Source organism: Amycolatopsis sp. NPDC004772 (assembly GCF_053601215.1).
Genome location: NZ_JBSGBK010000045.1, coordinates 1 through 56,581 on the forward strand (window position 1 = coordinate 1; position 56,581 = coordinate 56,581).

At 72.4% G+C, this 56,581-nt stretch carries 48 protein-coding genes, 1 tRNA gene and 1 pseudogene (1 of these 50 cut by a window edge); 27 read left to right on the top strand and 23 right to left on the bottom strand.

From position 1 onward, the window contains the following. The 4 genes from ACWEF6_RS25110 to ACWEF6_RS25125 form a co-directional block, all read left to right on the top strand. Positions 1 to 4,530 (top strand): acyltransferase domain-containing protein (locus ACWEF6_RS25110; protein ID WP_449685184.1); only part of this gene is annotated, 4,530 nt, incomplete at its 5' end. Further along, complete coding sequence (locus ACWEF6_RS25115) at positions 4,530 to 6,107, top strand: acyl-CoA carboxylase subunit beta (RefSeq protein WP_449685185.1); 1,578 nt, start codon at positions 4,530 to 4,532, stop codon at positions 6,105 to 6,107. The genes ACWEF6_RS25110 and ACWEF6_RS25115, both read left to right, overlap by 1 nt. Before the next feature lie 9 nt (positions 6,108 to 6,116). Then, the gene (locus ACWEF6_RS25120) at positions 6,117 to 7,088 is read left to right on the top strand and encodes an alpha/beta hydrolase (protein WP_449685186.1); all 972 of its coding nucleotides are present in this window, start codon (positions 6,117 to 6,119) and stop codon (positions 7,086 to 7,088) included. Positions 7,089 to 7,107: 19 nt separating this feature from the next. Further along, a complete protein-coding gene (locus ACWEF6_RS25125; protein WP_449685187.1) occupies positions 7,108 to 8,328 on the top strand; it encodes a lipase family protein in 1,221 nt (406 codons plus the stop codon). A gap of 52 nt (positions 8,329 to 8,380) precedes the next feature. Here ACWEF6_RS25125 and ACWEF6_RS25130 read toward each other — a convergent pair whose 3' ends face one another. Both ACWEF6_RS25130 and ACWEF6_RS25135 read right to left on the bottom strand, forming a co-directional pair. Next, complete coding sequence (locus ACWEF6_RS25130; protein ID WP_449685188.1) at positions 8,381 to 9,040, bottom strand: cutinase family protein; 660 nt, start codon at positions 9,038 to 9,040, stop codon at positions 8,381 to 8,383. Positions 9,041 to 9,218: 178 nt separating this feature from the next. After that, entirely contained in the window at positions 9,219 to 9,896 is a 678-nt protein-coding gene (locus ACWEF6_RS25135; RefSeq protein ID WP_310975455.1) for a TetR/AcrR family transcriptional regulator, read from the bottom strand. Between the two features lie 79 nt (positions 9,897 to 9,975). Between ACWEF6_RS25135 and ACWEF6_RS25140 the strand changes: the two genes are divergently transcribed. The 8 genes from ACWEF6_RS25140 to fgd all read left to right on the top strand — a co-directional run bounded on the left by ACWEF6_RS25140 (position 9,976) and on the right by fgd (position 17,280). Continuing rightward, the gene (locus ACWEF6_RS25140) at positions 9,976 to 11,190 is read left to right on the top strand and encodes a PucR family transcriptional regulator (protein WP_449685189.1); all 1,215 of its coding nucleotides are present in this window, start codon (positions 9,976 to 9,978) and stop codon (positions 11,188 to 11,190) included. A 78-nt stretch (positions 11,191 to 11,268) separates the two neighbouring features. After that, complete coding sequence (locus ACWEF6_RS25145) at positions 11,269 to 12,036, top strand: SDR family oxidoreductase (protein ID WP_449685190.1); 768 nt, start codon at positions 11,269 to 11,271, stop codon at positions 12,034 to 12,036. Next, positions 12,033 to 12,902 carry an SDR family oxidoreductase gene (locus ACWEF6_RS25150; protein ID WP_449685191.1) on the top strand — a complete coding sequence of 290 codons (870 nt, stop codon included), beginning with the start codon at positions 12,033 to 12,035 and terminating at the stop codon, positions 12,900 to 12,902. The genes ACWEF6_RS25145 and ACWEF6_RS25150 overlap by 4 nt, the downstream gene beginning before the upstream one ends. After that, positions 12,902 to 13,642: an enoyl-CoA hydratase family protein gene (locus ACWEF6_RS25155; protein WP_449685192.1), complete on the top strand. Its 741-nt coding sequence runs from the start codon at positions 12,902 to 12,904 to the stop codon at positions 13,640 to 13,642. The genes ACWEF6_RS25150 and ACWEF6_RS25155 overlap by 1 nt, the downstream gene beginning before the upstream one ends. Then, complete coding sequence (locus ACWEF6_RS25160) at positions 13,632 to 14,495, top strand: CoA transferase subunit A (protein WP_449685193.1); 864 nt, start codon at positions 13,632 to 13,634, stop codon at positions 14,493 to 14,495. Before ACWEF6_RS25155 ends, ACWEF6_RS25160 begins: the two co-directional genes overlap by 11 nt. Then, positions 14,492 to 15,220: a CoA-transferase subunit beta gene (locus ACWEF6_RS25165; protein WP_449685194.1), complete on the top strand. Its 729-nt coding sequence runs from the start codon at positions 14,492 to 14,494 to the stop codon at positions 15,218 to 15,220. Before ACWEF6_RS25160 ends, ACWEF6_RS25165 begins: the two co-directional genes overlap by 4 nt. Further along, a complete protein-coding gene (locus tag ACWEF6_RS25170; protein ID WP_449685195.1) occupies positions 15,217 to 16,272 on the top strand; it encodes an NAD(P)H-dependent flavin oxidoreductase in 1,056 nt (351 codons plus the stop codon). Before ACWEF6_RS25165 ends, ACWEF6_RS25170 begins: the two co-directional genes overlap by 4 nt. Before the next feature lie 3 nt (positions 16,273 to 16,275). Next, on the top strand, positions 16,276 to 17,280 hold the full coding sequence (gene fgd / locus ACWEF6_RS25175; protein WP_310975468.1) for a glucose-6-phosphate dehydrogenase (coenzyme-F420): 1,005 nt from the start codon (positions 16,276 to 16,278) through the stop codon (positions 17,278 to 17,280). Here the strand turns inward: fgd and ACWEF6_RS25180 are convergent, their stop codons facing one another. The 3 genes from ACWEF6_RS25180 to ACWEF6_RS25190 are packed head-to-tail and all read right to left on the bottom strand — an operon-like array spanning position 17,281 to position 20,344. After that, positions 17,281 to 18,432: an acetyl-CoA C-acetyltransferase gene (locus ACWEF6_RS25180; protein WP_449685196.1), complete on the bottom strand. Its 1,152-nt coding sequence runs from the start codon at positions 18,430 to 18,432 to the stop codon at positions 17,281 to 17,283. Between the two features lie 8 nt (positions 18,433 to 18,440). Next, positions 18,441 to 19,202, bottom strand: a complete 762-nt coding sequence (locus ACWEF6_RS25185) for an SDR family oxidoreductase (RefSeq protein WP_449685197.1) — start codon at positions 19,200 to 19,202, stop codon at positions 18,441 to 18,443. Further along, positions 19,199 to 20,344, bottom strand: coding sequence for an acyl-CoA dehydrogenase family protein (locus ACWEF6_RS25190; protein ID WP_449685198.1), 1,146 nt, complete (start codon positions 20,342 to 20,344; stop codon positions 19,199 to 19,201). The genes ACWEF6_RS25185 and ACWEF6_RS25190 overlap by 4 nt, the downstream gene beginning before the upstream one ends. 82 nt (positions 20,345 to 20,426) lie before the next feature. Here ACWEF6_RS25190 and ACWEF6_RS25195 point away from each other — a divergent pair, with 82 nt between their 5' ends. Genes ACWEF6_RS25195 through ACWEF6_RS25215 form a run of 5 tightly spaced genes read left to right on the top strand, consistent with a single transcriptional unit; the run spans position 20,427 to position 25,882 of the window. Beyond that, on the top strand, positions 20,427 to 21,959 hold the full coding sequence (locus ACWEF6_RS25195) for a FadD3 family acyl-CoA ligase (protein WP_449685199.1): 1,533 nt from the start codon (positions 20,427 to 20,429) through the stop codon (positions 21,957 to 21,959). Next, on the top strand, positions 21,956 to 22,801 hold the full coding sequence (locus ACWEF6_RS25200) for an enoyl-CoA hydratase (RefSeq protein ID WP_449685200.1): 846 nt from the start codon (positions 21,956 to 21,958) through the stop codon (positions 22,799 to 22,801). The genes ACWEF6_RS25195 and ACWEF6_RS25200 overlap by 4 nt, the downstream gene beginning before the upstream one ends. After that, entirely contained in the window at positions 22,801 to 23,931 is a 1,131-nt protein-coding gene (locus ACWEF6_RS25205) for an acyl-CoA dehydrogenase family protein (RefSeq protein WP_449685201.1), read from the top strand. Before ACWEF6_RS25200 ends, ACWEF6_RS25205 begins: the two co-directional genes overlap by 1 nt. Continuing rightward, positions 23,928 to 24,842, top strand: a complete 915-nt coding sequence (locus ACWEF6_RS25210; RefSeq protein ID WP_449685202.1) for an acyl-CoA dehydrogenase family protein — start codon at positions 23,928 to 23,930, stop codon at positions 24,840 to 24,842. Before ACWEF6_RS25205 ends, ACWEF6_RS25210 begins: the two co-directional genes overlap by 4 nt. Then, the gene (locus tag ACWEF6_RS25215; protein WP_449685203.1) at positions 24,839 to 25,882 is read left to right on the top strand and encodes an acyl-CoA dehydrogenase family protein; all 1,044 of its coding nucleotides are present in this window, start codon (positions 24,839 to 24,841) and stop codon (positions 25,880 to 25,882) included. The genes ACWEF6_RS25210 and ACWEF6_RS25215 overlap by 4 nt, the downstream gene beginning before the upstream one ends. Positions 25,883 to 25,915: 33 nt before the next feature. Here the strand turns inward: ACWEF6_RS25215 and ACWEF6_RS25220 are convergent, their stop codons facing one another. Both ACWEF6_RS25220 and ACWEF6_RS25225 read right to left on the bottom strand, forming a co-directional pair. Then, a complete protein-coding gene (locus tag ACWEF6_RS25220) occupies positions 25,916 to 26,656 on the bottom strand; it encodes a sigma-70 family RNA polymerase sigma factor (protein WP_449685204.1) in 741 nt (246 codons plus the stop codon). 92 nt (positions 26,657 to 26,748) lie between these two features. Then, entirely contained in the window at positions 26,749 to 27,171 is a 423-nt protein-coding gene (locus tag ACWEF6_RS25225; RefSeq protein ID WP_449685205.1) for a VOC family protein, read from the bottom strand. Positions 27,172 to 27,218: 47 nt separating this feature from the next. Here ACWEF6_RS25225 and ACWEF6_RS25230 point away from each other — a divergent pair, with 47 nt between their 5' ends. Beyond that, on the top strand, positions 27,219 to 27,875 hold the full coding sequence (locus tag ACWEF6_RS25230; protein WP_449685206.1) for a GntR family transcriptional regulator: 657 nt from the start codon (positions 27,219 to 27,221) through the stop codon (positions 27,873 to 27,875). Positions 27,876 to 27,887: 12 nt separating this feature from the next. Here the strand turns inward: ACWEF6_RS25230 and ACWEF6_RS25235 are convergent, their stop codons facing one another. The 3 genes from ACWEF6_RS25235 to ACWEF6_RS25245 form a co-directional block, all read right to left on the bottom strand. Next, positions 27,888 to 29,819 (bottom strand): DNA/RNA non-specific endonuclease, encoded by a 1,932-nt coding sequence (locus tag ACWEF6_RS25235; protein ID WP_449685207.1) that lies wholly within the window; start codon positions 29,817 to 29,819, stop codon positions 27,888 to 27,890. 93 nt (positions 29,820 to 29,912) lie between these two features. Then, positions 29,913 to 31,529 carry a CocE/NonD family hydrolase gene (locus tag ACWEF6_RS25240; RefSeq protein WP_449685208.1) on the bottom strand — a complete coding sequence of 539 codons (1,617 nt, stop codon included), beginning with the start codon at positions 31,527 to 31,529 and terminating at the stop codon, positions 29,913 to 29,915. Then, positions 31,526 to 32,134: a TetR/AcrR family transcriptional regulator gene (locus ACWEF6_RS25245; protein ID WP_449685209.1), complete on the bottom strand. Its 609-nt coding sequence runs from the start codon at positions 32,132 to 32,134 to the stop codon at positions 31,526 to 31,528. The genes ACWEF6_RS25240 and ACWEF6_RS25245 overlap by 4 nt, the downstream gene beginning before the upstream one ends. Before the next feature lie 71 nt (positions 32,135 to 32,205). Here ACWEF6_RS25245 and ACWEF6_RS25250 point away from each other — a divergent pair, with 71 nt between their 5' ends. Continuing rightward, positions 32,206 to 33,219, top strand: a complete 1,014-nt coding sequence (locus tag ACWEF6_RS25250) for a zinc-dependent alcohol dehydrogenase (RefSeq protein ID WP_449685210.1) — start codon at positions 32,206 to 32,208, stop codon at positions 33,217 to 33,219. 4 nt (positions 33,220 to 33,223) lie between these two features. On the opposite strand, the gene ACWEF6_RS25255 is transcribed toward ACWEF6_RS25250, so the two are convergent. Further along, positions 33,224 to 34,771 (bottom strand): adenylate/guanylate cyclase domain-containing protein, encoded by a 1,548-nt coding sequence (locus ACWEF6_RS25255; RefSeq protein WP_449685211.1) that lies wholly within the window; start codon positions 34,769 to 34,771, stop codon positions 33,224 to 33,226. Between the two features lie 107 nt (positions 34,772 to 34,878). Here ACWEF6_RS25255 and ACWEF6_RS25260 point away from each other — a divergent pair, with 107 nt between their 5' ends. Beyond that, positions 34,879 to 35,781, top strand: a complete 903-nt coding sequence (locus tag ACWEF6_RS25260; protein ID WP_449685212.1) for an AurF N-oxygenase family protein — start codon at positions 34,879 to 34,881, stop codon at positions 35,779 to 35,781. Between the two features lies 1 nt (position 35,782). Beyond that, a complete protein-coding gene (locus tag ACWEF6_RS25265; RefSeq protein WP_449685213.1) occupies positions 35,783 to 37,240 on the top strand; it encodes an FAD-dependent oxidoreductase in 1,458 nt (485 codons plus the stop codon). 42 nt (positions 37,241 to 37,282) lie between these two features. On the opposite strand, the gene ACWEF6_RS25270 is transcribed toward ACWEF6_RS25265, so the two are convergent. Then, entirely contained in the window at positions 37,283 to 39,508 is a 2,226-nt protein-coding gene (locus tag ACWEF6_RS25270; protein WP_449685214.1) for a hypothetical protein, read from the bottom strand. Between the two features lie 24 nt (positions 39,509 to 39,532). Continuing rightward, positions 39,533 to 39,605 (bottom strand) — tRNA-Ser (locus ACWEF6_RS25275). Positions 39,606 to 39,762: 157 nt separating this feature from the next. Between ACWEF6_RS25275 and ACWEF6_RS25280 the strand changes: the two genes are divergently transcribed. Continuing rightward, positions 39,763 to 40,392: a TetR/AcrR family transcriptional regulator gene (locus ACWEF6_RS25280; RefSeq protein ID WP_449685215.1), complete on the top strand. Its 630-nt coding sequence runs from the start codon at positions 39,763 to 39,765 to the stop codon at positions 40,390 to 40,392. Here ACWEF6_RS25280 and ACWEF6_RS25285 read toward each other — a convergent pair. The 7 genes from ACWEF6_RS25285 to ACWEF6_RS25315 all read right to left on the bottom strand — a co-directional run bounded on the left by ACWEF6_RS25285 (position 40,346) and on the right by ACWEF6_RS25315 (position 45,873). After that, entirely contained in the window at positions 40,346 to 41,221 is an 876-nt protein-coding gene (locus tag ACWEF6_RS25285) for a class I SAM-dependent methyltransferase (protein ID WP_449685216.1), read from the bottom strand. The genes ACWEF6_RS25280 and ACWEF6_RS25285 overlap by 47 nt on opposite strands. 1 nt (position 41,222) lies before the next feature. Beyond that, positions 41,223 to 41,567 (bottom strand): VOC family protein, encoded by a 345-nt coding sequence (locus ACWEF6_RS25290; protein ID WP_449685217.1) that lies wholly within the window; start codon positions 41,565 to 41,567, stop codon positions 41,223 to 41,225. A gap of 1 nt (position 41,568) precedes the next feature. Then, positions 41,569 to 41,727 (bottom strand): ribbon-helix-helix protein, CopG family, encoded by a 159-nt coding sequence (locus ACWEF6_RS25295; RefSeq protein WP_449685218.1) that lies wholly within the window; start codon positions 41,725 to 41,727, stop codon positions 41,569 to 41,571. 88 nt (positions 41,728 to 41,815) lie between these two features. Beyond that, positions 41,816 to 42,928: an alpha/beta hydrolase family protein gene (locus ACWEF6_RS25300; RefSeq protein ID WP_449685219.1), complete on the bottom strand. Its 1,113-nt coding sequence runs from the start codon at positions 42,926 to 42,928 to the stop codon at positions 41,816 to 41,818. A 109-nt stretch (positions 42,929 to 43,037) separates the two neighbouring features. Continuing rightward, on the bottom strand, positions 43,038 to 43,589 hold the full coding sequence (locus tag ACWEF6_RS25305; RefSeq protein WP_310975506.1) for a snapalysin family zinc-dependent metalloprotease: 552 nt from the start codon (positions 43,587 to 43,589) through the stop codon (positions 43,038 to 43,040). Positions 43,590 to 43,828: 239 nt separating this feature from the next. Continuing rightward, positions 43,829 to 44,383, bottom strand: a complete 555-nt coding sequence (locus ACWEF6_RS25310) for a TetR/AcrR family transcriptional regulator (RefSeq protein WP_449685220.1) — start codon at positions 44,381 to 44,383, stop codon at positions 43,829 to 43,831. Between the two features lie 2 nt (positions 44,384 to 44,385). Beyond that, positions 44,386 to 45,873 carry an MFS transporter gene (locus tag ACWEF6_RS25315; RefSeq protein WP_449685221.1) on the bottom strand — a complete coding sequence of 496 codons (1,488 nt, stop codon included), beginning with the start codon at positions 45,871 to 45,873 and terminating at the stop codon, positions 44,386 to 44,388. A gap of 84 nt (positions 45,874 to 45,957) precedes the next feature. Here ACWEF6_RS25315 and ACWEF6_RS25320 point away from each other — a divergent pair, with 84 nt between their 5' ends. Next, positions 45,958 to 46,188, top strand: a complete 231-nt coding sequence (locus tag ACWEF6_RS25320) for a hypothetical protein (protein ID WP_310975513.1) — start codon at positions 45,958 to 45,960, stop codon at positions 46,186 to 46,188. Between the two features lie 22 nt (positions 46,189 to 46,210). On the opposite strand, the gene ACWEF6_RS25325 is transcribed toward ACWEF6_RS25320, so the two are convergent. Further along, complete coding sequence (locus ACWEF6_RS25325; protein ID WP_449685234.1) at positions 46,211 to 47,383, bottom strand: ROK family protein; 1,173 nt, start codon at positions 47,381 to 47,383, stop codon at positions 46,211 to 46,213. 136 nt (positions 47,384 to 47,519) lie between these two features. Between ACWEF6_RS25325 and ACWEF6_RS25330 the strand changes: the two genes are divergently transcribed. Genes ACWEF6_RS25330 through ACWEF6_RS25340 form a run of 3 tightly spaced genes read left to right on the top strand, consistent with a single transcriptional unit; the run spans position 47,520 to position 52,641 of the window. Continuing rightward, positions 47,520 to 48,944, top strand: coding sequence for an APC family permease (locus ACWEF6_RS25330; RefSeq protein WP_449685222.1), 1,425 nt, complete (start codon positions 47,520 to 47,522; stop codon positions 48,942 to 48,944). After that, positions 48,941 to 51,754, top strand: coding sequence for a glycosyl hydrolase 2 galactose-binding domain-containing protein (locus ACWEF6_RS25335; RefSeq protein ID WP_449685223.1), 2,814 nt, complete (start codon positions 48,941 to 48,943; stop codon positions 51,752 to 51,754). The genes ACWEF6_RS25330 and ACWEF6_RS25335 overlap by 4 nt, the downstream gene beginning before the upstream one ends. Then, positions 51,751 to 52,641 carry an ROK family protein gene (locus ACWEF6_RS25340; protein ID WP_310975516.1) on the top strand — a complete coding sequence of 297 codons (891 nt, stop codon included), beginning with the start codon at positions 51,751 to 51,753 and terminating at the stop codon, positions 52,639 to 52,641. The genes ACWEF6_RS25335 and ACWEF6_RS25340 overlap by 4 nt, the downstream gene beginning before the upstream one ends. Positions 52,642 to 52,702: 61 nt before the next feature. Here ACWEF6_RS25340 and ACWEF6_RS25345 read toward each other — a convergent pair. Together ACWEF6_RS25345 and ACWEF6_RS25350 are read right to left on the bottom strand one after the other, a co-directional pair. Beyond that, positions 52,703 to 53,893, bottom strand: a pseudogene (locus ACWEF6_RS25345) (MFS transporter); the annotation flags it as partial. A 330-nt stretch (positions 53,894 to 54,223) separates the two neighbouring features. Continuing rightward, on the bottom strand, positions 54,224 to 55,219 hold the full coding sequence (locus ACWEF6_RS25350; protein WP_449685224.1) for a LacI family DNA-binding transcriptional regulator: 996 nt from the start codon (positions 55,217 to 55,219) through the stop codon (positions 54,224 to 54,226). A 129-nt stretch (positions 55,220 to 55,348) separates the two neighbouring features. On the opposite strand from ACWEF6_RS25350, the gene ACWEF6_RS25355 reads away from it, so the two are divergent. Further along, a protein-coding gene (locus ACWEF6_RS25355) for a peptide-N4-asparagine amidase (RefSeq protein WP_449685225.1) crosses the window boundary here: on the top strand, positions 55,349 to 56,581 show its 5' portion. Its footprint extends 426 nt past the window's final position; the window shows 1,233 of its 1,659 coding nt (coding positions 1-1,233); its start codon is at positions 55,349 to 55,351; its stop codon lies off the right edge, out of view.

Genomic DNA, 56,581 nt, shown 5'->3' on the forward strand with positions numbered 1-56,581 from the left:
CGCCCCAATGTGGCGTTCGGTGCGTCAGATGCACCCAATGTGGCGTTCGGTGCGTCTGACGCACCCAACGCCACATTGGGGCGTTTCGAGGCGGGTGCGAGCTCGGGTGACATTGGCGTGGTCTTCGTCTTCTCCGGCTATGGCTCGCAGTGGTCCGGGATGGGACGTCAGCTTCTTCGCGCCGAACCGGCGTTCCGGGGCGAGATCGAGGCACTCGACCCGGTTTTCCGCGCCGAAGCCGGGTTCTCGCTGTGCGAAGCGCTCGAGCACGACCTGCCCGACCTCGCCGCGACCCAGCTCGCCCTGTTCGGCGTGCAACTCGCCCTGGCCGCTCTCTGGCGGGCGCACCAGGTCGTGCCCGCCGCCGTGCTCGGGCACTCGATGGGTGAGGTGGCCGCGGCCGTCGTGGCCGGGGCGCTCGACGTTGCCGACGGCCTGAAGGTCATGGCCGCCCGGGCGCGGCTGCTCGCCGAACTCGACGAGCGCGGTGGCGGGGCGATGGCCGTCGTCGAACTCACGGCCGCCGAGCTCGCCGAATTCCCCGACATCACCATCGCCGTCTACGCCTCGCCCACCCAGTGCACGATCAGCGGGGCCGCCGACGACGTCGAAGCCGTGGTCGCGCACGCCGAAGGCCTCGGCCGGCTCGCCCGGCGGCTCCCGGTCGGGGGCGCCGGGCACTCCGCGGCCGTCGAGCCGGTGCTCGGCCCGTTCCGCGAAGCGGTGGCGGGGCTGACCCCCGCAACACCGAAAGTCCGGTGCTACAGCAGTGTTCACGACGAGCCGCCCGCCTTCGACGTCGAATACTGGGCGGCGAACCTGCGCCGCCCGGTGCGGTTCAGCCAGGCCGTCGCCGCGGCGGCCGCCGACGGGCACACCGTCTTCGTCGAAATCTCGCCGCACCCCGTGGCCCTGGCCGCGCTCGAGCAGTCCGGCGTCTTCGGCCTGCCCTCGGGGAGCCGACGGATCGACGAGCGGACGGCGTTCCTGACCAGCCTGGCCCGGCTGCACGTCCTCGGCCACCCCGGCGTGCTGGCCGCCCGGCCGCAGACGCCGCCGGTCGAGCTGCCCGGTCCGGTCTGGCGGCACGAGCGCTTCTGGCCGCGCCGGACCGTCCGCGCCGCCGGCGCCCACCCGCTGCTCGGCGTGCACATCGAGGACCCCGGCGGCGGGCACCTGTGGCGCGGCGACGTCGGCACGGCCGCGTTGCCGTGGCTGGCCGACCACACCGTCCGGGACGTCCCGGTGTTCCCGGCCACCGGTTTCCTCGAACTCGCGCTCGCCGCGGCCGGTCCGGGCGGCCGCGTCCAGGACCTCGAACTGCAGGAAGTCCTCCCGCTCGGCGACCACACCGAGGTGACCACGACGCTCCGCGGCAGCGAGCTGAGTGTCCACACGAGAACCGGACAGTGGACCCGGCACGCGACCGCGCAGATCGGCACCGGCGGCACGCCGTCGGCACCGTTCGGGGAAACCGCCGGGGAGCCGGTCGACGTCTACCGGGCGCTGGCCGAGCTGGGGCAGTCCTACGGCCCGGCGTTCCGCGGCCTGCGCAGGGTGACCGCCGCGCCCGGGCGCGCGTCGGCGTCGATCGCGCAGCCGGACACCGGTCATCCCGCGTACGTGCTGCACCCCGCGCTCGCCGACGCCTGCCTGCACGCGCTGGCCGCGGCCGTCGGCGAGGCGGACGCGCTCTACCTGCCGCTCAGCGTGGGGGAGGTGGTGGTCGCCGGCGACCCCGGCCGCGGCATGCGGGTGGACGCGGTGCTGAAAGAGTCGGGCGACGGCGTGCTCGGCAGCGTCCAGCTGGTCGACGCCGGCGACGTCGTCCTGGTCGAATTCCGCGACGTCTACTGCCGCCCCTACCGCGACGCGGCCATGGCCCGGCTGCTGTTCGAGGCGGCGTGGCAACCGACGCCGCTGCCCGCCGCCCCGGAATTGTCGGTGCCGGCCGGTAGAGTGGAAAACGGGGGGCGCCCCCGCGGGCAGCGCTGGATCGTGCTTTCGGACGACGATCGCGAGTTCGCGGGCGAAGACGTCCGGACCGCCCGCCTCGGCGATCGGGCCGAGCTCGCGAAACTGTTGCGTGACGGCGAGCCGGCCGCGGTGCTCGCCCTGCTCGGCGCCGCGGCGGAGCCCGATCCGGCGCGCGGGGCGCGGCTGGTCGAGACCTTGGCCGGGGTCGTCGCCGAGCTGGCCGAACTGCCCGTCACGCCCAGGTTGTGGCTGGTGAGTTCCGGAGCGCACGCCATCGAGCCCGGCGAGCGGGGCGATCCGGCGTTGGCCGCGCTGCGCGGGCTCGTGCGCGTGCTCGCCTTCGAGCACCCCGAACTGCGGGTGAGCCACGTCGACGGGCTGGACCGGCTGCGGGACGAGGTCCGCGCGGACGGGCCGGACGACGAAGTCGCCTGGCGCCACGGCGTCCGGTACACGCGGCGGCTGAGCCGTCCTGCCCTCGGCGACCCGGTGCGCGAGCCGGTCCGCGACGGCGCCTACATCATCACCGGCGGCCTCGGCGGCCTGGGCCTGGCCGCGGCGCGATGGCTGGCCGCGCGCGGCGCGACACGGCTGGTGCTGAACAGCAGGCACGCCGCCGATCCCGGGCTGGGCCTCGACGTCCGCGTGGTGCCCGGCGACATCGCCGCCCCGGGCACGGCCGAAAGCCTGGTCGCGGCGGCCGTCGAAGGAGGCGTGCCGCTTCGCGGGGTGCTGCACGCTGCCGGTGTCCTGGCCGACGGCGCCGCGATCAGCCTCGACGGCGACGCGCTCGACGCGGTCTGGCGGCCGAAGGCGCTGGGCGCGTGGCGGCTGCACGAGGCGACGGCGGGGCACGACCTCGACTGGTGGCTGGTGTACTCCTCGGCGGCGGCATTGTTCGGATCACCGGGCCAGGCCGCGTACGCGACGGCGAACGCGTGGGCCGATGCGCTCGTCGGCTGGCGCCGCGCCCAGGGGCTCCCGGCGGCGACGATCGGCTGGGGCGCGTGGGGCGAGGTCGGTGCGGCGGCCGGGTCGGCCAACCCGGTGCTGGAGCCGCTCGGCACCGAGGAAGCGCTGTCGGCCCTGGAATTCGTGCTGGCGCGGGACCGGGCGGCGACCGGGGTGGCCCGGGTGGACTCGGGAACGGTGCTGGAGCTGTTCCCGCGGCTGGGGGAGCGGCCGTTCTTCGCGCTCTTCTCGCCGGGGGCCTCAACGTCCACTTGGGACGGTCTGGACGCACTGCGCTCGGCCACCCCGGAGGCGGCCCGCGAGGCGATCGCCGCGCACTTGGCGGGGTTGATCGCGGACCTGCTGGGGTTGGCGGAGGTCGACCGGACGGTACCGCTCACGCGGCTGGGGCTGGATTCGCTCTCGGCGATGCGGGCTCGCGGCGCGGTGGAGCGGGACTTCGGGGTGCCGTTGCCGATTCCGCTGTTGCTGCGGGGAGCCAGCTTGGCGGAGCTTGCCGCGCATCTGGCCGAGGAAGCGGGCTTCGGGGCGGCTGCGCCGGCTGCCGCGCCGGTCGTCACCGGGCCGCGGGATCCCGCCGAGCGGTGGGTGGCCCGGCACTGGCGAGCCGTCCTCGGCGGTCCCGAACCGGGCGTCCACGACCGCTTCGGCGGCGACCCCGCCCAGGCCCGGCAGCTCAGGGCCGCCTTCGCCGAACACCTCACCGACGTCCCCGGCGAAGACCGGCTCTTCGCCACGCCCACCATCGCCGCGATGGCCGATCTCCTGCGCGCCGAGCTCGAAGGCCACGGCGGCGGCCCGGTGCGGCTCCTCCGGGACGGCGTCGGCGACGAGCCCGTCTTCCTCTTCCACCCCGCCGGCGGCACCGCGAGCGTCTACCGCGAACTCGCCCGGCTACTCCCCGAAGGCCGGCCCGTCTACGCTTTCGAACGCCTCGACGACGAGCAGACCGTCGAAGGCAAAGCCGCCCGGTACGCCGAACTGATCCGGGACATCCAGCCCCACGGCCCCTACCGGCTGGGCGGCTGGTCGTTCGGCGGCTGCCTCGCCTACGAGACCGCGCGTCGGCTGAACGGCGCCGAACTCGTCTTCCTCATCGACACCGTCCTGCCGCTGCCCGCCACCGGCGCCCCGGCCGACCAGCTCCTGGACCGCTTCGACCGGTTCGCCGACCACATTTCCCGGACCTACGGCGTCCCGTTCGAGGTGCCCCGCGAGGAACTGGCGGAGCTCGACGAAGACGCCCAGATCCACCGGGTCATGGCCAAGCTCACCGAGCAGGTGCCGGAAATGGGCGCCGGCGTCCTCAAGCACCAATACGAGTCCTATGTGGACGCCCGGGTGGCCGAGCGGTACACGCCGCAAAGCTACGACGGGCGTGTGGTCCTGCTGCGCGCGCAGGAACCGCACCCGCTCACCACCGCACTGGACCCGCGGTACCTGCGCGCCGACGACGCCCTCGGGTGGGACGAGCACTGCCGTGACCTCGAAGTCGTCCGGGTTCCCGGTGATCACGTGTCCATGATCGATCCACCGCACGTGGCGGTGCTGGCCGAACGGCTCGGGGCGGTGGTGCGGTGATGGACGAGCTCACCCCGACCACCGCGTTCCGGATCGCCGATCTCGCCGCCCGGCAGGACGAAGCCGTCCGGATCGCCGAAAAGAAGGCCGTCGACCGGCAGCACGCCAAGGGGAAGCTGACCGCGCGCGAGCGGATCGCGCTGCTGCTGGACCCCGGGTCCTTCGTGGAGGCCGACCAGTTCGCGCGGCACCGGTGCGGCGAGTTCGGGATGGACACGAACCGGCCGTGGGGCGACGGCGTCGTCACCGGGCACGGCACCGTCGACGGGCGGCAGATCTGCGTGTTCTCCCAGGACTTCAGCGTCTTCGGCGGCAGCCTCGGCGAGGTCTCCGGCGAGAAGGTGCTCAAGCTGATGGACCTGGCCATGACGATCGGCTGCCCGGTCGTCGGGATCAACGACTCCGGCGGCGCGCGGATCCAGGAAGGCGTCGTCTCGCTGGCCTACTACGCCGAACTCGGGCGCCGCACCGCGCACGCCTCCGGGGTCATCCCGCAGATCTCGATGATCATGGGCCCGTGCGCCGGCGGTGCCGTCTACGCGCCGGCGATGACCGACTTCACCGTGATGGTCGACGACACCTCGCACATGTTCGTCACCGGCCCGGACGTCGTGCAGGCCGTCACCGGGGAGCACGTCACCGCGCAGGAACTCGGCGGGGCGGCCGTGCAGAGCGAGGTCGCCGGCAACGCCCACCACCGGGCGGTCGACGAACAGGACGCCGTCGACTGGGTGCAGACGCTGCTCGGGTACCTGCCCGCGAACAACCTCGACCCCGCGCCCGCGTACGCCGACGACACCAGCGCCGGCCTCACCGCCGCCGACCTCGCGCTCGACCGGCTGGTGCCCGACTCGCCGCACCAGACCTACGACATGACCGAGCTGATCGCCGCGCTGGTCGACGACGGCGAGTTCACCGAGGTGCACAGCGGCTTCGCGGCCAACATGCTCTGCGGGTTCGGGCGGGTGCAGGGCCACACCGTCGGGGTCGTCGCCAACCAGCCGCGGCACCAGGCCGGCGTGCTCGACATCGACGCGTCGGAGAAGGCCGCCCGGTTCGTGCGCTTCTGCGACGCGTTTTCGATCCCGCTGCTCACCCTGGCCGACGTCCCCGGCTACCTGCCGGGCACCGGCCAGGAACGCGGCGGGATCATCCGCCGCGGTGCCAAGCTGATCTACGCCTACTCCGAAGCGACCGTGCCGAAGGTGACCGTCGTGGTCCGCAAGGCCTACGGCGGCGGCTACGCGGTGATGGGCTCCAAGCACCTCGGCGCCGACGTCGTGCTGGCCTGGCCCACCGCGGAGATCGCGGTGATGGGCGCCGAAGGCGCGGTGCGGGTGCTCTACCGGCGCGAGCTGGCCGGGCTGCCGCCGGAGGAGCGGGAGCCGGCCCGCCGCCGGCTCACCGACGAGTACCGCAAGCGCCACGGCGGCCCGTACCTGGCGGCCGAACGCGGGTACGTCGACCAGGTCGTCACGCCGTCGCAGACCCGCCTCCAGGTGGCGCGGGCCCTGCGGATGCTGCGCACCAAACGCCAGAGCCTGCCGGCCCGGAAACACGGAAACATCCCCCTTTGAGGAGCCTCTATGAAGCGGATCGCCTTGCTGGCGCTGTCCGTCGTCCTCCTGCTCGCCGGTGCCGTGGCACCCGCACAGGCGAGCCCGGCCGTGGCCGACGACGGCGCGAAGGTCGTCCAGGAGACCTGGGTGGACGCCCGGACGGTCGACCTGCAGATCAGCTCGCCCGCCCTGGGCACCACCGGGATGGTGCGGCTGATCGTGCCGTCCGGGTGGGCGGCGCAGCCGACGCGGACCTGGCCCGTGCTGTTCCTGCTGCACGGCTGCTGCGAGCCGGTCGACTACCGCTCGTGGGACCAGTTCACCGACGTCAAGGCGTTCACCGCGACCAAGGACGCGCTGGTCGTGATGCCGACCGACGGGGCGGCCGGGATGTACACGAAGTGGTGGAACTTCGGTCTCCGGAACACCCCTGACTGGGACACCTTCCACACCGCCGAAGTGCGCCAGATCGTCGAGCGCGGCTACCGCGGCGGCACGCGCCGGGCGGTGGCCGGGCTGTCGATCGGCGGGTACGGCGCGATGGCGTACGCCTTCAAGCACCCGGGGATGTTCGGCGCGGCCGCGTCCTACAGCGGGGTGCCGAACACGCTGTACCCGGGGCTGCCGGTCTGGATCATCGGCATCCTGGCGCGCGGCGGGTTCTTCAACTACCTCGACCTCTGGGGCGACGCGTTCGGCCTGAAGACGATCTGGACGGCCAACAACCCGTACGACCACATCGACCAGCTGCGCGGCACCGCGCTCTACGTCTCCTGCGGCAACGGGCAGACCGGGCCGCTCGACCCGCCGAACCAGGCGGACTTCCTGGAGTCGACGGCGGAGATGTCGTCCCGCAGCTTCACCGACCGCCTGCGGACCGCCGGCATCCCGGTGACCGTCGACTACTACGGGGCCGGCACCCACAGCTGGCCGTACTGGCAGCGGGCCCTGCACCAGTCCTGGCCGGTGCTGGCCGGCGCGCTGGGTCTCCCGGCCTGAGCGCAGTCCCCTTTCCCCGATGGAGGTTGTGGTGAAGCCTGCCCGATGTCGCGCTGTGCTTTCGGCGCTCCTGACCTGCTGCCTGGTGGCGCTGGGTGTCGCGGTGGCGAGTGCGCCCGCCGGGGCGGCGCCGCTGCTGCCCGGGCCGTTCGACGACTCCTTCTACACCCCGCCGTCCCCGCTGCCGGCCGGGAAACCCGGTGACGTCATCCGCTGGCGGCCCACCGTGCCGCTGCTGAACGCGCTGAACGCGGACGCCTGGCAGGTGATGTACCTGTCGACCAACGCGCTCGGGAACCGGAACGCGGTGACCGGGACCATCCTCGTGCCGAAGGGCGTGGACCCGGCGAAGGCGCCGATCGTCGGTTACGCGGTCGGCACGCAGGGCCCGGCGTTCAAGTGCACGGCGTCCAAGGCGATGGAACGCGGCACGCTGTACGACCAGCCCGCCATCAACGACTCGCTGTCCAGCGGCTACGCGGTCGCGGTGACCGACTACGAGGGCTACTCGCCGACGACCGTGCCGACCTACATCACCGGGCAGTCCATGGGCCCCGCCGTGATCGACTCGGTGCGGGCGGCGCAGGACCTCCCGTCCGCCCGGCTTTCGAAGAGCGCCAAGGTGATCTTCCAGGGCTATTCGCAGGGCGGCGGTGGATCGATGTGGGCCGGGGAGAAGCAGCCCGCGTACGCGCCGGAGCTGAACGTCGTCGGCGTCGTCGCGGGCGGGGTGCCGGCGGACCTGACCGAAGTCGCGAAGGGCCTCGACGGGTACCTCGGCTTCGGGTTCCTGGCCTTCGCCGCGGTCGGGCTCGACGCCGCGTACCCGGATCTGCGGCTCGATTCCTTCCTCAACGACACCGGCCGGCAGCAATTGGGTGACGCCAAGAAGAACGCGTGCGTCGCGGAACTGCTGCTGAACTATCCGTTCAAGAAGATCAGCGACTACACGACGTCGAACCCGCTGGACACCCCGGTGTGGCAGGCGCGGCTGGCGCAGAACAAGCTGGGCGCCCACCCGCCGCGGGTGCCGGTGTTCCAGTACCACGCGAGCATCGACGAAATCGTCAACACCCCGCAGGCGGAAACGCTGCACCGGGCGTACTGCGCGGCCGGGGTGCGCGAGCAGTGGACCACCTACCTGGCCGACCACGCCAGCGGCATCCTCGCCGGCAACGCCGACGCGCACCAGTGGATCGTGAAGCGGTTCAACGGGGATCCGGCTCCGGCGAACTGCTGAGGGAATCCGGGTGGCCACCTCGGGGGGATCCGAGGCGGCCACCCGCGTTCCGTCAGACCTTGCCCGCGGCGAAGGCGGCCGCGTCGTTGGCGTCGCCGCCGTAGCTCAGGTGGGCCAGGATGTTGAAGCCGCCCGCCTGGCAGATCGGGTCGCCCAGGGCGCAGTAGTCCTTGGTGCGGCTCTGGTAGGTGCCGGTGACCGAGCGGCCGATCGCGCGGATCGGGTTGCCGAACAACAGGATCGCCGCGATCCGGGGCGCCAGGTCCGCCGGGATGGTCGCGGCGATCGGGCCGCCGACGACCGCGCCGGCGCTGCTGATGCCGATCGAGTTGTCGACGACGTTGGCGCCCTGGGAGTAGCCGACGAGGACGAACCGCTGCGACGGGCAGGCCGCGGCCTGCGTCCGCACGTGGTCGACCAGGTCGGTGTTGCCCTTCTGCACCGAGGCCGGCTGGCCGAGGTCGGCCGGGTAGTCGACGCGGTAGCTGCTCACCGACCGCGGGCGCAACCGGTTCTGCACGGCCGAGAACACCGGGTCGCCGACGATGAGGCCCAGCGTGCCGGGTTCGCCGGTGCCGCGGGCCACCGGGACGTCGATGTCGGTGCACGGCGCCGCCGAAGCGGCGGGCGCGGCGGCCACGGTGAGCCCGGCGACGGCGAATCCGACGGCGGCCGCGGCGGAAAACAGGCGTTTCTTGGGGACGCGAATCATGGCTGATCACACCTCGTTGTGGGAAAAGGGGTCGGCAAGCGCTTTCCGTGGGGGACGGAAATGCGTGCGTCGCTTGCGGTGATTCGCAGCGTCGCAGTGGTTGCCGGACCCGGCAAGAGGTGGTTCCCCGGAACGCCGGGAATTGTTCAGCCGGTGACAAACGGTCCGATGTGGACGCTCAGGTGGCGCACTGCCCGGCCGGGCGCGGGGTGTCGAGGCGGTCCAGCAGCGCCGGATCCAGCCCGCGCAGCGCGGCCATGACGAACCCGGTGGCCAGTTCCCCGGCGGCGATCGGGTCGAGGCCGGGGGAGTGGGACACGTGCATCGCGGCCCGCCCGACCAGGCCGACCATCATCTCGCCGAGCAGGTCCGCGCCGGGGCCGGCCGGGCGCCCGTGCGTGCGCAGGTGGTCGCGCACCTGCCCGATCACGTGGGTGGCGATGGAGTCGGCCAGCGCGCGGCGCTCGTTCGACATCTCGTCGACGGCCGAGTCGAACAGCAGCCGGAAGCTTTCCGGGTGGGCGCCGGCGTAGCCGAACATGGCCATCACCGAGAGCCGGACGCGCTCTTCGAGGGGGCGCGCGTTCGCCGTTTCGTACGCGCTGATCACCCAGGCGCGCAACGCGGCGACCTCCCGGCGGACCGTGGTGCGGAAAAGGGCGGCCTTGTCGCCGAAATGCGCGTAGAGGGTGGGCTTGGTGGAATCGGCGCGGTCGGCGATCAGGCCCATCGTGGCCTGGGCGTAGCCCCGCTCGGCGAACACGGCGCGGGCGGCGTCGAGCAGCTCGTCGTCGGTGGGCCGGGCGGCCGGGCTGCGGCGAGCGCTGGATCGATCAGGAGGACTCTGCCGGCTCATGGAGGTGTACTGTACGGACTCCTTGCTTTACTGTCCGGTAAAGCAAGGTCCGTCGCCGCCTTCCGGTGGAGGAACCCTGGTGCCCCGCGACAGTGCTCGGCAACCCGTCCCGGCTCCCCGCGATGCCGTCGAAGAAGTTGTCCGGCGGAAAGAGCTGGCCGCCCTGATGCGTCCGGCGCTCCCGGCACTCGTGGACGGGATCGTCCGGGAGATCCTGCGGGCGGTCCCCGTCTACGCCCGGACGGGGGACGGCTCCTACGGGCGCAGGACCCGGCACGGCGTCGAGTGCGCCGTCGAGCTCTTCGTGGACCTGGTCGAGGATCCGCTGGCCTCCCGCGACCGGTTGTTCGAGACGTGCCGCCGGCTCGGCGCGGGGGAGGCGCGCGAGGGACGCACCCTCGACGACCTGCAGGCGGCCTACCGCGTCGGCACCCGGGTCGGCTGGCGCTGGATCATGCGGCTGGGCCGGCGGCACCGGCTGTCCTCCGCGGTGATGGCGCAGCTGGCCGAGATGCTCTTCGGCTACGCCGACGAGCTCGCCCGGATGTCGAGCCGGGGGCACCGCGAGGCGTGGGCGGAGATCGAGGGCACGCGGTCGGGCCTGCGCCGGCGGCTGCTGCGCCTGCTGACCGGGCCGGGCACCATCCCGGACGCCGTCCTCGCCGAACTCGCGGACGCGGCGGGCTGGCCGGTGCCCCGCGAGGTGGCGGCGGTCGCCGCCGAAACGACCGTGAGCACCACGTGGGGCTCCGACGTCCTCGCCGACCTCGATCCCCCGCAGCCCTACCTGCTGCTCCCCGCCCCGGTGGACGCGCGGGCCCTGACCCGGCTCGGCACGCGCGTCGCGGTCGGGCCGCCGACCGACCTCGGCGCGGCGGCGCATTCGCTGCGCTGGGCGCGGACGGCGTTGCGGCTGGTGGCGGACGGATCGCTTCCGGACACGCCGGTGACGTGGTGCACCGACCACCTGACGGACCTGTGGCTGCTGTCGGACTCGCCGCTGGCCGAGCAGGTCGCCCGGCAGGAGCTGGCCCCGCTCGGGCAGTTCCCGGAGCGGACGCGCCGCCGGCTGGGCGAGACCCTGCTGTCCTGGCTGCAGAACGGCGGCAACTCCGAGAAGATCGCGGTCGACCTCTCGGTGCACCCGCAGACGGTCCGCTACCGCGTGCGCCAGCTGAAGCAGGCCTTCGGTGCTCGCCTCGACGATCCCGACGCCCGGTTCGCCATGCAGGCCGCGCTGCGTGCCTCCGGGCTGCGGATCGCCCGGAACGAGTTCTCCCCGCCCGAGGAGTAGGAGGCTTCCCGGCTCGCCTCCCGACCTTGTCCCCAGCGAGAACATGTTCTAGTTTTGGGGACGGAAGGTGGTGTGCCGGTGAAGACGGAGCTGGGCCTGGCCGGGACGGTGGTCCTGGTCACCGGAGGCGTCCGCGGCGTCGGCCGGGGCATCGCCGACGTGTTCCTCGCGCACGGTGCCCGGGTCGTGGTGTGCGCGCGGCGGGAGGCGCCGACCCCGGCGGAGTTCGTCGCGTGCGATGTCCGCGACGAGGCGCAGGTCGCCTCGCTGGTCGAGGGGATCATCGAGCGGCACGGACGCCTGGACGTGGTGGTCAACAACGCGGGTGGGGCGCCGTATGTGTCGGCCGCGGAGGCGTCGCCGCGCCTGCACGAGAAGGTCGTCCAGCTGAACCTGCTGGCTCCGCTGCTGGTCGCACAGCACGCCAACGCCGTGATGCAGCGGCAGGAAACCGGCGGTTCGATCGTGATGATCTCCAGCGTCAGCGGCAGCCGTCCCTCGCCGGGAACCGCGGCTTACGGCGCCGCGAAGGCCGGGCTGGACAACCTGACGGCGAGCCTGGCGGTGGAGTGGGCGCCGAAAGTCCGGGTCAATGCGCTCGACGTCGGGATGGTGCGGACCGAGCAGGCGCACCTGCACTACGGGAGTGAGGCGGCGGTCGAGGCGGTGGGGAAGACGGTGCCGCTGGGCCGGCTGGCCGAGCCCGAAGAGGTGGGGCACTGCGCCGCGTTCCTGGCTTCCGGGCTGGCTTCCTACGTTTCCGGCGCGACGCTGCGCGTGCACGGCGGAGGTGAGGTCCCGGCGTTCCTCGCCGCGGCCGACGTCAACCATCGGGAGGATTCGTGAGCGGGTTGTGCCAGGGCCGGGTGGTCGTGGTGACCGGTGCCGGGCGGGGCATCGGGCGGGCGCACGCCTTGGCGTTCGCGGCCGAAGGGGCGTCGGTGGTGGTGAACGACGTGGACGCCGACGCGGCCGCGGAAGTCGTCGAGGCCATCGGTGAGCGGGCGGTGGCGAACACTTCCGACGTGGCCGATTGGGCCGGGGCGCGCGAACTGATCGGCACGGCCGTCGAGCACTTCGGGCGCCTGGACGTACTGGTGAACAACGCGGGCTTCCTCCGGGACCGGATGCTGGTCAACCTCGCCGAGGACGAGTGGGACGCGGTGATCCGAGTGCACCTCAAGGGCCATTTCGCGCCGTTGCGGCACGCGGCGGAGCATTGGCGCGCCGAAGCCAAAGCGGGCCGGACGCCGAGTGCCCGGGTGATCAACACGAGTTCCGGTGCCGGGCTGCTCGGCAGCGTCGGGCAGGGGAACTACTCGGCCGCGAAGGCCGGGATCGCCGGGCTGACCGTGGTGGCCGCCGCGGAGCTGGCGCGGTACGGCATCGCCGTGAACGCGATCGCGCCGGCCGCCCGCACCCGGATGACCGAAGGCGTCTTCGCGTCGATGGCCCGGCCGGACGAAGGTTTCGACGCGATGGCGCCGGAGAACGTCTCGCCCCTGGTCGTGTGGCTGGGCAGCGAGGAGTCCGGGCACGTCACCGGGCGGGTGTTCGAGGTCGAGGGCGGCAAGGTTTCGCTGGCCCAGGCGTGGCGGCACGGCCCGGTCGTGGACAAGGGGAAGCGGTGGGACCCGGCCGAGCTGGGCCCGGTGGTGAAGGACCTGCTCGAGCAGGCGCCCGAGCCCGAACCCGTCTACGGAGCGAGCTGATGGGCATCCTCACGAAACGCGACGGGCACATCGAGGTCGTCACCGTCGATTTCCCGCCGGTGAACGCGCTGCCGGTCCAAGGCTGGTTCGACCTCGCCGACGCGATCACCCAGGCCGGCCGCGACCCGGACGTGCACGTCGTGATCCTGCGCGCGGAAGGCCGCGGGTTCAACGCGGGCGTGGACATCAAGGAGATCCAGCGCAGCGAAGGCTATGACGCCCTGGTCGGCGCGAACCGCGGCTGCTATGCGGCTTTCGGTGCCGTCTACGACTGCGAAGTTCCGGTGGTCGCCGCGGTGCACGGGTTCTGTCTCGGCGGCGGGATCGGCTTGGTCGGCAACGCCGACGTGATCGTGGCTTCGGAAGAGGCGACGTTCGGGGTGCCGGAGGTCGAACGGGGTGCACTCGGGGCGGCCACGCACCTCGCCCGGCTGGTGCCGCAGCATTTGATGCGCACGCTGTACTTCACGGCCCGCAAGATCACCGCCGCCGAACTGCACGCGCACGGGTCGGTCTACCAGGTGGTGCCGCGGGCGGATCTCGACGAGACGGCCCTGGAAGTCGCGCGGGACATCGCGAAGAAGGATCCGCGGGTGATCCGGGCGGCGAAAGAGGCGTTGAACGGGATCGACACCCAGCAGGTGCACCGCAGCTACCGCTTCGAGCAGGGGTTCACCTTCGAACTCAACCTGCTCGGCGCGTCCGATGAGGCTCGCGAGGAGTTCTTGAATGGCCGATAAGCGCATGACCGTCGACGAGGTGGCGGGCGAGCTGAAGGACGGCATGACCATCGGGATCGGCGGCTGGGGTTCCCGGCGCAAGCCGATGGCCCTGGTCCGCGCCATCCTCCGCACGCCGGTGAAGGACCTGACCGTCGTCTCCTACGGCGGCCCGGACGTCGGCCTGCTGTGTGCGGCGGGCAAGGTCAAGCGAGTCGTGTTCGGGTTCGTCACGCTGGATTCGATCCCGTACGACCCGTGGTTCGGCCGCGCTCGCGAGACCGGGGCGATCGAGGTGACCGAGTACGACGAGGGCATGTTCGGCACGGCCCTGTCGGCGGCGATGCAGCGGCTGCCGTTCCTGCCCACCCGGGCGGGACTCGGGTCCGAAGTCATGCGTGCCAACCCGCGGCTGCGCACCGTGCGTTCGCCCTACGACGACGGCGAAGAGCTGGTCGCGGTCCCCGCGCAGCACCTCGACGTGGCGCTGGTCCACCTCAACCGGGCCGACGCCCGCGGCAACGCCCAGTACCTCGGCCCCGACCCGTACTTCGACCAGTTGTTCGCCTTGGCGGCCGAACGGTGCTTCGTGTCGGTGGAAAAGGTGGTGGAGACGGCCGAGCTGACCTCCGGCGGGCCGGTGCAGTCACTGCTGCTCAACCGCGGTGCGGTGGCCGGGGTGGTGGAGTCCCCGCGCGGGGCGCACTTCACCACGGCGGTGCCGGACTACGGGCGCGACGAGCGGTTCCAGCGGCACTACGCGGCCTGCGCCAAGGATCTCGACACGTGGCCGGGGTTCGTGGACCGGTTCCTCTCCGGGGACGAGACGCGGTACCTGTCCGAAGTGGACAAGTTCGAGGCGGAGGCGGCATGAGCGCGACCCGGGCCGAGATCGTCGTGGTGGCCATGGCCGAGGTCTTCCGCGGCGACGGCGAAATCCTGGCCAGCCCGATGGGCCTGGTCCCGCAGCTGGGCGCCAAACTCGCCCGGCTGACCTTCGAGCCGGACCTGCTGCTGTCCGACGGCGAAGCCCACCTGGTCACCGCCGACGGCGTCGTCGAGGGCTGGCAGCCGTTCCGCACGATGCTGGACACGATCGTCCCGCACGGCCGCCGGCACGTCGTGATGGGCGCCAACCAGATCGACCGGTACGGCAACCAGAACATCTCCGCCATCGGCGACCACGCCCGCCCGAAGAAGCAGCTCCTGGGCGTGCGGGGCGCGCCGGGCAACACGATCAACCACCGCACCAGCTACTGGGTACCCCGGCACAGCACCCGGGTGTTCGTCGAGAGCGTGGACGTCGTGTCGGGGGTCGGGTACGACAACGCGGCCAAAGCCGGTGCGTCGGCGCAGAAGTACCACGACGTGCACCGGGTGGTGAGCAACCTCGGGGTGTTCGGCTTCGGCGGCCCGGACCACGCGCTGAGGGCGGTGTCGCTGCACCGCGGCGTCACCCGGGAAGAAGTGTCGGCGGCGACCGCGTTCGCGATCGACTTCTCCGGCGCCGGAACCAGCCGCGAGCCGACCGATGAGGAACTGCGGCTGATCCGCGAAATCGACCCGAAGAACCTGCGGGACAAGGAAGTTCCGGCGTGAAGACCGCGCTCACCCGGCTGGTCGGGGTCGAGCACCCCGTCGTGCAGACCGGGATGGGCTGGGTCGCCGGCCCCCGGCTGGTGTCGGCGACGGCCGAAGCGGGCGCGCTGGGCATCCTCGCCTCCGCCACGATGACCTTCGCCGAGCTGGAAGCGGCGATCGCCGAGGTCAAGAAGCGCACGGAGAAGCCGTTCGGCGTGAACCTCCGCGCCGACGCGGCCGACGCCGGAGCCCGCGTCGACCTGCTGATCCGCGAGGGCGTGAAGGTCGCTTCGTTCGCGCTCGCGCCGCGGAAGGAGATGATCGCGAAACTGCGGGACCACGGGATCGTCGTGATCCCGTCGGTCGGGGCCGCCCGGCACGCCGAAAAGGTCGCCGCCTGGGGCGCGGACGCCGTCATCGTCCAAGGCGGCGAAGGCGGCGGGCACACCGGGGGCGTCGCCACCACGCTGCTCCTCCCGAGCGTGCTGGACACCGTCGGCATCCCGGTCGTCGCGGCCGGCGGGTTCTTCGACGGCCGCGGGCTCGCCGCCGCACTGGCCTACGGCGCGGCCGGGGTCGCGATGGGCACCCGGTTCCTGCTGAGCAAGGAAAGCACCGTCCCCGACGAGGTCAAGCGCCTTTACCTCGAGCAGGGTCTCACCGGGACGGTCGTCACCAAGCGGGTCGACGGCCTCCCGCACCGCGTCCTGCGCACCGAGCTGGTCGACAAGCTCGAACGCACCGGCCGGATCCGCGGCCTCGCCCAAGCCGCCCGCAACGCCCTGCGCTTCCGGAATATCACCGGACTGTCCCCGGTTGCGATGCTGCGAGAGGGCTTCGCGATGAAGCACGGCAACGATCTGACCTGGAGTCAGCTGGTCATGGCGGCCAACACCCCGATGCTGCTGCGGGCGGGACTGGTCGACGGCCGGACGGACGCCGGAGTGCTAGCGTCGGGACAGGTGGTGGGCATGATCCACGACCTGCCCACGGTGGCGCAGATCGTCGAGGGCGCAGTGGCCGAGGCGGGTGAAATCCTGCGGCGGCTCGGCCGGGAAACGGGAGGATGAGCGGTGGCTTTGAAGGTCGGGTACAAGGCGTCTGCGGAGCAGTTCGGGCCGCGGGACCTGGTCGAGTACGCGGTGCGCGCCGAAGAGGTGGGCCTGGACTCGGTGTGGGTGTCCGATCACTTCCTGCCGTGGCGGCACGAGGGCGGCCACGCGCCGTTCGCGCTGGCCTGGATGCCGGCGGTCGCCGAGCGGACGAAGCGGGTGCAGATCGGCACGAGCGTGCTGACCCCGACGTTCCGGTACAACCCGGCGGTGATCGCGCAGGCGTTCGCGACGATGTCGCTGCTGTCCAACGGCCGCATGATCCTCGGTGTCGGCACCGGCGAGGCGCTGAACGAGATCGCCGTCTCCGGGCGGGAGTGGCCGGAGTTCAAGGAGCGCTTCGCCCGGCTGCGGGAGTCGATCAAGCTGATCCGCGAGCTGTGGACCAGCGACAACGTGAACTTCGAAGGTGACTACTACCAGCTGGTGAACGCGAAGATCTACGACCGGCCGGAGCAGCCGGTGCCGATCTACGTCGCCGCGGGCGGCCCGGTGGTCGCGAAGTACGCGGGCCGGTCGGGGGACGGCTTCATCTGCACGTCGGGCAAGGGCATGGACCTCTACACCGAGAAGCTGATGCCCGCTGTCAAGGAGGGCGCGGAGGCGGCCGAAAAGACCGTCGAGGACGTCGACCGGACGATCGAGATCAAGATGTCCTACGACCGCGACCACGAGAAGGCCCTGGAGAACACCCGGTTCTGGGCGCCGCTGTCGCTGACGGCGGAGCAGAAGCACACGGTGTCCTCGGCCGAGGAGATGGAACGGCTGGCCGACGAGCTGCCGATCGAGCAGGTCGCCAAGCGCTGGATCGTGGCGTCCGACCCGGACGAGGCGGTGGCCCAGATCAAGCCGTACCTCGACGCCGGGCTCAACCACCTCGTCTTCCACGGCCCGGGTCATGACCAGGAGCGCTTCCTGACCCAGTTCTCCGAGGACGTCCTGCCGAAGCTGCGCGCCCTCGGCTGATCAGAGCCGCTCGATGATGGTGACGTTGGCGGTGCCGCCGCCTTCGCACATCGTCTGCAGCCCGTAACGACCCCCGCGGCGCTCCAGCTCGTGCAAGAGCGTGGCGAGGAGCTTGGTGCCGGTGGCCCCGATCGGGTGGCCGAGGGCGATCCCGCCCCCGTTCACGTTGACCCGGCCGGGGTCCGCGCCGGTTTCGTCCAGCCACGCCAGGACGACGCTGGCGAACGCCTCGTTGACCTCGAACAGGTCGATGTCGTCGACCGTGAGCCCCGCGTTCCGCAGCGCGTGAGCTGTTGCCGGGATCGGCCCGGTCAGCATCCAGACCGGGTCCGCCGCGCGCACCGACAGGTGGTGGATCCGGGCCCGCGGCCGCAGGCCGTGCTCGTCGACGAACGACGCGGACGCCAGCAGCGCCGCGCTCGCGCCGTCGGAGATCTGACTGGCCACCGCCGCTGTCAGCCGCGAACCCTCGCTCAGCGGCTTCAGCCCGCGCATCCGGTCCAGGGACGTGTCCCGGCGCGGGCCTTCGTCGTGCCGGAAGTCCTCGACCGGGACGATCTCGGCGTCGAACCGGCCCTCGTCGATGGCGGCGACGGCCCGCTGGTGACTGCGCAGCGCGTACTCCTCCATGTCCGCGCGGCCGATGTCCCAGTGCTCGGCGATCATTTCGGCGCTGCGGAACTGCGAGATCTCGGCGCTGCCGTAGCGCTCCTGCCAGCCCTTCGAGCCGGAGAACGGGTCTTCGAAGCCGTACTCACGGCCGGCCAGCATCGCCGCGCTGATCGGGATACGGCTCATGTTCTGCACGCCCCCGGCCAATACCAGGTCCTGCGTGCCCGACATGACGGCTTGGGCGGCGAAGTGGACGGCCTGCTGGCTGGACCCGCACTGCCGGTCGACGGTCACGCCGGGCACGTGGTCGCCGAACCCGGCCGCGAGCCAGGCGGTGCGGGCGATGTTGCCGGACTGGGGGCCGAGGGTGTCGGTGCAGCCGAGGATGACGTCTTCGACCAGGTCCGGGTCGACGCCGGCACGCTCGACGACGGCCTTGATGACGTGCGCGCCGAGGTCGGCCGAGTGCCACCCGGACAGTGCGCCGCCGCGCCGGCCGACCGGGGTGCGGACGGCGTCGAGCAGGAAGGCTTCGGGCACGGGAGCTCCTAGGGGTGCTGGCTGCTGACGGAGACGACTTCGCCGGTGAGATAACTCGCGTAGTCGCTGGCGAGGAAGACCATGACGTTGGCGACTTCCCAGGGTTCGGCGGCGCGGCCGAACGCCTCCTTCTTGGTGAGGTCATCGAGGAGCTCGTCGCTGGTGACCTTGGCGAGGAAGGGGTGCATGGCGAGGCTGGGGGCGACGGCGTTGATCCGGACACCGTGCTCGGCGGCGTCGAGGGCCGAGCAGCGGGTCAGGGCCATGACCCCGGCCTTGGCGGCGGCGTAGTGGGCCTGCCCGGCCTGGGCACGCCAGCCGATCACGGAGGCGTTGTTGACGATCGCTCCGCCACCGCCTTGCGCGACGAACTGCTTCAGAGCCGCTCGGGTGCAGCGGAACGTGCCGGTGAGGGTGATGTCGAGAACCTTCGACCACTCCTCGTCGGTCATGTCCAGCACCGACTTCGTGCCGCCGAGCCCGGCGTTGTTGACCATGACGTCGAGGCGGCCGAAGTGCTCGACGGCGCCGTCGATCAGGGCCCGGACCTGGTCTTCCTGGGTGACGTCGCAGGGGATGGCGTGGACGTCGCCGAGTTCGGCGGCTTTCTCCTTCAGCCGCCGTTCGTGCCAGTCGCTGATGACCACGCTCGCGCCTTCTTCGAGGCAGCGCTTCGCGACCGCCGACCCGATCCCGGTGCCTGCCGCGGCGGTGACCACGACGACCTTTCCGGCGAGGAGGTCGTGGCCGGGTGGGTACTGGGGGATCACGGGCGGGCCTCTCGGGGTAGGCCGAGCACGCGCTCGGCGATGATGGTGCGCTCGATCTCGTCCGACCCGCCGTAGATGGTGTCGGCGCGGGTGAACAGGAACAGCCGCTGCCACTCGTCGAGTTCGGGGCCGTCCGAGGTGAGGGATCGGGCGCCGCGGGCCCGCATGGCGAGTTCGCCCAGCCCGCGGTGCCATTGGGCCCAGAGCAGCTTCCCGACGGCGACCTCCGGTCCGGCCGCCTGTCCGAGCGTCCGCAGAGCATGGGCGCGCAGGACGCGCAGGCCGATGCGGGCGCGGGTGAGGTCGGCGCGCAGCAGCGGGTCGTCGTAGGTGCCGAGGCGTTTCGCTTCGGCGGTGATGTCGTCGAGTTCGCGGCGGAACCCGATCTGCTGCCCCAGCGTGGAGACCCCGCGTTCGAAGCCCAGGGTCGCCATCGCGATCTTCCAGCCCTCACCCGGCTCGCCGACGACGTGGTCGGCGGGGGTGCGGGCGTCGTCGAAGAAGACCTCGTTGAACTCCGAAGTGCCGGTGAGCTGCTGGATCGGCCGGATGGTGACGCCGTCCTGGCGCAGCGGCACCAGGAGGTAGGACAGGCCGTGGTGGCGCCGGGAGCCGGGTTCGGTGCGGGCGACCACGAAGCACCAGCCGGCCACGTGCGCCAGTGACGTCCAGATCTTCTGGCCGTTGATCACCCACTCGCCGTCCCGCAGCACCGCGGATGTCGAAACGGCGGCGAGGTCCGAGCCGGCACCGGGTTCGGAGTAACCCTGGCACCAGAGTTCTTCGACGGCGACTATCCCGGGCAGGAACCGTTGCTGCTGCTCCGGGGTGCCGAACGCGATCAGGGTCGGGCCGAGGAGCTGCTCGCCGATGTGGTTGACCCGCGCGGGCGCACCGGAAGCGGCGTACTCCTCGTGGAACGCGACCTGGTCCGCCAGGGACAGACCGCGGCCGCCGTGTTCGACCGGCCAGCCCACGCACGTCCAGCCCGCGGCGGCGAGGTGGCGTTCCCAGGCCAGGCGCAGGTCGAACTCCTCGTGCTCGCGCCCCGGCCCGCCGAGGCCGCGCAGCCGGGCGAACTCGCCGGTCAGGTTGGCGGCGAGCCAGTCCGCGACCTCGCTGCGGAATCGCGACGGTTCCACGCACGCCTCCTTGCTGCCGGGCCGGTCCGGCACCTAGGGTAATGAGAACACGTTCTACTTTGTCGGTCCAGAGGAGGCTGTGGTGGGACAGACCACGATCCCGGCCGTCGTCCGCGATGCCGCCGCGAAGTTCGGGTCCGCGGAGGCGTTGGTCGACGGCTCGGTGCGGCTCGGCTACGACCAGCTTCTGGAACGTGTTCGAACCGTCGCGCGGGCGTTCGCCGCCTGCGGCGTCCAGGCGGGCGACCGGGTCGCGATCGCCCTCCCCAACACCCACCACTGGGTCACCGCGGCCCTCGGTGCCCTCTACGCGGGCGCGGTGCTGATCCCGGTCAACACCCGCTTCACCGCCACCGAGACCGTGGACCTGCTCGTCCGCGGCCGGGCCAAGGCGCTCGTCGTCGCCGCCGACTTCCTCGGCACCGACCGCCACGCCGCGATCCGGGACACCGGCGCCGCACTGCCGGACCTCGCCACGGTCGTCCGGGTGCCGCTGCAGGAGCCGCACCGGCCGGTCGAAGGCACGCTGGGCTGGGCCGAGTTCCTGGCCCGGGCCGAGCAGGTGCCGCCCGCCGACGCCGAGGCGCGGGCGGACGCCGTCGGCCCGGACGACGTCAGCGACATCCTCTTCACCTCCGGCACCAGCGGCCGCGCCAAGGGCGTGCTCTCGGCGCACCGCCAGACGGTCGAGGTCGCCGCGGCGTGGGCGGACTGCGGCCAGGTCACCGCGGACGACCGGTACCTGGTGATCAACCCGTTCTTCCACAGCTTCGGTTACAAGGCCGGGATCATGGTGGGCCTGCTGACCGGTGCCACGATCGTCCCGCAGGCGGTGTTCGACGTCCGCGAGGCGCTCAAGGTGATCGAACGGGAGCGGATCTCCGTGCTGCCGGGCGCGCCGACGGTCTTCCAGTCCCTGCTGCACGAGCCGCGTAAGGGCGACCTGTCGTCGCTGCGGCTCGCGGTCACCGGGGCGGCCAGCGTGCCGGCGTCGCTGGTCCGCCGGATGTGGTCCGAGCTCGGGTTCGAGACCGTGCTCACCGCCTACGGCCTCACCGAAGCCGTGATGGTGACGATGTGCCGCCCGGGCGACTCCGCGGAGGTCATCGCGAGCACGTCGGGCCGGGCGACCGCGGGCTTCGAAGTGGCGATCCACGGTTCGCCGGGCGAGATCGTCCTGCGCGGGCCGAACGTGATGCTCGGCTACCTCGACGACCCCGAGGCGACGGCCGGGGCGATCGACGAGGACGGCTGGCTGCACACCGGCGACGTCGGCGAACTCGACGCCGGCGGCAACCTCACCATCACCGGCCGGCTCAAGGACATGTACATCTGCGGCGGCTTCAACGTCTACCCGGCCGAGGTCGAGAGCGCGCTGACCGAGCTGGCCGGCGTCCGCGACGTCGCCGTGGTCGGCGTCCCGGACGAGCGGATGGGCGAGGTCGGCAAGGCGTTCGTCGTCGGATCCGGGCTGACCGAGGAGGCGGTCCTCGCCTTCTGCCGCGAACGGCTCGCCAACTACAAGAACCCGAAGTTCGTCGAGTTTCTCGGCGAACTGCCCCGCAACGCTTCCGGCAAGGTGCTGAAGCGGCTGCTGACCGAGGAGACGGCATGAGTGAAACGGTGGTCCGGTCCGAGCGGCGGGGGCCGGTCGCGGTCGTGACGATGAACCGGCCGGAGTACCGCAACGCCCAGAACTCGGCGATGACGTACGCGCTCGACGACGCGTTCCGGGACGCGGTGAACGATCCCGAGGTGAAGGTGATCGTCCTGGCGGGCGAAGGGAAGCACTTTTCGGCGGGGCACGACATCGGCAGTCCCGGCCGGGATGCGGACCAGCCGTTCGACCGGCGGGCGGTGCTGTGGTGGGACCACACCGACCGTGCCGGCGGTGATCAGCGGTTCGCGCGTGAGTCCGAGGTGTATCTGGGGATGTGCCGCCGGTGGCGGGAAATCCCGAAGCCGATGATCGCCAGTGTGCAGGGCGCGTGCATCGCCGGTGGACTGATGCTGGCGTGGGTGTGCGACCTGATTGTGGCCTCGGACGACGCGTTCTTCGCCGATCCCGTGGTGCGCATGGGGATTCCGGGCGTGGAGTACTTCGCGCACCCGTGGGTTCTCGGGCCCCGCGCGGCGAAGGAAGTGCTGTTCACCGGCGAGCGGTTCACGGTGCAGCAGGCGAAGGAATGGGGGATGGTCACCCGGATCGTGCCGCGTGCGGAACTGGAAGAGCGCACTCAGGAGCTCGCCGAGAAGATCGCGGGGATGCCGTCGTTCGGGCTGGCGTTGGCGAAGAAGGCGGTCAACCAGGCCGAGGACCTGATGGGGTTGCGGTCCGGAATGGACTCGGTGTTCGGGTTGCACCACTTCGCGCACGCCCACAACGCGGAGACTTCCGAGGATTCGCTCGGCGGGCAGTCGGCGCGGTCGATGCGTGATGCGAACAAGGGGACCTGATGGACCTCGACATCGACGAGGCCTCGGAAGCCTTCCGCAGCGAGGCCCGGGAGTGGCTGGCTTCCCACGTTCGCTCCTTGCCGTCGATGGACACCGCGGACGGTTTCGCGGCCCATCGGGAGTGGGAGGCCGAGCTGGCCGAGGCGCGGTGGTCGGTCGTGTCGTGGCCGCGGGAGTACCACGGCCGGGACGCCTCGATGCTGCAGTGGCTGTTGTTCGAGGAGGAGTACTACGCCTCGGGCGCGCCGGGTCGGGTGTCGCAGAACGGCATCTTCATGCTCGGGCCGACGTTGTTCGCCCACGGCACGCAGGAGCAGCGCGACCGCATCCTGCCCGCGATGGCCACCGGCGAGCAGGTGTGGGCCCAGGCCTGGTCCGAGCCGGAGGCGGGCAGCGACATCGCCGCGTTGCGAAGCACGGCGGTGCGGACCGAGGGCGGCTGGTTGCTGTCGGGGCAGAAGACGTGGAGTTCCCGCGCGAGCTTCGCCGATCGGGCGTTCGGGCTGTTCCGCACCGATCCGGAAGGGCAGCGGCATCACGGGTTGACGTACTTCATGGTCGATCTGCGGGCCGAGGGGGTCACCGTGCGGCCGATTCCGCAGCTGGACGGTGAGCCGGGCTTCGCGGAGATCTTCCTCGACGACGTGTTCGTGCCGGACGCGGACGTGATCGGGGAGGTGGGGCAGGGCTGGCGGGTGGCGATGACCACCGCGAACAACGAACGCGGGTTGTCGCTGCGCAGCCCGGGCCGGTTCCTCGCCGCGGCCGACCGGCTGGTGGACCTCTGGCGGTCGAGCGGCGAGCCTCTGTCCACCCGGGACAGGGTGGCCGACGCCTGGATCGGCGCCCGGGCTTATCAGCTCTACACGTTCGGGACGGTGAGCAGGCTGGCCGACGGGGGAGAGCTGGGGCCGGAGTCGAGTGTGAACAAGCTGTTCTGGTCCCACTTGGACGTCGAACTGCACGAAACCGCGCTCGACGTCTTGGGGCCGGAAGCCGAGACCGCCGAGACGTGGGTGAACGGCTACCTGTTCTCCCTGGCCGGCCCGATCTACGGCGGCACCGACCAGATCCAGCGCAACACCATCGCCGAACGGCTGCTGAAACTCCCGAGGGAGGCCCGCCGATGAGGTTCCAGCTCTCGCCGGAGCAGCGCCAGTTCGCCGCGACGCTGCACGAGCTGCTCGGCGGGGCGGACACCGCGGCCGCCGCCCGGGCCTGGGCCGCGGGGGACCACGACCGCGGCTTCAAGCTCTGGCGCGCGCTCGCCGACGTCGGCGTCTTCGCGCTGCTGGTCGACGAGGACCACGGCGGCCTCGGCGCCGGCCCGGTCGACCTGGTGGTCGCCTGCGAAGCGCTCGGCTACCACGCCGTCCCGGGCCCGGTCGTCGAGTCGGCCGCGGTCGCCCCGGCGCTGCTGACCGGGCACCGGCTCACCTCCCTCGCCGAAGGCGACCTCGTCGCCACCGTCGTCGCGCCGCCGGAGATCCCCCTGGCCCTCGACGCCGACATCGCGGGCATCGTCCTCGACCTCACCGGTGCCGAGCTCACCCGAGCCGGCGACCTCGTGCGCTCGATCGATCCGGCCCGGCGGCTGTTCCGGGTCCCGGCCGAGCCGGCGACCGGGGGTGCCGCGTTCGACCGCGGAGTCCTGGCCGTGGCCGCGCAGCTCCTGGGGGCGGGGCAGTGGCTCCTCGACACGTCGGTGGCGTACGCGAAGCAGCGCAGGCAGTACGGCCGGGCGATCGGCGAGTACCAGGCGATCAAGCACCTGCTCGCCGACGTCGCCACCCGGCTCGAACTGGCCCGGCCGCTGCTGCACGGCGCCGCCGTCGCGAAGGAGACGTCCGCCCGGGACGTCTCGGCGGCGAAGGTCATGGCCGGCGACGCCGCCCACCTCGCCGCCCGGACCGCCCTGCAGGTGCACGGCGCCATCGGCTACACGGCCGAGCACGACCTCGGCCTCCGGCTGACCAAGGTCCGGGCTCTGGTGGGGGCGTGGGGGACCGGGGCGTTCCACCGCGCGCGGGTCCTGCGATGACCGATCCGCTGGAAACCGAGGAAGCCCGCGCGCTGCGCGACGCCGTCCGGGCGCTGCTGACGCGCCGGTCGGGGCCGGAGGCGGTGCGGGCCGCGATGGCGTCGCCGCTGGGGTACGACGACAAGCTGTGGTCGACGCTCTGCGAGCAAATCGGTGTCGCCGCCCTGACGATCCCGGAGCAGTACGGCGGCGCGGGTGCCGGCCTGGCCGAGGCGTGCGTCGTGCTCGCGGAACTCGGCCGGACGCTGACGCCCGCCCCGATGCTGGGTTCGGCGGTGCTGGCGGCGCAGGCGCTGCTGCGGACCGGCAACGACGAGGCCTGCGAGCGGCTGCTGCCGGGCATCGCCGCGGGCACCACCCTGGCGGCGGTGGCGTGGTCCGATGGGGACGGAGGGTGGACGCCGGCCCTGCGCGCGTCGGACACGGGGCTCGACGGCCGCGCCCACTACGTCCTGGACGGCGATCTCGCCGACGTCCTGCTCGCCGTGGCCCGCACGGACGACGGCGCCGGCCTGTTCGAAGTGCCGCTCGCAGAAGTCCGCCGCACGCGCGTGACGAGCCTGGACCCGGGCCGGCGGCTCGCGGTGGTCGAGTGCGCTTCGACACCGGCTCGCCGTCTCGACGCCGGCGGGTTCGCCGGCCAGCTGCCGCAGCTGCGTGACACGGCGACGGTGGCCGTCGCCGCGGAGCAGGTCGGAGCGGCCGCGCAAGCGTTGGAGCTGACGGTCGAGTACACGAAGCAACGCCGTCAGTTCGGTCGCCCGATCGGGTCGTTCCAGGCGCTGAAGCACCGGATGGCCGACGTCCACGTCCACGTCGAAGCGGCCCGCTCGGCGCTGTACGCGGCCCTGGTGGACGGCGACGCCGAAGCGGTCGAGACCGCGAAGGTCGTGTGCGGCGAGGCGTTCGCCCACGCGGCGGCGGAGATGATCCAGCTCCACGGCGGTATCGCGATCACCTGGGAGCACGACGCCCACCTGTACTTCAAGCGCGCCCACGGGACGGCGCTGCTCTTCGGCGGCTCGGGGTTGCGCCGGTGACCCAGGCAGCCGCGCCCACGGACGGTTCCCGGCTCAGCCGGTGAGGCGGGCGGCCGAGCCGGGCAGCTCGCGGTTCGCCTCGTCCAGGCCACCCGCGATCCGCCGGCACGCCGGGCAGGCGGCGACGTGCCCGGCGATCGCGTCCGCCCGGCGGGCCGGCAGGGCGCCGCGGACCCAGGCGCCCATCCGGCGACGGGGTTCGCGGCAGGCCGGCTCGTCCGGCTCGGGCACCTGGACCTGCAGGTACGCCTGCCGCAGACCTTCCCGCGCCCGCATCGCCAGCGCCGCGACGCTGTTCGGCGACAGCCCCAGCGAGGGCGCCACCTCCGTCGGGGTGCCGCCCTCGGCCTCGGTCCGCCACAGCACCGTCCGCCATCGGCCGGGCAGCGTGCAGTAGGCCGACCACACGAGCCGGGCGTTCGACCGGAGCAGGGCGAGCTCGTCGGCACCCCGGCCGGCCGGTTCCGGAACGGTGGCCCGCAGCTCCACCCGGGTGCGCTGCTTGCTCCACCGCGCCGCCAGGTTGCGCAGGGTCACGACGAGGTACGGCCGCAGGTCGCCGCGCGGTCCGCCGCCGGCGCGCACGATCGTCAGCACCCGGGCGAACGTCTCGGCCACGAGGTCGTCGCGCTCGGCGGGCTGCCGCGCCCACGCCCCGGCGGTCCGCCGCAGCGGCTCGGCGTGCCGGCGGAAGAGCCGTCCGGCGGCGTCGAGATCCCCGGCCCTCAACGCGGCGAGCAGCACGGCGTCCGGCACGTCGTCGGCTGGTTCCATGGCGCGCGGGTACCCAGGGAACGGGCCGTGACCACCGGTCGGCCCGATCGGGTGGAACTCCCCTCCCGGCGATTATCCGGGCATCGGGCGGTTCAGACCGCGAACACCTGCGCGTCGTCGGCGAAGGCCTTGAATTCCAGGGCGTTGCCGGCCGGGTCGAGCAGGAACATCGTCCACTGCTCGCCGGGTTGGCCCTCGAAGCGGACATACGGCTCGATCACGAACTCCGTGCCCGCCGCCCGCAGCCGGTCGGCGAGCGCGTGGAACTGCGGGACGGTGAGGACCAGGCCGAAGTGCGGCACCGGCACGTCGTGGCCGTCGACCGGGTTGTGCACGCGTTGCGGGCCGGCCGGGGCCAGGTGCGTGACGAACTGGTGGCCGTGCAGGTTCCAGTCGATCCACGTGTCCGCGCTGCGGCCCTGCTCGAGGCCGAGGACCTCGCCGTAGAACCGCCGGGCGGCGGCCAGGTCGTCCACCGGCATCGCCAGGTGGAAGCGGGGGATGGACAGGGTCATGAGGACTCCCTTCGCCGAGGATCTTGTCTGGATGTTAACATTACGACATGAGTGGTTCGGTGGTTCCCGCCCGGCGCCGCGGACTGGCCGACGAGGTCGCGGACCGCATCCGCGACGCCGTTTTCGACGGTGTCTACGCGCCCGGCAGCCAGCTGCGCGAAGTCGAGCTGGCGGAAGCGCTGGGCGTCAGCCGCGGGCCGGTGCGGGAGGCGTTGCTCAAGCTGGAGCGCGAAGGGCTCGTCCGCAGCGAATGGCACCGCGGCGCCACGGTGACCGCCTTGACCGACGAGGACGTCACCGAGCTGGACAGCCTGCGGGCCGCCCTCGAGCAGCTGGCCGTCGAGCTGGTCCTCGAGCGCGCCGGCGAGGAGAACCTCGCCGCGATCGAAGCCGCGGTGCGGCGCATGGAACGCGCGCTCGACGAGCACGAAATGGTCCGGTGCGACCTCGAATTCCACGACGCGGTCTACGCGGCCGCCGGGCACCGCCGGCTGCGCGAGGCCTGGCAGGCGATCCGCTCGCAGGTGCACCTGTTCCTGCTCACCCGGATCGGCGTCGCCACCGACGGCTACCTGACCGGCATCCCCGCGGAACACCGCGAACTCGTGACCGCCCTGCGCACCGGCGACCGCGAGGCGGCTCTCACGCTGTTCGCCGAGCACCGCCGCCGCGCCTTCGACGTCCTCAGTGGACGGACGCCCTAGCGCGAAACGTCGTCAGAGCACCAGGTCCGCCGCACTCCGGACCTCCTGCGCCTGGCTCGTGGCTTCCAGGCCGGTGAGCGGGTCGGCGGCTTCGAGGTCGCCGAACGACAGGCCGGTCAGCTCGGCGATCCGGCGGACCGGCACCTGGTACGTGCGGTAGGCGCCGTAGTCGAACTCGGTCGCCGTCTCCAGGCCGTGGATGAGTTCCTCCTGGCTCAGCAGGTACGCCGTCGCCGACAGGGTGCCGTCCTTCTTCACCATCGCGACGACCTTCCAGAACTGGCGTGGCAGCTGGACGTCCCGGTACCGGTCGTCGTCGGCGGCCAGCACCGGGCCGGTCACCACGCTGACCTTCAGGTCGAAGTTGTCCGCGTTGTTCAGCACGTAGTCCTCGAGCCCGGCCCACGTCGTCTTGTTCTGGTTGAAGTCCTGGTGCTGCGGCGAGCAGTTCGTGAAGTGGAACGTGTCGTCGTTGCCGAGCTGCGCGATCGGCTCGGTCGCGCCCCACGCCGGGTCGAGCCGGCGGACCAGGTGCCCGCGATCGAGGGGGTTGGCCCGGTAGAGCTCCTCGCCGATCTGCTCGGTCACCGCCACCCGCGGGTCGAGCGACCAGTGGTCGGCTTCGCGCCGCAGGGCTCGGCTCAGCCGCCCGTCGATGTTGACCGCGGTGAACATCGCCAGGCGCCGCTCCCGGTGCACGACGACGCTGAAGTGGTGGTACGGCAGCACGTACCGCGGCTCGCCGGTGGCCTGCCGGTTGATCGCCGCCAGCGGGACGAGCGCGTCGGACAGGCCGGGCAGCGGCACGGTGTGCCCGGGCAGGAAGGCCGGGTCGTACCCCTCGCGGTTCGTGTAGTCGGGGTCGATCCGCCCGGTCAGCGGTTCGGCGCGCAGCCGGATGTCGAACGGCATCGCGAGCGTCAGCACCGGCGAGGTGCCGCCCGAAGTGCCGTCGGGCGGCAGGGCCCGCTCGGGGCGGGTGGCCAGCCCGTCGAGCAGCACCCGTTGCGCCGGGGTGACCGGCTGCTCCCGCAGGAACTTCACCAGCTTGCTGACCCGGATGCCTTCGTTGAGGTACCCGCCGTACTCCGCGTGGCCCGCCGCCGGGACGCTCGCGTGGTGCAGCGCCACGACCTCCCACTGGTCGTTGAACACCGGCGAGCCGGACGAGCCCGGTTCGGTGTCGGTTTCGTAGTGCAGGAACTCGTCGAGCACGTCGACGACCCGGTTTTCCCGCAGCGCGACCTGTTTCTTGCCGCCGCCGGGGTGCTGGACGATGGTGACGAAGTCGCCGACGATCGCCTTGCCCTCGCTCGCGATCAGCCGGTTGAAGCCGAACGGGCGCAGTTCTTCCGCGGTCGCCTTCACCGCGACGAGCGCGAAGTCGAGGGACCGGTCGGCGGCGAAGAACCGCCCGGGGTCGAAGGGAAAGGCCCGCACAGGCTTGGGCAGGCCGTCGACACCGTCCTGGTAGTCGAACTCGATGACGCTGAACCCGGCGGCCTCGGCGTCCGGCAGCACGTGGTGGTTGGTGAGCAGCAGTTCCGGCGACACGAGCGAGCCCGTGCCGTAGCCGATCAGCCGGCCCTGGGCGTTCCGGATGTTCACCCGGCCGACGGCGGCCGCAGCCGTGACACCGCCTTCGAGGTAGCCGACGCCGAGCAGGTCGTTCGTGAGCACGATGCGTTCGAGGATGGCGCCCGCGGCCGTCATCGCCGCCGGGTCGCCCGCCGCGATCGCCGCCGGGCTCACCGGCCGGACGTCGGGGTAGTAGCGGCCGAGCCGGTCGATCCGGGTCGCCACCCGGCTCGGCTCGTCGGCCTCGGCGATCCCGCCGGGCTTGCGCAGCAACGCGATCTTGGCCTGCCGCGGCCCGGTGCGCTCGGCGGCGCGCGCGGCCGCGGCCCGCTCCTGCTCGGCCTGCCGGTCCGTCCTGACGTCCACGATGCCTCCCGAAAGCGAGCCGGAAACACCGCGTTAGTCGCCCGGCCGAAAGGCGCGTTACCCGAATTCCGGCGTGTCGCCAGGAGTTCTTTTTCAGTTCAGCACGGGCAGCACGATCGCCGACGGGTGGGCCGGGTCGTGGTGGACCTCCTGGTCCGCGGCGCGCAGGGTGACGGCGGTGGCGTGCGGCTCGCCGGTGCCGGGATTCCGGGCGTAGCGCGGGAAAGCGCCGCTGGAGACCTGGACCCGGATCCGGTGCCCGCGCCGGAACCGGTGCGCCGTCGGCCACATCCGGACGGTGGCGGCGGCCGGCTCGCCGGCCTCGCGCAGGCTGGTGAGGCCGTCGCAGACGTTGACCGACCGGCCGTCCGGGCCGACGTCGCAGAGCCGGACGAAGACGTCGGCGAACGGCAGGCTCGACCGGAACCAGATTTCCGCCTGCACGTCCCCGATCACCTCGACGTCTTCGCCGAGCACCGGCGTGGTGTAGGTGAGGACGTCGGCGCGGGCTTCGAGGGCCGCGTTGTCCACCCGGCCGGCGTCCGGGGCCATCCGCACGCCGCCGGCCGCGGGGGTCGGGTCGGCCGGGTCGTAGCGGTAGCGGTCCGGTTCGGACTCCCCGGGCACGGCCGTGGCCAGCAGGCCGTCGGCGTGCAGGTGGAACCGTTGCGGCGCATAGCCTTCCGGCGGCCACGAAGCGAAGTCGCGCCAGGCTTCCTCGCCCATGACGAACAGCCGGACCGGCGCCCGCTCCGGCGGTTCTTCGCCGCGGGCGTGCGCGAGCGCGAACGCGAGGGTCTCCCGGAGCGTCTCGCCGGTGCTGCCGAGCAGGTCGGAGCGGCCGGCGTGGGTCCACGGCCCGACCGTCAGGCGCGGCCGCCGTCCCGCGTCCTGCAGCGTGCGGAAGTCGCGCAGCTGGCCGGGCAGGAAGATGTCGTACCAGCCGGCGATCGAGCTGACCGGCACGGTGACGTCCGCGACGCGGTGCCGGTGGTCGACCTCCGCCCAGCGCGGGTGGTGTTCGGTGCGGGTGAGGACGTCCTGGATGTAGTCGGAGCGGTGGCCGATGGCGACGACGTCGGCCTGGGCGAGCGGCAGCGTGTTCAGCGCCTGCACGAGCTTCTTCGCCTGGGTGCGTTGCCGGAGCAGCGAGAACCGGCGTTCCTGGACCGCGACCTGGACGCCCCACCCGAACGGCGTCTCCAGCGAAAGGCCGTCCTCGCGCAGGAATTCGAGCGTCAGCCCGGATTCGGTGACCTGCGGGACCATCGCCTTCACCTGCGGCGGCAGGCGGTCGGCGGCCGCCCACTGGACGTAACCCAGGTAGCTGGCGCCGACGAGCACGATCGCGTCGCCGGACCACGCCTGCCGCACCGCCCAGTCCAGCGTCGCGAGGCCGTCTTCGCGTTCCTGCCGCAGCGGGTCGAAGACACCGCCGGAGCCGAAGCCGCCGCGCGTGCTCTGGACCAGCACCTGGAACCCGCGCTCGGCCAGCGGCCGCGCCAGGATCGCGCCGAACACGCCCCGGCGGCCGTAGGGCGTGCGCACCAGCGCGAGCGGCAGCCCGTCCCCGCCGGTGCGGGGCGCCCACCGGTCGGCGAGCAGCTCGACGCCGTCGGGCATCGGGACGCGCAGGTCCCGCCGGACGGCGAGGCGCCGGGTGGCCGGCGCGGGCAGCTTCAGCAGGCGTTCGACGAGACGGCTGATCATCGGCCGGCCTCCTTCGTGATCATCGCGGTGACGACCGAGTGCATCCGCAGCAGCCGGCCGGCGAACTCCTCCGGGTCGAGCGGGTCCGGCCCGTCGACGACCCACGCGTTGACGACCGCCCCCGCCCCGCCGGTCAGGAAGGTGGCCAGGTCCTCGAGGCCGTCGGCGTCGAGCCGGCCGCCGAGGGCGCGGCCGAGGTTCTCCCGGTTGACCGGGAGGAACAGGCCGGTCAGCGCCTTGTTGAGGGCGAACGCGGACGCCCCGGTCAGCAGCGCCCGGTAGAAGCGCCGGTACCGGGCGAAGTGCCGGCCCAGTGCCAGCAGTGACGCGTGCTCGCCGGTGGCCGAGGCGAGGCCGCCGAGCTCGCCGAGCAGTTCGCGGCGGACGAGGTCGAGCGCGGCCTCCAGCAGCAGCGAGTCGCGGTCGCCGAACTGCTGGTACAGCACCTGACGGCTGACGTCCGCCGCCTCGGCGATCTCGGACACCGGGACGGCGGTGGAGTCGCGTTCGGACACGAGCTCGACCGCGGCCCGCAGCAGGGCCGTGCGCGACCGGCGGACCCGCCGGTCCTTGGCGGGTGCTTCGGTCGTCCAGTCGCCGGTCACGGCGTCGATAATGGACAGGTGTCAAGAAAATAGCAAGTGTTCTGGATTCGGCCCCGTGCGAGGATGCGGCCATGTCTTCGACGATGCGGGCCTTCGTGCTCACCGGTCCGCGGGAGTGCTCGGTGCAGGAGGTGCCCGTCCCGGAGGCCGCCGCGGGGGAGGTCGTGATCGACGTCGAGCGGGCCGGAGTGTGCGGTACCGACGTCGAGTTCTTCACCGGCGACATGACCTACCTGCACCAGGTGCACGCGGCGTACCCGATGCGGCTGGGACACGAGTGGTCCGGCACGGTCTCGGCGATCGGCGACGGCGTCGACCCCGCCTGGCTGGGGCGCCGGGTCACCGGCGACACCATGCTCGGCGACCGGACCTGCCGCCGCTGCCGGAAGGGCCACCAGCACACCTGCGAAAACCGGCAGGAGGTCGGCATCCGCGGCGGCCGGGCCGGTGCGCTGGCGGAGCGGCTCGCCGTTCCCGCGTGGTCGCTGCACGCGCTGCCCGATGCGGTGGACGCCGTGCTCGGGGCCCTGGTCGAACCCGGCGGCAACGCCCTGCGCGCGGCCCGCGCGGCCGGCACCGGCGCCGGCGACCGGGCGCTGGTCCTCGGGCCGGGGACGATCGGGCTGCTCACGGCCCTGTTCCTGCGGGCGGCGGGCACCGAGGTGCACCTGCTCGGAGTCGGCTCCCTCGAGTTCGCCCGCGGTCTCGGTTTCGCGCACGTCTGGACCCGGGAGACGTTGCCGGACCTGCCGTTCGACGCGGTGGTCGACGCGACCGGGGCCCCCGGCTCGCCCGCGCTCGCCGCGGACCTGGTGGAGCCCGCGGGCCGGATCGTCTACATCGGACTGTCCGGCCGGCCGAGCGAGCTCGACACCCGCGTGCTGGTGCTGAAGGACGTCACGGCGGTCGGGGTGCTGTCCGCGTCACCCGGCCTGGCCGACACGATCGCCGCATACGCGAGCGGGGCGGTCGACCCGCGCCCTCTGGTGGCGGCGACGGTCGGCCTCGAGCAGGCCGGCGCGGTGCTCGCGGGGGAGCGGGTCGGCGGCGCGGGACCGAAGGTGCACATCGACCCGCGGCGCTGACCGGTCAGCCGGGGCGTGGTGAGGCGAGCGTCGTCGGGCGGGTGCGGCCGCGCAGGGTGACGTCTTCGGTCGCCGTCCAGCGGGCCGCTTCCTCCTCGGCCGCGGCCTCGACCGCCGTCCAGGAGGCGAGCAAGCGGCCGGGTGCGTTCTTGGCCAGCTCCGTCAGCCGCGCGGCTTCGTTGACCGGGTCGCCGATCACCGTGTACTCGAACCGGCGGGGGTCGCCGACGTTGCCGGCGACCGCGTCCCCCGTCGCCACGCCGATTCCGGCCGGGCCGTCCGGGACCTCCGCGGCCAGCCGGCGGGCGATCGCGCGGGCGGCGGCCAGCGCGCAGGTGGCGTGGTCGCCGAGCGGCGCCGGCGCCCCGAACACCGCCAGCGCGGCGTCGCCGACGAACTTGTTCACCAGCCCGTGGTGGCGATCCACCTCGTCGACCACCACCGCGAAGAACCGGTTGAGCAGGCCGACGACCTCCTCCGGCGGGCGGCTCGCGGCCAGCGCCGTCGACCCGACGAGGTCGACGAACAGCACCGACACCGTCCGGACCGTGCCGCCCAGCTCGGTCGAGGTGCGCATCGCCTCGACCGCGACCTCGTGGCCGACGTGCCGGCCGAACAGGTCGCGCAGCCGTTCGCGCTCGGCCAGCCCGGCCGTCATGTCGTTGAACCCGGCCTGCAGCAGGCCCAGTTCCGTGCCGTCGTAGACCGGGATTTCGACGCTGAAGTCGCCGGCCCGCACCCGCCCGAGCGCGTCGCGCACCGAGGAGATCGGGTTGACCACCGAGCGGGCGGTGAACACCGTGACCAGCAACCCGAAGCACAGCACCACCAGCCCGAGCGCGATCACCGACACGGCGAGCTTCGTGGTGGAGACGTCGCCGCGCACCCACGCCAGCACCGCGGTGACCACCAGCCCGGCCACCGGCACCCCGGTCCCGAGGCACCAGAACAGCAGCATCCGCCGGTTGACGCCGCCGTTCACCGGGCGCGGCGGCGTGGTGCCCGCCAGCGCCAGCGCCGCGTACGGCCGGAGGGCGAACTCGCCGAAGAGGTAGGCGATCGCGCAGACGACGACCGCGGCGAACGCGACCACCAGGAACTCGGTGAGCACGACCTCCGGCTGCACTAGCGCCGCCAGCCCGGCGAAGACCAGCGTCGCGAGGCCCCAGAGCACCGCCTGCACGGCCGTCAGCCGCAGCGGGACGCGCAGGCTCGCGGCGCGTTCGGCGTCGGTCGGCCGGCGTCCGTCGGCCGCCCAGCGCAGGGTCCGGAGGGCGCCGCGGGTGCCCCACAGCGTGCCGATGACGACCGCCGAAACGACGTACACGGGTACTGCGACCGCGGTGACGCGCACGAGCTCACCGGACATCCCGGGCGCCGGCATCAGCAGCACCGCGAGCCCGACCACGACCAGCGCACCGATCACGTTGGTGGCGATCAACGCGGCCGTGAGCAGGCCTTGGACGCGCCGGCGCAACGCGGTGGCGTGCTGGTCCAGCGGCCCGAGCAGGCCGGAGCCGAACGGCTCCGCGGGGGAGCGTCCTGGGATCACCATCTGAGTGTACGGTCGTTCACTGACTTGCCCGGAGACGGGTGCCGCAAGTATGTGTTACGGTTGGTAACAGTGAACTTCGGTAACACCTGACGAGGAGGTCGGTCGTGACGAGCATCAGCGAATCGGGCGTGTCGGACCGGGAGACCGTGGCGCGGCGGCTGCTCGACTCGTCGGAGCAGCTGTCGTACGACCCGGTCAAGGAGGTCGACTGGGAGACGCCGCTGGACACGGGCTACCACGGCGCGAGTCCGGAGTGGAGCACGCTCTACGGCACCTCCTACTGGGCGGACCTGACTCCGGAGCAGCAGCGCGAGCTGACCCGCCAGGAGGCGGCGTCGGTGGCGAGCACCGGGATCTGGTTCGAAATGATCCTGCAGCAGATGGTGCTGCGCGACTTCTACGCCAAGGACCCCACCGATCCGGCGTTCCAGTGGGCGCTGACCGAGATCGCCGACGAGTGCCGGCACTCGATCATGTTCGCCCGCGGCGCGGCGAAACTGCGGGCGCCCGCGTACCGGCCGCGCCGGTTCGTCGTCGAGCTGGGCCGCGTCTTCAAGGCCACGGCGACCGGCGAAGCCGCCTACGCGGCCATCCTCGTGGCCGAAGAGGTCCTCGACGTGATGCAGCGCGACTGGATGCGCGACGAGCGGGTGGTGCCGTTCGTGCGCACCATCAACAACATCCACGTCGTCGAGGAGTCCCGGCACATGAAGTTCGCCCGCGAGGAGACCCGCGAGCGCCTGCGCGGCGCGGGGTGGCTGCGCCGGCAGATCAACGGCCTGGTCGTCGCGATCGCGTCGTACTTCATCGTGACGAGCATGGTGAACGGCAAGGTCTACGAGAACGCCGGGCTCGACGGCAAGCGGGCGCGGCGCGAGGCGAAGGCCAACGAGCACCACAAGTCGATGCTGCGCTCCAGCTGTTCCGGGCTGATGGAGTTCCTGCACTCGGCCGGGCTGCTGACCAAGCCGTCGCTGTGGTTCTACAAACGAGCGAACCTGATCTGACATGGCCTTCGCGATCACCCAGACCTGCTGCGCCGACGCCACCTGCGTGTCGGTCTGCCCGGTCAACTGCATTCACCCGACGCCGGACGAGCCGGACTTCGGGACGACGGACCTGCTGTACATCGACCCGGCCACCTGCATCGACTGCGGTGCCTGCGCCGATGCCTGCCCGGTGGACGCGATCTTCCCGGCCGGCGACCTGACCGGGCCGCTGCGGGCGTACGAGCAGATCAACGCGGACTACTACGCGGGCCGGGACGTGCTGGCCGACGTCTCGGTGGCGCCGAACTTCCACCGCTGGGCCCCGCCGTCGTTCACGCGGGTGCTGCCGAGCGACTTCGCGCCCTTGGACGTCGCCGTCGTCGGCACCGGACCGGCGGGGATGTACGCGGTGGAGGACCTGCTGCTGCACACGAACGCCCGCGTGACGCTGATCGACCGCCTCGCGACGGCCGGCGGCCTGATCCGCTACGGCGTCGCGCCCGACCACCCGTCGACGAAGAAGATCGGCGAGACGTTCGCGCGGTTCCACGACCACCCGAGGCTGCGCCTGCGGCTCGGCGTCTCGGCCGGCGCCGAGCTGGCGGAGCGCCACGACGCGGTGATCTACGCGGTCGGGGCGGCCGAGGCGCGGCGGCTCGGCGTCCCGGGGGAGGACCTGCCCGGCAGCCTGCCGGCCGCGACGGTGGTCGGCTGGTACAACGGCCACCCGGACGTCGAGCCGGACGCCGTCGACCTGTCGGCCGAACGCGTGGTCGTGGTGGGCACGGGCAACGTCGCCCTGGACATCGCTCGCATCCTGACGGCGGACCCGGAGGCGCTGGCGGAGACGCCGATCGCGTCGGAAGCGCTGGCCCGGCTGCGGTCGGCCAAGGTCCGCGAGGTGGTCCTGCTGGCCCGCCGCGGCCCGGAAACGGCGGCGTACACCCGGCCGGAACTGCTGGCCCTGGCGGCCCGCGGTGGCCTGGTGGTGGACGACGACCCGCGGGTGGCGGCCGCGATCGACGGCGCGCAGCCGGGGGACAAGGCGGCGTGGCTGCAGGGGGTGCCACGGGAGCGGGTGGACTGGTCTTCGCCACCGCCGGAGGGCCGCCGGATCGTGCTGCGGTTCCACTCGGCGCCGCTGGCCTTCGACGGCGACACCGAGGTTCGCGCGGTGGTGACGGCGGACGGCGCCGAGATCCCGGCGGGCCGCGTGATCCGGGCGGCGGGGTTCCGCGGGGCGCCGGTGCCGGGGCTGCCGTTCGACGACGAGGCGGGGATCGTGCCGAACTCGGCGGGCCGGGTGTCCGGGCGGCCGGGAGTGTACGTCGCGGGCTGGATCAAGCGCGGGCCGTCGGGCGGGATCGGCGCGAACAAGGCGTGTGCGCGGGAGACGGTGGGGTCGCTGCTGGAGGACGCGGTGGCCGGGCGGCTGCCGGTGCGGCGCAGGGGAGCGCGGTTGTTCGGCCGCGCCTGAGCGGCGGCCGGAAACCGTGGTGGGAACCGGTTTCCGGCCGCTTCAGGCCGTGCGGGCGCGGCACCAGTGCGGGCCGGTCGTCCAGCCGAGCAGCCGGCGTCCCGGGCCGTCCGGGAGCGTGCCGTCCGGCAAGAACCTCGCGCCCTCGACCACCGCGGCCAGCCCCGTCACCGCCGGGCCGAACCGTTCGGCCACCCCCGCCTGCGTCACCAGTTCACGCAGCCGAGCCACCGCCGCCCGCTGGTCTTCCTCCGGGCAGAAGCTCAAGAAGAAGACCGCCTGCCGCCACGCGTAGGCGACGTTCTTGATCAGCTGCCGGCTCCAGTACCGCTCTCCGGCCAGGCGGCGCACCACCCACGTGAACACCTGGCCGGCCAGGTCGGGACCCAGGCGCGAGCGCAGCCCCAGGGTCTCCACGAGCACCGCCAGGTTGTGCGTGGTGAGGATCTGGCTCTGCTCGATCACCATCCCGTTGCCCGCCACCGACCGCCGTCGCCGGCCCGCCCGGGCCTCGCAGACCGCCGCGAAGTCGTCCGCCGTGCGGCGCAGCAGCTTGCGCGGTGGCGCCGGCCACTCGTCCGGCAGGTCGTAGTACCGCGCATACAGCGTGCCCGCCATGATCCGGCTGGTCGCCGCCGCCGCGGTGCGCCACTTGTCCGTGAACGTGCCCACGAAGATGTCCGCCGCCAGCTCCTCGAGCAGCGGCATCGGCAGGCCCGCCTGCTTGGCCAGCGCGCCGAGCTCACGCAGCAGCGTGTTCGGCAGGATCGCGTGCGGGAACGAGCCGAGCGCCAGCAGCACCGTCTGCGTCAGCGTCTGCCGCGCCGCCCGGGCGACGTCGGGACGCCGGGCCCGGAACGGCTCCAGCGCCCGGATCCACGGCAGCTCCTCGAACCGGACCTGCTGCTCGAGGTCGAGCAGCAACAGCCCCCGGCGACGGCGGAAGGCCGCGTACGTCTGCGCGTACAGCGCCGCCAGCCGCTCGTCTTCGACGTTCGCCGCCATCAGCTGCGCCGTGATCTGCGGCAGCACCACCGCCAGGACGTCGCCCGAGGTGATCACCCCGCGCGCGACCAGCTCCTCGACCGGTGCCTCCAGCGCGCGGGCCACCTTCGCGACCAGGTGCGGCGGGACGGCGTCCGCGACGACCGGGTCGAGCGCGGGGAGACCGCCGTCGCCGGGGTAGGCGTCGAGCCGGCCGGCCAGGACGGCCGCGAGCTCGGCGTGCGTCGGCCGCGCGGCCACCGCCGCCTGCACCGACCGGAGCGCGGCCCGCCGCTCCGAGCCCGGCTCGCCGTGCTTGGTGATCGTGTTGGCCAGCGCCCGCCGGATCCAGCCGACGTCGCGGCCGGTGAGCTCCGCGCTTGCGAACCGGCAGAGCCGAAGCGCCCGGGCCAGCCGCGCGAAGTTGCTCTTCGGGTGCGTGTGGGACGTCGAGGCCGGGTGCCGCGCGCACGCCGTCGCGTAGTCCACGAGCCACTGCGCCCGCCGGGAGCCCCACCCTTCGGGCCACGTCCGGCACGGCCAGCCACCGGTGACGCCGTCCTCGCCCAGCCGCGGCAGCTCGCCCTCGACCGTCTCCGCCCAGAGGGCGACCAGCCGGTCGTACAGCGGGTGCCACACCCGCAGCGTCTCCAGCATCGCCGCGATCGCGGGCTTGGTCTTCGCCGAGCGCAGCGTGGCGCGGACCTCGCCGACCGTGGCCAGCCGCACCAGCGCACCGGACGGCCGCGGGGCCGCGCCGGGCAGCGGGGCCAGGCGCAGCCGGGGCAGCAGCGGCCGCACCTCGGCGACCAGGTCGAGGGCGGCCTCGGCGTGCCCGTGGTCGAGCAGCCAGGCGAGCACCGGCAGCGCGGCGTCCTCCGGGAGTTCGACGCGGTAGGCCTCGGTGGCCAGCGCCGCGCGGAGAGCCGCGAGCCCGGCGTCGGTGAGGTGGCCGAGGTTGACGCGCTCGCGGTCCGTGCGGCCCGGCGCGCCGGCCGGGACGGCGGCGAGCTCCTCCGGGCGCACCGGGAGCTCGGCGAGGTACCGGCCGGTGGCGAACCCGCCGTGCGCGACCTCGAGGGTGACCCACGCCGGGGTGTCCGCGACCGGGGTCCGCGAGCCGACCGTCAGCGACCCGTCGGCCATGCCGGCCAGCACCGCCTGCCACCGGCCGGCCTTGGCGAGGGCGCGGCGGCGGACCGGCCCGTCCGTTGTGGACGAAGCGGTGCGCAACGCTCGTTCGAGCTGCCCGTAGGCGTAACCGGGTGACGCCTCCTGTGCCATGTGGACTCCCCCTGGTGGAACCGGACTTGGAGGCAGGGGTCGAACCTGCGCCTTCCCGGATTCGAGCCGGGTGTTCTGCCTGCTGAACTACTCCAAGCTGCGGGGACCGCCGAGCACGCCGGGCGATTTCCCGCAGCGGCAACGGTAATCCGCCGCGGTGCCCGGCGCGACCGACTTTTCACTCCGGGCTGCGGCGGGCCTCCGGCCGGGCTAGAATAAATACGAATCAAAGTCACGTTCAGGTTGGAGGCCGCATGACCGGCCCGGAGCCGATCGAAGCGGGCGTCCGCCTGCGCCGGGTGCCCCGCCAGGCGCGGTCCCGGCAGAAGCTGGCCCAGGTGCTGGCCGCCGCCGACCGCCTGCTCGCCGCGGAGGGCGTCGAGGCGCTGTCCACCACCCGCGTGGCCGCGGAAGCCGGCGTGTCGGTCGGTGCGCTGTACCAGTACCTGCCGGACCGCGACGCCATCGCCGAGGCGCTGGGCGAGGTCTACCTCGCCCGCCTGGAAGACCTCATGACGTCGTTCGCCGAGCGAGCGGCCGAAGAGACCTGGGAGGACCCCGTCGGCCTGCTCGTCGACGCCTTCGCCGGGCTCTACCGCGCCGAACCCGGGTTCCGCGCGCTCTGGTTCGGCCGCGGCCTGACCGACGGAACCCGGGAGGCCGACATCGCGCACAAGCGCGTGATGGCCACCGGCGTGCACCGCATCCTCGTCGCGCCGGAGCTCCTGCGCGACGACTACGAGGCCGCGGTGGCCTGCCGCACGGCGTTCCTCGCCGCGGACGCCGTGATCCAGGAGGCCTTCCGCGGCGACGGTGCCACCGAACTGCTCGAGCCGGTCAAGACGATGCTGCGGGCGTATCTGGGCCAGCAGCCCCGGCCGTAGCGACGAGGAATTCCTCGCCCCGCACGATCCGCAGCCCGTCCGCGCGGTCCGCGAAATACCGCTCGTCCAGCTCGGCGCCCGAGACGTGGCCGACGTCGCGGAACCCGGCTTCGCGGGCCATCGCCAGCATTTCGCCGGGGGAGAAGGAGCTGGCGAACGGCGTCCCCGCCGCCTCCGCCCGGCGAGCGGTGGCCTCGTGGCGGGCGCGTTCGCCGCCGTCGAGCAGGTCCGCCGGCAGCAGGAACGTCATCGCGAGCGTGGAGCCCGGGGCGAACCCGGCGATCCGGCGCAGCGTGGCCGCGTTCGCCTCCTTCGTCAGGTACATGCTGACGCCGGTGGAGGCGACGATAGCCGGTTCGTCCGGGGCGAAGCCCGCGGCGATGAGCCGATCCCACCACGAGGCCGTCTCGAAGTCGACCGGCACGAAGTGCAGCCAGTCCGGCACGCCGAGGCCGAGTTCGGCCAGCCGGTCGCGTTTCCAGGCCTGCGGCCCCGGCTGGTCCACTTCGAACACTCGCAGCCGAGTGGCGATTTCCGGACGCCGCTGGGCGAAAGTGTCCAGGCCGGCCCCGAGGATCACGTACTGGCCGACCCCCCGGGCGGCCTGCTCGGCGACCAGCTCCTCGACGAACCGCGCGCGGGCCACCATGCCCGCGCGGTAGCGGCCGGCGGTCGCTGGATCCATGTCGTCGCGCTGCCGCCAGCCGTCGCCCGGATCGGCCAGCCGCAGGCCCAGGTCGTCGGCGAACACGTGGGGCGGCGGATCGACGGCGAGGTGCAACGCCCGCCACAGCGCGGTCCGCACCGCCGTGCTGTCCGGCGCGGCCACGTCAGGCCGCGCCCGGCGCCGACAGGGTCCACGTGCGCCCGTCGGGGTCGCGGACGGTCATTTCCCTGGTCCCGTAATGGGTTTCTTCGAACGGGGTGACCACTTCGACGATGTCGTCCGCCTCGAACTTGTCCGCGTCCGGGACCTTGAACACGATCCGCGTCCGCGGCTCCTGGCTTTCGGGGACCTCGGCGATGAACAGCCAGGGGCCGGCGCCGTTGCGCAGCTGCCCGGAGTTGTGGTCGGTCGCGAAGTCGATCTCGTAGCCCAGGGCCTGGAAGAACTTGGCCGCCTTGCCCCAGTTGTGCGTCTCCAGGTACATCGCCTCAATGCCCTCGGTCGTCATGTCAGTGCTCCTCTTCGGGATCGGTCTCCAGGTAGGCGCGCAGGGCTTCGGCGACGAGGGCCGACAGTGACTGCCCGGTCTCGATGGCTCGGTGCTTGACCTCCCGGATCAGCCCGATCGGCAGGTACACGTTGAACTGCTTGACGTCGTCATCGCCCACACCGCGAGGCTAGCATGCTAGCAAGCTAACAGCGCAAGTCCTGCCGCGGCAAGGTCGACACCGGAGTGACCCCGGGAACCGGTGCCGCTCACCGGCGTTCGAGGTAGCAGGCGAAGAATTCGCTCAGGGTCGCGCGTTGGGTGGCGATGCTCCGGCCCGGGTCCACGGTGCCGACGAAGGGGGCGATCGCCGCCGGGTCGAGGCCGAGGCGGGGGAGGAGCACCTGGTAGTCGGTGTAGCTGAAGTGCTCGCCGTCCGGCAGGTGCTGCGCGCGGACCGGACCGCGCTGGTGGGCCAGGAACTCCTGCCACGAAGGGTCGGAGGCCGCGCTGTGGTCGCCCGCGCTCAGCAGCAGGAACGGCTGGTCGAGACCTTCGTCGGCGGCGCGGCCGTACTCGCGGTGCGACTGGGAGTACGACATGCTGCCGTCGAGGTCCGCCCCCGCGTCCAGGCGCGGGTCCGACACCATCGTTTCGGCGGTGGTGAAGCCGCCCGCGGAGTGGCCGAACATGCCGGCGCGGGAGACGTCCGGGACGAGCCCGGCGGGCAGCGGGCGGTGCCCGGCGTCCGGATTCCCGCCGCGGGCCAGGGTTTCCAGCGCGTCGAGCACGAACCGCGTGTCCGCGACGCGGGTCGCGATCAGCTGCCGGCCGGCATCGGGACCGGAGGGCAGCACCCGCCGTTCGACGCGGCCGCCGGGGAACGCCACCGCCGCGGGCTCGTGCGTGTGGTCGATCGCCACCGTCACATAGCCTTCGCTCGCGAGCTGCTCCAGCAGCGTGGTGCCGACCGAGCGCGGGTACTTGGCGCTGGGCGAGTAGAGCACGACCGGCCGCCGCCCGCCGGCGGCGGGAACCCCGGTGCGGGCGTGCGTGGGGAAGGTGTAGTCGAGCCGGTCGGCGGCGATGCCGAGCGTCCGCGCGTCTTCCTCGGCGATGACCGCAGCGGCTTCCGTTGCTTGGTAGGGAGTTTTCGCGCCGCCGCCGGAGCGGGCGGGGTACCGGACGGTCACCATGAGTTCGCGGGTCGTCCCGGCGACCCAGGGATCCGGTCGCGCGTGGTCGACGAGGTGCAGGTCGACGCTGCCGACGGCGTAGGGACCGGTGGGGGCGGGCAACGAGAGGCGGGTGGCCGCGTGCGCGGGGAGCGCGGTCAGCAGCAGGACACCGGCGAGCCCGGCGGTGAGAAGGGTGTTTCGCATCCTTTGACCGTATTGACGGCGCGGACGCGGGACATCGGGATGATCACCCAGATCGACCCGGACAGGGCTGTGGCCCGGGCACCGGCCCGGGCCACAGCTGTCAGCGGTTTCAGAAGCCGTAGATCGTTTCGACGGCCCGCTCGGCGCTGGTCGCGACGAGCCCGTTGGCCCACAGCTGGTTGACCCGGCTGCGCTCGGCGGAGTTGGGCACCGCGTTGGTGCAGGACGGGCCGGGGCCGCCACCCGACATCAGCTCGGAGCACGGGCCCGAGTAGTGGTCGGGCAGCCCGAGGGCGTGCCCGGTCTCGTGCGCCGCGATCCGCGTCGGGTTGTACTGGCGGGCCTGGGTGTAGTCGATGAAGATGGTGCCGCTGCCGTGCCCGTTGGTCGAGGCGTAGGAACCGCGGGGGTCGTTGCCCTCGGTGTAGCGCAGGCTCGCGCCGGAGTTGCGCTCGACGAGCCGGACGTTGGTGACGCTGCGGTTCCAGTTGGCGGCACCGGCGTTGATCACCGACCGGAACGTCGGTGCGCTGGCGGTGCTGTAGTAGACCGTGGTGACGGCGGCTTCCTGCTCGGTGGCAGCCGACGCGGTCCCCGCGGCGAGCGGGGTCACGGTCAAGGCGAGCGCAACGGCGCCGGCCAGGGCGAACTTCCTCGACATCGGAAGACTCCTCGTGGGGGGACGGGGATTTGCCGGAATTGCGCGCGCTGTCGAAAATTTACCCGGAAGACACCTTCGCCGGAGCCGACTAACGTAGGGCTCGCGAAGTGGTGATTTCCCAGTACCGAAGTCTGTTGACAACGGCTCCGGTCACGCCGTGCGGGCGGGAGCTCCGGCCACGACGGGGACCTCGACCGCGGGGGATCCGGCGACTCGGGAGCAGGCGATCGACGTGCTGATCACCGGAAAGTGAGGGCGAGGAGCTGCTGTTCCAGCTTCCGCGCGGCCGCCACGTCGATGCCCACGCCCCACAGCGGTGCCGTGCTCGCGCCGTCGGCGGCCGCGACCACCAGGGTGACCACGTCGGGCGGGAGACCGTCGTCGTGGAGGTCGCGCTCCCACCTCTGCGCGTCCGCGCGGGCCAGCTCGGCGATCTCCGGGATCGAGATCAGCAACGCGATCAGGGCGATGGTTTCGCGGACCGCGACCTCGTCGTAGGAGGTGTCCAGCGACGCCCGGACGTACGCCCGCGTCAGCCGGCCCGGGGCGGTGTCGGCCGGGTCGAGCGCCGCGTGGACCTCGGAGCGGAACTCGTCCAGGAGGTCCTGGGCCAGCGTGCGCACCAGCGCGTCCTTGGCCGGGAAGTGGTACAGCAGCCCGCCTTTCGACACGCCGGCCGCCCGGGCGATGTCGTCCAGGGAGGCCGACACACCGCGGGTGCGGATGACCGTCGCGGCGGCGTCGAGCAGGGCGCGGCGCGTCTCTTCCGGGCTGCGCCCGGCCTTGCGAGGCATCTTCAGTCCTTTCCGGACGGAATGGTACGCCAGGCGATCACCGCGGCGACGGCGGTGACGGCGGCCGCCGCGAGCGACGTCACCTGCATGGCGCCGGTGAACGCCTCCCGTGCGACGCGGGCGAGTTCCGAGTCCGGGGCCAGTACGCCCGCGGCGCCGGCGAGGGAGTCGCGGACCGCGGGCGGGACCGGGCCCGCCGGCAGGAACGCGCGGTAGACCAGGTTCACCACCGAACCCAGGAGCGCGATGCCCAGGGCCGCCCCGAGTTCGTAGGCGGTCTCGGAGATCGCCGACGCCGAGCCGGCCTTGTCCTTCGGGACGGCGGAGAGCACCGAATCGATGGTCAGCGTCAGCGCCAGCCCGACGCCGAGCCCGACCGGGACCAGCGCCAGGCCCAGCCACCAGTACTGCGGTGCCCGTTCGGCGACCGAGATCAGCGCGAGGCCCAGTGCGGCGACGGCGAGCCCGGCCGCAATGGCCCGGCCCCGCCCGAGCCGCCCGGCGACCACGCCGACGGCGGCGATGACGACGATCGAGGCGAGCGTCGCCGGCATCTCCGCGAGCCCCGCCTGCAGCGGCGAGAAGCCGCGGACGAGCTGCAGGTACTGCGAGAAGAAGAACAGCAGGCCCATCAGGGCGAAGACCGCGATGAAGTCGGCCAGGACCGCGCCGCTGAAGGCGCGGTTGCGGAACAGCGCGACGTCGATCAGGGGAGCCTCGGCCCGCCGCTGACGGCGGACGAACAGGAAGCCCGACACCAGCCCCAGCACGGCCGCGACCCCCACCTGGACGTCGGGACCCGAGCTGACGGCGTGCTTCACCGCGTAGACCAGCGGGACGATCGCGGTCAGCGACAGCCCGGCCGACAGCAGGTCGAACCGCCCGGGATTCGGGTCGCGCGATTCCGGCAGCAGCCAGGCGCCCAGGACCAGGAAGACGACGACGATCGGCACGTTGATCAGGAACACCGAGCCCCACCAGTAGTGCTCCAGCAGCGTCCCGCCGACGAGCGGGCCGAGCGCGATGCCACCGCCGGAGCCGGCCGACCAGATGGCGATGGCGCGGGTGCGCTCGTGCGGGTCGGCGAACAGCGTCCGGATGAGCGACAGCGTCGACGGCATGATGGTCGCCCCGGCGACCCCGAGCAGCAGCCGCGCGACGACGAGCACGCCGGCGGTGGGGGAGAAGGCGGCCAGCGCCGAGGCGAGCCCGAAGGCGGCGGTGCCGGCGAGCAGCACCTTCTTGCGCCCGAAGCGGTCGGCGAGGTTCCCGGCCGTGACCAGCAGCCCGGCCAGGGCGAGGGAGTAGACGTCGCCGATCCAGAGGATCTCGGTGGCGGTCGGCGCGAGCTCGCGGGTCAGTGACGGCACGGCCAGGTACAGCACGGTCCCGTCGACCGCGAGCAGCAGCACGGCGCCGACGAGGACGCCCAGCGCGGCCCAGCGGCGCCGGGGGCTCAAGGGCGTGCCTGTCGGCAGGGTGGCGGTCATACGTCTTACTATACCGTCTGGACGGTACAGTAAGCCTGGTGAGGCCGCTCACGGGTAAGCTGGAGGCAGCTGGAGGAGGCGCACGTGACGGCCGAGGAACTGATGATCGAGTTCGCCCTGACGCGCCTGGACCACCCGGACCTCGACTTCGAGGAGATCGCCGCGCTCGTCGTCCGGCGGGGCGGGCCGGACCGGGAACTGGAGTTCGCCTCCCGCAACCTCGCCGACCGCGGCGAGCTGCGCGGCGCGGCCTTTCCGACGGCGGTGGAGTACGTCCTGCGGGTCGTGCTCACCCTGCGGGGGCCGTCGGACTAGTCCACCGTGGACTCGACGGTCCTCAGGCGTCGCCCGCGGCGCGGCTCAGGCCGCGGCGGTCGAACACCAGCTCGCGTGCCGTCCCCAGTGCGGTCGCGATGGCTCCCGCCAGGACCGCGTCCTCGCCCAGCTGGCCCGCCACGATCTCCGGGACCACCGGGGTCGTCGCCGCCAGCGCCCGGCGCATCGGTCCGGCCAGCAGGTCCGTGTTGCCGCCGATGCCGCCGCCCAGCACGATCAAGCGCGGGTCCAGGACCGCGGTGACCGACGCGACGACGTACGCCAGCTTCTCCGCCTCCTCCTCGACCACGCCGAGCGCCACCTCGTCGCCCGCGCGGGCCAGGCGGAACACGTCCTTCGCCGATCGCGCCTTCGCCAGCCCGCGGGCGCGTGCCGCGGCCAGCACCGCCTGGCCCGCCGCCGCCGTCTCGACCGCTCCCGGGCGCCTCGCTCCGGCACCCGACGGCCGGGGATCCAGCGGCAGGTCCGCGATCTCGCCCGCCGCACCGTGCGCGCCGCGGAACAGCTTGCCGTCGACCAGCAGGCCCATCCCGATCCCGGTGCCGACGGTCAGGCACACCAGCACGTCCACGTCCAGCGCCGCGCCGAGGGCGTGCTCGCCGACCGCACACAGGTTCGCGTCGTTCTCCACCTCCACGTCCGAACCCGCGACCGCCAGCGCCGAGACGAGCTCGTGCAGCAGCCCGCGCCGTTCCCAGCCCGGCAGGTTGGGCGCGCGGTGCACCGTGCCCGTCGCCGGGTCCGGGACGCCCGGCGTGCCGACCACCGTCGAGACGACCTCGTGCGGGCTCAGGCCGGCCGAGGACACCGCCCGTTCGACGGATTCGCCGACCGTGCGCACCAGCGCGCTCGCCGAACGGCACCGGTTGGGCTCGTCGAGCCGGGCGACGATGCTGCCTTCGAGGTCCGCGACGGCGATCCGGAGGACCCGCCGCCCGATGTCGACGCCCACGACGTGACCCGCGTCCGGTGCGGCCTGGTAGACGACCGCCGCGCGGCCCGGGCCGGTCAGGCTGCGCCCGGTGGTCCGGACCAGGCCGTGCTGCTCGAGGTCGAGCAGAGCCTGGCCCACCGTGGGTTTCGACAGCCCGGTGTCGGCCGCGATGCGGGGTCGCGTCGCTTCGCCGTGCGCGCGCAGCCGGTCCAGGACCAGGCGCTGGTTCAAGGCCCGCATGTGCGCCGGTGTCCCGACCTGCGGCCCGTTTCGTCCCACGCGTCCTCCTGAGTTGCCGCAAGTTTATCCGCGAACCCTTCCGGCTCGGGGCGTTCTATGTTAAGAAACTTTACTAACTACTAGTCGGAGGCACGTCGTGAGTTCACCCACTCGTTCCGGGGAGCCGCCCGCCCTGGAGCGCAAGATCGGCCCGCTGCAGGCCACCGCGATCAACATGACCCAGATGTGCGGGATCGGCCCGTTCGTCACGATCCCCGCCATGGTCGCCACCATGGGCGGCCCGCAGGCGATGTTCGGCTGGATCATCGGGGCGATCGTCGCGCTGGCCGACGGGCTGATCTGGGCCGAACTCGGCGCCGCGATGCCGGGTGCCGGCGGCACGTACCTCTACCTGCGCGAAGCGTTCCAGTACCGCACCGGCCGGCTGATGCCGTTCCTGTTCGTGTGGAGCGCGGTTCTGTTCATCCCGCTGATCATGTCGACCGGCATCATCGGCCTCGTCCAGTACCTCGGCTACCTGATCCCGGGCGTCACCGACGACGCGGGCACGACCCCGCTGGGCAAGGTCATCGGCGTCGGCATCACCCTGGTGATCATCCTGGCGCTGTTCCGGAAGATCGGCCAGATCTCCAAGCTCACGACGGTCCTGTTCGTGATCATGCTCGCCGCGGTGCTGACGACGATCGTCGCGGCGTTCTCCCACTTCAGCGGCGCCCAGGCGTTCGCCTTCACCCCCGGCGCGTTCAGCTCGGCCGGCGAGGGCACCTTCTGGGGCGGCCTCGGCGCCGGCCTGATCATCGCGATCTACGACTACCTCGGCTACAACACCTCCGCCTACCTCGGCGGCGAGGTGCGCAACCCGGGCCGCACGCTGCCCCGCTCGATCATCTTCTCCATCGTCGGCATCATGGGCCTGTACTTCCTGCTGCAGGTCGGCGTGCTCGGCTCGATCCCGCTCGACCAGCTGAAGGACGCGAAGTCGGTCGCGTCGTCGGTGCTGGAGCAGGTCTGGGGCACCGGGACGGCCAAGGCCATCACCGTGCTGATCGTGATCGCCGCGATCGGGTCCGTTTTCGCCGGGCTGCTGGGCGGCTCGCGCGTGCCCTTCGAAGCCGCGCGCGACAAGGTCTTCCTGCCGGTGTTCGGCAAGCTGCACCCGAAGCTGCACCTGCCCACCGCCGGCGTGCTCACCATGGGCGCCATCACGATCGTCGGCTCGCTGTTCACCCTGACCGAGGTGATCAACGCGGCGGTCGCGACCCTGGTCATCATCCAGTCCCTGGCGCAGGTCGCCGCGATCGTCGTGCTCCGCCGCCGGCAACCGAACCTGAGGCGGCCGTACCGGCAGTGGCTCTACCCGGTACCGACGATCATCGCGCTCATCGGCTGGGTGTACATCTACAAGTCGGCGGAATGGCTGTCGATCTGGCTGTCGCTGGGCTGGATCGCCGTCGGCGCGATCGCCTACCTCGTCTACGCCAAGGCCGAGAACACGTGGCCGTTCGGGCCCAAGGAAATCAAGGAAGCCTTCGCCACCGAACCGGAAGGGGCTCAGGCATGACCCGGAAGCTCGCGGTCCTCGCCGCGCTGCTCCTCGTGCCCGGCGTGCTGAGCGTGGCCGCGCCGGCGTCCGCGCAGCAGGACCTCGCGAAGCCGCACGGGCTGACGACGATCGGCCTGCAGGGCTGGCAGGTGCTGACCACGGCGAGCGTCAAGGACGGCGGCGACAAGGTCTCCACGCCGGGGTACGCCACCCGCGGCTGGCTGCCGGTGAAGCCGGACGACGCCGGCGCGCCCGGCACCGAGATCAACGCCTTGGTGCAGAACGGCAAGTGCCCGGACGTCTTCTTCTCCGACAACCTGCGCAAGTGCTTCGGGTACGTCGACCAGCTCGGCCCCGTCGTCACCAAGCCGTTCTCCGACCCGTGGTGGTACCGGACCGACTTCGCCCCGGACATCCGCCCGGGGCAGCACGCGAAGCTGACCATCCCGGGCATCGTCGGCGAGGGCGACGTCTGGGTGAACGGGACGCTCGTCGCCACGAAGGACGTCGTGAGCGGCGCGTTCGCCGGGCACACCTTCGACGTCACGAAGCAGGTGAAGCCGGGCCGCAACACCCTGGCGATCAAGGTCTACCCGAACGACCCGACGAAGATGTACACCCTCGACCAGGTCGACTGGGGCCAGATCCCGCCGGACAACGACACCGGCATCCAGTTCCCGCCGACCCTGCAGGTCTCCGACGCGCTGACCGGCGACAACGCCCACGTCGTGCAGGACAACGCGGCCGACCTGTCCAGCTCGAAGCTGACGGTGAAGCTGGACGTCACCAACAACGCGGCCACGGCGCAGACCGGCGACGTCGCCGCGACGGTCACCCCGCCCTCAGGCGCGCCGATCGTCGTCAAGCAGCGGGTCACGATCCCGGCGAACACCAAGCGGACGGTCGCCTTCGCGCCGGTGAAGACCGCTCACCCGAAGGTGTGGTGGCCGTACTCGATGGGTGACCAGCCGCTGTACACGCTGACCACCGCGGTCTCGCAGGACGGCGTGCTTTCGACGTCGTCGAAGAGCACGTTCGGCATCCGCACGGTGACCTCGCGCCTGGTCGGGAAGTCGGCGCCGCTGCCCGAAGGCGCGCGGCAGTTCACCATCAACGGCAAGGACTTCGTGTTCCGCGGCGGCGGCTTCGCGCCGGACCTGTTCCTGCGGTACGACAAGGCCGACACCGCCCACCAGCTCGCGCTGATCAAGAACCTGGGCCTGTCCGGCGTCCGGCTCGAAGGCCACGACATGCCGCAGGACTTCTACGACCAGGCCGACCGCGCCGGCCTGCTGGTGATCGGCGGGTTCCTGTGCTGTGACGCCTGGCAGCCGGAGGACGCCTCGACGCTGACCGAGCGCGACTACCGGATCATGCACGACTCGGCGTACACGATCGCGCAGATGGAGCGGAACCACCCGAGCGTCTTCAACTACGGCTGGAGCGACAACGAGCCGGTGCCGCGCCAGGAGTCCGAGACGCTCAAGGCGTTCGGGGAAGCCGACTTCCAGGTGCCGGTGATCGCTTCGGCGGAGTACAAGAGCACGCCGACGCTCGGGCAGTCCGGGGAGAAGGAAGGCCCGTACGACTGGGTCCCGCCGACCTACTGGTACGACAGCTCGCACTTCGACCCCGAGGACTCCTCCCGCACGAACGCCGGCGGCGCCTGGGGCTTCGCGAGCGAGCAGAGCGCCGGGCACACCGTGCCGACGCTCGATTCGATCAAGCGGTTCCTCTCGCCCGCCGAGCAGGCGAAGCTCTGGCAGGACCCGGAGTACAACCAGTACCACGCGAACTTCGAGCCGGACCACGGCGGTTACGCGTTCGGCACGCTGTACACGCTGGACCAGTCCATCCTGCAGCGGTACGGGAAGTGGAACTCGCTCAAGTCCTATGTGGACCTGGCCAACATCGCGAACTACGAGAACACGCGCTCGCAGTTCGAGGCCTTCCTGCACCACTCGACGGACAAGGCGAACCCGGCCACCGGCGTCGTCTACTGGCAGCTGAACAAGGGCTGGCCGACGCTGCTGTGGTCGCTCTACAACGACGACGGCGACCAGCCGGGCGCGTACTTCGGCGCCCAGAAGGCCAACAAGCCGCTGCACGCGATCTACGGCTACGACAACGGTTCGGTCACCCTGGACAACCTCGGGGCCACCACGCAGTCCGGGCTTTCGGTGCGGGCCCGGGTGCTCGACACCGCGGGCCAGGTCCTCGACGACCAGACGGCTTCGGGTCTCTCGCTGGGTTCGCAGGGCGTGCGCACGGGCGTCCTGAAGCCGAAGGTCCCGGCCGAGACGAAGGCGCCGACGCCCGCGCAGGTCTACTTCGTCGAGCTGCAGGTGTCCCAGGGCGGGAAGGTCGTCGACCGGAACGTCTACTGGCTCTCGACGCAGAAGGACGTCGTCGACTGGGCCAAGACGCTGGGCAACCCGCAGGCGACGCTGTCGCAGTACAGCAACCTGCAGGCGCTGCAGAACCTGCCGAAGTCGCAGGTCAGCGCGGTGGCCTCGACCCGCCCGAGCGGTGCGGGCCTGGTCACCACGGTGACGGTGACCAACACCTCGAAGACGCCGGGGGCGGCGTTCTTCCTGCGGGCCGACGTCCGCCGCGGCACGCCGGACGGGCGGGAAGCGCCGGGGGACAACCAGCTCGCGAACGCGACCTGGGACGACAACGACATCACGCTGTGGCCGGGCCAGTCGCAGACGCTGACCGTCACCTACCGGGCCGCCGACCTGCGCGGCGCGGCCCCGGTGATCAGCGTCGACGGCTTCAACACCGGCCGGATCGTGGTGCGGGGGACGGGAGGGGCGCACGCGTGAGCGAGGACCGGATTCTCGGGATCGACTTCGGCGGCACGAAGGTGGCGCTGGGGCTCGCCGACCGCGACGGCACCCTGCTGGCGACGCGCCGGCTGGACACCGACGCGCACGCGGGAGCCGAGCAGGTGGTGGTGCGCGCGCTCGCCGCGGCCAGGGCCCTCCTGGCCGACGAGGGCGCGACGGCCGCCTGCATCGGCGTCGTCAGCCCGGGGATCGTGCTGCCGGACCGGATCCTGCTCGCGCCGAACGTGCCGGGGTGGGAGCAGCTGCGGCTGGCGGAGCTGGTGGCCGCCGAGTTCCCGGCCTCGCCGATCTCGGTGGGCACGGACGCGAAGGCGGCGGCGCTGGCGGAGTGGCGCTGGGGCACGCTGGCCGGGGCCGACCCGGCGGTGTTCCTGTCACTGGGCACCGGCATCGCGGCGGCGGTGCTGGTCGGCGGCCGGGTGCTGACCGGCGCCAACGGAGCTGCCGGCGAGATCGGGTACAACCTGCTCTCGCCGCAGGACACCGAGGGTTTCGCGAGCGGAGCGGCGCCGCTCGAGGAAGCCGTCGGTGGGCGTGGGCTGGGCGGCCGGGCGAGCTCTCTGCTCGGCCGCCCGGTCACCGCGGGGGAGTTGTTCGCGCTGGCCAAGGAGAACGTCGAGGCCAAGGAGCTGGTCACGGCCGCGCTCGACGAGCTGTCGATGCACGTGGCCAACCTGGCGATCGCCCTGGACCCGCAGCGCATCGCGGTCGGCGGCGGGCTCGTGCGCTCGGCGGACGTGCTGCTGCCGGCGTTGGCGGACCGCCTCGCGCACGCGGTGCCGTTCCCGCCCGAGCTGGTGGCGGCCCGCTTCGACCAGGACGCGGCGCTGCTGGGCGCGGTGGCGCTGGCGCTCGGCGGGTAGGCGTCCGGGTGGTGTGCCGGTGCCCCGACCCGGCACACCACCCGGCTTCAGGCTCCGGCGGCGGCTTTTCGGTCCTGCGGAACGCCGCGGGGGAGAGCTGGAACCAGACGAGGACCGCGCTGACGGCCTGGATGCCGGCACCCAGCACCCAGACCGCACGCAGGCCGAAGTGCGCCGCGACCAGACCGCCGGCCAGGGCGCCGAGCGGGGTCAGGCCCCAGGCGAGCGCCCGGTGACTGGTGAGCACCCGGCCCAGCAGCGGCGCCGGCGTGAAGCGCTGGCGGCTGGACTGCGAGCAGACGTTCCAGATCAGCACGGTCGCCGTCAGCGAGATCAGCACGACGCCGACCAGCGGCGGCCACGGCGGGACGACGGCGATCAGCAGCGTCACCACGGCACCGAAGCTCTGTGAGAACCGCATCGACCACGAGTAGCCGAGCCGGTCCACCACCTTCTGCACCACGAACGACGACGCGACCCACCCGACGGCGAGACAGGCGAGCAGCAGGCCGTAGCCGACCGGGCCGACGTGCAGGACCTGCGTCGCGTAGAGCACGAACATCGAGTTGCCGGCGCTCGCGGCGAACGAGCCGAGGGCGACGTTGATCGTGATCGACCGCAGCAGCGGCGTGCGCACCAGGTGCCGCAGCCCGCCGGAGAGGTCCCGCAGCGGGTGCGTCGTCGCGGCCACCACGGACTCGGACGGGATCCGGCGGGCCAGCAGCACGGCCAGGAGCGCACAGCCGGCGGCCAGCCACGAAGGCGCCCCGGCGGCGACGGCGATCAGGAACCCGGTCAGCGGCGGCACGACGAACCGCACCACGCCCTGGTCGATCACCGTGAGCCGCGCGTTGGCGTGGGCGAGCCGCCCGGGGCCGACGACATCGGGGACGAGCGCACCACTGGCGCCATCCCCGAGCACGCGCGCCGAGGTGATGACGAAGGCGACGACCAGCAGCACGGGCAGGCTGAGCACCCCGGCGGAGACGACGGCGGCGAGCACCACGGCGGCCCCGGTCAGGACGGCGTAGGCCCAGGCCAGCACGGTGGTCCGCCGCACCCGGTCGATGAGGACCCCGGCGAACAGGGACAGCAGCAGCCACGGCGCTTCCCCGACGACGTTGATCAGCGAGACCTCGCGCGGATCGGTGGTGACGGAAACCGCCAGGAGGGGAATGGCGGCCAGCAGAAGGCCTTCGGCGGACGAACCGGACACCGCAACGGCCTGCAGCCGCACCCACCTGGACGCCATGAGCCCGAGCTTGCCGAACGAAGTCGTGAACACCAACCGATTTAGCGGCGGATGACGGGCAGAAGTTCGCGAAGCGACCGAAAGCCGGTCGACCCGACGATCCAGGTGGCGCGCATCAACCGCCGCAGAACGCTGATCACCGCCCTCGCCACGGTCATCGCCGGGGTGTTCGCGGACTACAAGGTGGGCAACGACCAGGGGCCGCCGACGCCCCGGCCCGGACCTCCGACGGGAAGGACGGCTGGATCGGCTGCAACGACGTGCGGGAGTCCAACGACCACACCGGTTACCTCGTCCTCAACTTCCGGCTGTTCAGCGCGGCCTGAGCCGTCAGCGGCGCACCCGGGTCGATTCGCGGACGACCAGCTCCGGGGTGAAGACCACGGCCTGCCGTTCCGGTTTCGTGTCCGATGTCTCCGCCAGCAGCAGTTCGGCGGCCGTGCGGCCGAGGCGGCGGGCCGGCTGGCGGACCGACGTCAGGGGGACCGCCGCGGCGCCCGCGAACTCGATGTCGTCGTAGCCGATGATCGCCATCTCGTCCGGGACGCGCACGCCCGCGCCGACCATCGCCTGCAGGACGCCCAGGGCGAGGAGGTCGTTCGCGCAGAAGACCGCCGTCGGCCGCGGGCTCGTGCCGAGCAGGCGGGCACCGGCGTCGCGGCCGGAAGGGACGTCGAGGCCGATCGCCTCCAGCACGGTCAGTTCCGCGCCCGAGCCGGCCAGAACGGTGCGCAGGCCCTGCTCGCGGTCGCGGCACTGGGTGAGGATGCCCGGCCCGTTGACGAACGCGATCCGCCGGTGCCCGGTCTCCAGCAGGTGGCGCCCGCCGAGCGCGCCGCCGGCGACGTCGTCGACCGACACCGAGCTCGCCTCCGACGCCGGGGCCTTGCGGTCCACGAAGACGTACGGCGTGCCGGTGCGCCGGAAGGTCCGCAGCGCCTCGCCGGACGTCGCCACCGGGCTCAGCAGCACCCCGCGCACCCGCTGCTCGGCGAACATCGCCAGGTAGGACGCTTCCAGTTCGGACCGCTGACCGCTGTTGCAGGTGATGATGTTGAGACCCTCGGCGTGCGCGGCCTGCTCGGCCCCGCGGGCGACGTCGACGAAGAAGGGGTTGCCGAGATCGAGCACGAGCAGCCCCATGACGCGGCTGCGCCCGGCCCGCAGCTGCCGCGCGGACTCGTCGCGCACGTACCCGAGCTCTTCGATCACCGAAAGCACGCGGCTGCGCGTGGCGGCCGCGACGACGTGCGGCCGGTTGACCACATTGGACACCGTGCCGATGGAGACGCCCGCGCGCTTGGCGACGTCCTTGATGCCGACCACCGGACCCCCTCGTTAAGACGTGCGAGCCTACCATGTTCTGAAACGTTTCAGGAGCCGATTACCGACGTTGGTCGGATGATCGCGCCGCTAGGCTCGGGCCGGGTGTGCCTGCCACGGGGAGGAGTCCGGGTGCGGATCTTCACGATCGTCCTGTCACTGGTGCTGACGTGGGTGTTGTCCGGGGCGGTCGCCTCGGCTGCGCCCATTGTGGAAGGCGATACCGACAATCCCGTGACCGCCGCGCCGGGGGTCACCCGGCCCGGTACGCCGCACTGCACCGTCACACTCGCCGACGGCTTCCGCTCGAACGCCGCCGACGGCAGCCCGCAGTACTACGAAGGCACCCTCGCCCCGCCCAAGGCCTGCCCCGGGCCGTGGGCGAAGGTCGTCATGGACCAGACCGTCACCGTCAGCGGACGGCAGTACGACCGGATCGGCGACCTGCGGATCGGCGGCACCGAAGTCTGGTGGGGGACGACCGAGGAGCCCAGCGGCGAGGGCCGCCGCGCGATCACCTACCACTTCGACAAGGACCTGACGCCGTACTCCGCGCTGCTGCGAACCCCGCAGCCCTTCCACGGCGGCGTCGAGAACTACACCTCGCCGATCTACACCGGCGTCTACGCCCAGACCGTGACGCTCACCTACTACCAGGCCGATCCTCGGCACCCCGCGCCCGAGACACCCGCCCACGTCACCGGGTTCGGGCACGCCGACGCGACGCCCGCCGCCCCCACCGTGCACTTCGGCGCCCAGGGCCTGCCGCGCAACATCACCCGCGCCTACCTCGAGGTCACGCTCGAAGGCCACGCCTGCGACGAGCAGTGGTTCGACGACGTCCCCGACACCGTGGCCGCGAAGTACCCGGCGGCCGGCCTCTGCGGGAAGGGGCCGTACCGCGAGGCGAACTTCGCGATCGACGGGATCGCCGCCGGGAGCGCGTTCACCTTCCCGCACATCTACTCCGGCGGGATCGTGCCGCAGCTGTGGCGGCCGATCGTCGCGATCGACACCTTCAGCCTGCACGCCGAGACTTACGACATCACGCCGTTCGCGGGGCGTCTCGTCGACGGCGGTACCCATGACCTCTCGTTCTCCTTCCCGGACATCGGCGGCGAATTCACCGTCGTCCCGACGCTACTGCTCTACACCGACAAGAACGCGACGCAGACGTCCGGCGCCGTCACACAGCACGACGTCGCGGCCGCGCCGGCCCGGCAGACGACGGTCAAGGACATCGCCGGCGGCGTGAACGTCACGGTCACCGCGAAACGCCACGACGTCACGGCCGGCTACGTCGACACCTCCGCCGGCCGCGTCTATACCCGCGTCGAGCGCACCCGCGACTACCGCAACAGCGAC

Excerpts from the sequence above, each read along its gene's own strand:
- ACWEF6_RS25115 (WP_449685185.1), top strand. The coding sequence starts at position 4,530 with ATGGACGAGCTCACCCCGACCACCGCGTTCCGGATCGCCGATCTCGCC.
- ACWEF6_RS25120 (WP_449685186.1), top strand. The coding sequence starts at position 6,117 with ATGAAGCGGATCGCCTTGCTGGCGCTGTCCGTCGTCCTCCTGCTCGCC.
- ACWEF6_RS25125 (WP_449685187.1), top strand. The coding sequence starts at position 7,108 with ATGGAGGTTGTGGTGAAGCCTGCCCGATGTCGCGCTGTGCTTTCGGCG.
- ACWEF6_RS25130 (WP_449685188.1), bottom strand. The coding sequence starts at position 9,040 with ATGATTCGCGTCCCCAAGAAACGCCTGTTTTCCGCCGCGGCCGCCGTC.
- ACWEF6_RS25135 (WP_310975455.1), bottom strand. The coding sequence starts at position 9,896 with ATGAGCCGGCAGAGTCCTCCTGATCGATCCAGCGCTCGCCGCAGCCCG.
- ACWEF6_RS25155 (WP_449685192.1), top strand. The coding sequence starts at position 12,902 with ATGGGCATCCTCACGAAACGCGACGGGCACATCGAGGTCGTCACCGTC.
- ACWEF6_RS25160 (WP_449685193.1), top strand. The coding sequence starts at position 13,632 with ATGGCCGATAAGCGCATGACCGTCGACGAGGTGGCGGGCGAGCTGAAG.
- ACWEF6_RS25165 (WP_449685194.1), top strand. The coding sequence starts at position 14,492 with ATGAGCGCGACCCGGGCCGAGATCGTCGTGGTGGCCATGGCCGAGGTC.
- ACWEF6_RS25200 (WP_449685200.1), top strand. The coding sequence starts at position 21,956 with ATGAGTGAAACGGTGGTCCGGTCCGAGCGGCGGGGGCCGGTCGCGGTC.
- ACWEF6_RS25205 (WP_449685201.1), top strand. The coding sequence starts at position 22,801 with ATGGACCTCGACATCGACGAGGCCTCGGAAGCCTTCCGCAGCGAGGCC.
- ACWEF6_RS25210 (WP_449685202.1), top strand. The coding sequence starts at position 23,928 with ATGAGGTTCCAGCTCTCGCCGGAGCAGCGCCAGTTCGCCGCGACGCTG.
- ACWEF6_RS25215 (WP_449685203.1), top strand. The coding sequence starts at position 24,839 with ATGACCGATCCGCTGGAAACCGAGGAAGCCCGCGCGCTGCGCGACGCC.
- ACWEF6_RS25220 (WP_449685204.1), bottom strand. The coding sequence starts at position 26,656 with ATGGAACCAGCCGACGACGTGCCGGACGCCGTGCTGCTCGCCGCGTTG.
- ACWEF6_RS25225 (WP_449685205.1), bottom strand. The coding sequence starts at position 27,171 with ATGACCCTGTCCATCCCCCGCTTCCACCTGGCGATGCCGGTGGACGAC.
- ACWEF6_RS25230 (WP_449685206.1), top strand. The coding sequence starts at position 27,219 with ATGAGTGGTTCGGTGGTTCCCGCCCGGCGCCGCGGACTGGCCGACGAG.
- ACWEF6_RS25240 (WP_449685208.1), bottom strand. The coding sequence starts at position 31,529 with ATGATCAGCCGTCTCGTCGAACGCCTGCTGAAGCTGCCCGCGCCGGCC.
- ACWEF6_RS25250 (WP_449685210.1), top strand. The coding sequence starts at position 32,206 with ATGTCTTCGACGATGCGGGCCTTCGTGCTCACCGGTCCGCGGGAGTGC.
- ACWEF6_RS25265 (WP_449685213.1), top strand. The coding sequence starts at position 35,783 with ATGGCCTTCGCGATCACCCAGACCTGCTGCGCCGACGCCACCTGCGTG.
- ACWEF6_RS25270 (WP_449685214.1), bottom strand. The coding sequence starts at position 39,508 with ATGGCACAGGAGGCGTCACCCGGTTACGCCTACGGGCAGCTCGAACGA.
- ACWEF6_RS25280 (WP_449685215.1), top strand. The coding sequence starts at position 39,763 with ATGACCGGCCCGGAGCCGATCGAAGCGGGCGTCCGCCTGCGCCGGGTG.
- ACWEF6_RS25290 (WP_449685217.1), bottom strand. The coding sequence starts at position 41,567 with ATGACGACCGAGGGCATTGAGGCGATGTACCTGGAGACGCACAACTGG.
- ACWEF6_RS25300 (WP_449685219.1), bottom strand. The coding sequence starts at position 42,928 with ATGCGAAACACCCTTCTCACCGCCGGGCTCGCCGGTGTCCTGCTGCTG.
- ACWEF6_RS25305 (WP_310975506.1), bottom strand. The coding sequence starts at position 43,589 with ATGTCGAGGAAGTTCGCCCTGGCCGGCGCCGTTGCGCTCGCCTTGACC.
- ACWEF6_RS25310 (WP_449685220.1), bottom strand. The coding sequence starts at position 44,383 with ATGCCTCGCAAGGCCGGGCGCAGCCCGGAAGAGACGCGCCGCGCCCTG.
- ACWEF6_RS25315 (WP_449685221.1), bottom strand. The coding sequence starts at position 45,873 with ATGACCGCCACCCTGCCGACAGGCACGCCCTTGAGCCCCCGGCGCCGC.
- ACWEF6_RS25325 (WP_449685234.1), bottom strand. The coding sequence starts at position 47,383 with ATGCGGGCCTTGAACCAGCGCCTGGTCCTGGACCGGCTGCGCGCGCAC.
- ACWEF6_RS25335 (WP_449685223.1), top strand. The coding sequence starts at position 48,941 with ATGACCCGGAAGCTCGCGGTCCTCGCCGCGCTGCTCCTCGTGCCCGGC.